At 47.7% G+C, this 57,671-nt stretch carries 47 protein-coding genes (2 of these 47 cut by a window edge); 33 read left to right on the top strand and 14 right to left on the bottom strand.

What is annotated here, in order from left to right; genetic code table 11:
- Together BLS14_RS14480 and BLS14_RS14475 are read right to left on the bottom strand one after the other, a co-directional pair.
- Positions 1-341 carry the beginning of a bifunctional transcriptional activator/DNA repair enzyme AdaA gene (locus tag BLS14_RS14480; protein ID WP_090952492.1) on the bottom strand. 706 nt of this gene lie to the left of the window's left edge, so the window shows 341 of its 1,047 coding nt (coding positions 1-341); the start codon lies at positions 339-341; its stop codon lies beyond the left edge, outside the window.
- Between the two features lie 94 nt (positions 342-435).
- The gene (locus BLS14_RS14475) at positions 436-1,311 is read right to left on the bottom strand and encodes a DMT family transporter (protein WP_090809294.1); all 876 of its coding nucleotides are present in this window, start codon (positions 1,309-1,311) and stop codon (positions 436-438) included.
- Between the two features lie 232 nt (positions 1,312-1,543).
- Here BLS14_RS14475 and BLS14_RS14470 point away from each other — a divergent pair, with 232 nt between their 5' ends.
- Positions 1,544-2,122, top strand: a complete 579-nt coding sequence (locus tag BLS14_RS14470) for a hypothetical protein (RefSeq protein WP_090952489.1) — start codon at positions 1,544-1,546, stop codon at positions 2,120-2,122.
- A 201-nt stretch (positions 2,123-2,323) separates the two neighbouring features.
- Here BLS14_RS14470 and BLS14_RS14465 read toward each other — a convergent pair whose 3' ends face one another.
- On the bottom strand, positions 2,324-3,241 hold the full coding sequence (locus tag BLS14_RS14465) for a phosphatidate cytidylyltransferase (RefSeq protein ID WP_090809290.1): 918 nt from the start codon (positions 3,239-3,241) through the stop codon (positions 2,324-2,326).
- Positions 3,242-3,337: 96 nt separating this feature from the next.
- Here BLS14_RS14465 and BLS14_RS14460 point away from each other — a divergent pair, with 96 nt between their 5' ends.
- On the top strand, positions 3,338-3,892 hold the full coding sequence (locus BLS14_RS14460; RefSeq protein WP_090952486.1) for a C40 family peptidase: 555 nt from the start codon (positions 3,338-3,340) through the stop codon (positions 3,890-3,892).
- Positions 3,893-4,008: 116 nt separating this feature from the next.
- Here BLS14_RS14460 and BLS14_RS14455 read toward each other — a convergent pair whose 3' ends face one another.
- Positions 4,009-4,470 (bottom strand): VOC family protein, encoded by a 462-nt coding sequence (locus tag BLS14_RS14455; RefSeq protein WP_090952483.1) that lies wholly within the window; start codon positions 4,468-4,470, stop codon positions 4,009-4,011.
- A gap of 161 nt (positions 4,471-4,631) precedes the next feature.
- On the opposite strand from BLS14_RS14455, the gene BLS14_RS14450 reads away from it, so the two are divergent.
- Together BLS14_RS14450 and BLS14_RS14445 are read left to right on the top strand one after the other, a co-directional pair.
- Positions 4,632-5,066 (top strand): Lrp/AsnC family transcriptional regulator, encoded by a 435-nt coding sequence (locus BLS14_RS14450; RefSeq protein WP_063565856.1) that lies wholly within the window; start codon positions 4,632-4,634, stop codon positions 5,064-5,066.
- Between the two features lie 179 nt (positions 5,067-5,245).
- Positions 5,246-6,394 carry a glycerate kinase gene (locus tag BLS14_RS14445; RefSeq protein WP_090952481.1) on the top strand — a complete coding sequence of 383 codons (1,149 nt, stop codon included), beginning with the start codon at positions 5,246-5,248 and terminating at the stop codon, positions 6,392-6,394.
- 91 nt (positions 6,395-6,485) lie between these two features.
- On the opposite strand, the gene BLS14_RS14440 is transcribed toward BLS14_RS14445, so the two are convergent.
- Positions 6,486-6,878 (bottom strand): winged helix-turn-helix transcriptional regulator, encoded by a 393-nt coding sequence (locus tag BLS14_RS14440; protein WP_082935339.1) that lies wholly within the window; start codon positions 6,876-6,878, stop codon positions 6,486-6,488.
- 235 nt (positions 6,879-7,113) lie between these two features.
- Between BLS14_RS14440 and BLS14_RS14435 the strand changes: the two genes are divergently transcribed.
- Together BLS14_RS14435 and BLS14_RS14430 are read left to right on the top strand one after the other, a co-directional pair.
- Positions 7,114-7,857 (top strand): SDR family oxidoreductase, encoded by a 744-nt coding sequence (locus BLS14_RS14435; RefSeq protein WP_090952478.1) that lies wholly within the window; start codon positions 7,114-7,116, stop codon positions 7,855-7,857.
- Between the two features lie 270 nt (positions 7,858-8,127).
- Positions 8,128-11,715, top strand: a complete 3,588-nt coding sequence (locus tag BLS14_RS14430) for an S-layer homology domain-containing protein (RefSeq protein WP_090952476.1) — start codon at positions 8,128-8,130, stop codon at positions 11,713-11,715.
- A 173-nt stretch (positions 11,716-11,888) separates the two neighbouring features.
- Here the strand turns inward: BLS14_RS14430 and BLS14_RS14425 are convergent, their stop codons facing one another.
- Entirely contained in the window at positions 11,889-12,455 is a 567-nt protein-coding gene (locus tag BLS14_RS14425; protein WP_072733846.1) for a GbsR/MarR family transcriptional regulator, read from the bottom strand.
- A 200-nt stretch (positions 12,456-12,655) separates the two neighbouring features.
- Between BLS14_RS14425 and BLS14_RS14420 the strand changes: the two genes are divergently transcribed.
- The 7 genes from BLS14_RS14420 to BLS14_RS14390 all read left to right on the top strand — a co-directional run bounded on the left by BLS14_RS14420 (position 12,656) and on the right by BLS14_RS14390 (position 19,868).
- Positions 12,656-13,531 (top strand): carbohydrate ABC transporter permease, encoded by an 876-nt coding sequence (locus BLS14_RS14420; RefSeq protein WP_063565861.1) that lies wholly within the window; start codon positions 12,656-12,658, stop codon positions 13,529-13,531.
- A 53-nt stretch (positions 13,532-13,584) separates the two neighbouring features.
- Positions 13,585-14,445 carry a carbohydrate ABC transporter permease gene (locus BLS14_RS14415; protein WP_090952677.1) on the top strand — a complete coding sequence of 287 codons (861 nt, stop codon included), beginning with the start codon at positions 13,585-13,587 and terminating at the stop codon, positions 14,443-14,445.
- 34 nt (positions 14,446-14,479) lie between these two features.
- Positions 14,480-15,859 carry an ABC transporter substrate-binding protein gene (locus BLS14_RS14410; RefSeq protein WP_090952473.1) on the top strand — a complete coding sequence of 460 codons (1,380 nt, stop codon included), beginning with the start codon at positions 14,480-14,482 and terminating at the stop codon, positions 15,857-15,859.
- An 87-nt stretch (positions 15,860-15,946) separates the two neighbouring features.
- Positions 15,947-16,714, top strand: coding sequence for an HAD family hydrolase (locus BLS14_RS14405; RefSeq protein ID WP_090952471.1), 768 nt, complete (start codon positions 15,947-15,949; stop codon positions 16,712-16,714).
- Positions 16,711-17,046, top strand: coding sequence for a DMT family transporter (locus BLS14_RS14400; protein ID WP_076287289.1), 336 nt, complete (start codon positions 16,711-16,713; stop codon positions 17,044-17,046). Before BLS14_RS14405 ends, BLS14_RS14400 begins: the two co-directional genes overlap by 4 nt.
- On the top strand, positions 17,046-18,056 hold the full coding sequence (locus BLS14_RS14395; protein ID WP_090952469.1) for a metallophosphoesterase family protein: 1,011 nt from the start codon (positions 17,046-17,048) through the stop codon (positions 18,054-18,056). The genes BLS14_RS14400 and BLS14_RS14395 overlap by 1 nt, the downstream gene beginning before the upstream one ends.
- Positions 18,057-18,407: 351 nt before the next feature.
- The gene (locus BLS14_RS14390) at positions 18,408-19,868 is read left to right on the top strand and encodes a carboxylesterase/lipase family protein (RefSeq protein ID WP_090952466.1); all 1,461 of its coding nucleotides are present in this window, start codon (positions 18,408-18,410) and stop codon (positions 19,866-19,868) included.
- Positions 19,869-20,039: 171 nt separating this feature from the next.
- Here the strand turns inward: BLS14_RS14390 and BLS14_RS14385 are convergent, their stop codons facing one another.
- Positions 20,040-21,194 (bottom strand): VanZ family protein, encoded by a 1,155-nt coding sequence (locus BLS14_RS14385; RefSeq protein WP_090952464.1) that lies wholly within the window; start codon positions 21,192-21,194, stop codon positions 20,040-20,042.
- Positions 21,195-21,447: 253 nt separating this feature from the next.
- On the opposite strand from BLS14_RS14385, the gene BLS14_RS14380 reads away from it, so the two are divergent.
- The 5 genes from BLS14_RS14380 (at position 21,448) to BLS14_RS14360 (ending at position 26,632) form a co-directional block, all read left to right on the top strand.
- Positions 21,448-21,789, top strand: coding sequence for a zinc ribbon domain-containing protein YjdM (locus tag BLS14_RS14380; protein ID WP_064642005.1), 342 nt, complete (start codon positions 21,448-21,450; stop codon positions 21,787-21,789).
- Between the two features lie 190 nt (positions 21,790-21,979).
- Positions 21,980-22,537: an RNA polymerase sigma factor gene (locus tag BLS14_RS14375; protein ID WP_063565868.1), complete on the top strand. Its 558-nt coding sequence runs from the start codon at positions 21,980-21,982 to the stop codon at positions 22,535-22,537.
- Positions 22,494-24,152: a DUF4179 domain-containing protein gene (locus BLS14_RS14370; RefSeq protein WP_079697538.1), complete on the top strand. Its 1,659-nt coding sequence runs from the start codon at positions 22,494-22,496 to the stop codon at positions 24,150-24,152. The genes BLS14_RS14375 and BLS14_RS14370 overlap by 44 nt, the downstream gene beginning before the upstream one ends.
- Positions 24,153-24,583: 431 nt before the next feature.
- Positions 24,584-25,396, top strand: a complete 813-nt coding sequence (locus BLS14_RS14365; RefSeq protein WP_090952461.1) for a class I SAM-dependent methyltransferase — start codon at positions 24,584-24,586, stop codon at positions 25,394-25,396.
- Between the two features lie 174 nt (positions 25,397-25,570).
- Positions 25,571-26,632 carry an LLM class flavin-dependent oxidoreductase gene (locus tag BLS14_RS14360; RefSeq protein ID WP_063565871.1) on the top strand — a complete coding sequence of 354 codons (1,062 nt, stop codon included), beginning with the start codon at positions 25,571-25,573 and terminating at the stop codon, positions 26,630-26,632.
- Positions 26,633-26,735: 103 nt separating this feature from the next.
- Here the strand turns inward: BLS14_RS14360 and BLS14_RS14355 are convergent, their stop codons facing one another.
- Positions 26,736-27,395: a TetR/AcrR family transcriptional regulator gene (locus BLS14_RS14355; protein ID WP_090952458.1), complete on the bottom strand. Its 660-nt coding sequence runs from the start codon at positions 27,393-27,395 to the stop codon at positions 26,736-26,738.
- 192 nt (positions 27,396-27,587) lie between these two features.
- Here BLS14_RS14355 and BLS14_RS14350 point away from each other — a divergent pair, with 192 nt between their 5' ends.
- Positions 27,588-28,403, top strand: a complete 816-nt coding sequence (locus tag BLS14_RS14350; protein WP_064641617.1) for an SDR family NAD(P)-dependent oxidoreductase — start codon at positions 27,588-27,590, stop codon at positions 28,401-28,403.
- A 107-nt stretch (positions 28,404-28,510) separates the two neighbouring features.
- On the opposite strand, the gene BLS14_RS14345 is transcribed toward BLS14_RS14350, so the two are convergent.
- From BLS14_RS14345 to BLS14_RS14335, 3 genes are all read right to left on the bottom strand, one after another.
- On the bottom strand, positions 28,511-29,791 hold the full coding sequence (locus BLS14_RS14345; RefSeq protein ID WP_090952455.1) for a VWA domain-containing protein: 1,281 nt from the start codon (positions 29,789-29,791) through the stop codon (positions 28,511-28,513).
- A 215-nt stretch (positions 29,792-30,006) separates the two neighbouring features.
- Positions 30,007-31,770 carry a cellulase family glycosylhydrolase gene (locus BLS14_RS14340; protein ID WP_090952452.1) on the bottom strand — a complete coding sequence of 588 codons (1,764 nt, stop codon included), beginning with the start codon at positions 31,768-31,770 and terminating at the stop codon, positions 30,007-30,009.
- A 97-nt stretch (positions 31,771-31,867) separates the two neighbouring features.
- Positions 31,868-32,344, bottom strand: a complete 477-nt coding sequence (locus tag BLS14_RS14335) for a DUF4385 domain-containing protein (protein ID WP_063565875.1) — start codon at positions 32,342-32,344, stop codon at positions 31,868-31,870.
- A gap of 116 nt (positions 32,345-32,460) precedes the next feature.
- On the opposite strand from BLS14_RS14335, the gene BLS14_RS14330 reads away from it, so the two are divergent.
- The 4 genes from BLS14_RS14330 to BLS14_RS14320 all read left to right on the top strand — a co-directional run bounded on the left by BLS14_RS14330 (position 32,461) and on the right by BLS14_RS14320 (position 36,592).
- Entirely contained in the window at positions 32,461-32,928 is a 468-nt protein-coding gene (locus tag BLS14_RS14330; RefSeq protein WP_072733835.1) for a YfbM family protein, read from the top strand.
- A gap of 100 nt (positions 32,929-33,028) precedes the next feature.
- Entirely contained in the window at positions 33,029-33,160 is a 132-nt protein-coding gene (locus BLS14_RS33175) for a hypothetical protein (RefSeq protein ID WP_256336468.1), read from the top strand.
- 211 nt (positions 33,161-33,371) lie between these two features.
- The gene (locus BLS14_RS14325; protein WP_256336467.1) at positions 33,372-34,877 is read left to right on the top strand and encodes a copper amine oxidase N-terminal domain-containing protein; all 1,506 of its coding nucleotides are present in this window, start codon (positions 33,372-33,374) and stop codon (positions 34,875-34,877) included.
- A 245-nt stretch (positions 34,878-35,122) separates the two neighbouring features.
- Positions 35,123-36,592, top strand: a complete 1,470-nt coding sequence (locus BLS14_RS14320) for a GNAT family N-acetyltransferase (protein WP_090809262.1) — start codon at positions 35,123-35,125, stop codon at positions 36,590-36,592.
- Between the two features lie 83 nt (positions 36,593-36,675).
- On the opposite strand, the gene BLS14_RS14315 is transcribed toward BLS14_RS14320, so the two are convergent.
- The 3 genes from BLS14_RS14315 to BLS14_RS14305 are packed head-to-tail and all read right to left on the bottom strand — an operon-like array spanning position 36,676 to position 39,514.
- Positions 36,676-37,134 (bottom strand): GNAT family N-acetyltransferase, encoded by a 459-nt coding sequence (locus BLS14_RS14315; RefSeq protein WP_063565877.1) that lies wholly within the window; start codon positions 37,132-37,134, stop codon positions 36,676-36,678.
- A complete protein-coding gene (locus BLS14_RS14310) occupies positions 37,131-38,051 on the bottom strand; it encodes a D-alanine--D-alanine ligase (RefSeq protein WP_072733833.1) in 921 nt (306 codons plus the stop codon). The genes BLS14_RS14315 and BLS14_RS14310 overlap by 4 nt, the downstream gene beginning before the upstream one ends.
- An 11-nt stretch (positions 38,052-38,062) precedes the next feature.
- Entirely contained in the window at positions 38,063-39,514 is a 1,452-nt protein-coding gene (locus BLS14_RS14305; RefSeq protein WP_090952449.1) for a MocR-like pyridoxine biosynthesis transcription factor PdxR, read from the bottom strand.
- Positions 39,515-40,186: 672 nt separating this feature from the next.
- On the opposite strand from BLS14_RS14305, the gene BLS14_RS14300 reads away from it, so the two are divergent.
- The 10 genes from BLS14_RS14300 to BLS14_RS14255 all read left to right on the top strand — a co-directional run.
- Positions 40,187-40,543, top strand: a complete 357-nt coding sequence (locus BLS14_RS14300; protein WP_090952446.1) for a nucleotide excision repair endonuclease — start codon at positions 40,187-40,189, stop codon at positions 40,541-40,543.
- Between the two features lie 279 nt (positions 40,544-40,822).
- A complete protein-coding gene (locus tag BLS14_RS14295; RefSeq protein ID WP_063565881.1) occupies positions 40,823-41,572 on the top strand; it encodes a Bax inhibitor-1/YccA family protein in 750 nt (249 codons plus the stop codon).
- A gap of 272 nt (positions 41,573-41,844) precedes the next feature.
- A complete protein-coding gene (locus BLS14_RS14290; RefSeq protein ID WP_090952443.1) occupies positions 41,845-43,062 on the top strand; it encodes an ABC transporter substrate-binding protein in 1,218 nt (405 codons plus the stop codon).
- 49 nt (positions 43,063-43,111) lie between these two features.
- A complete protein-coding gene (locus BLS14_RS14285) occupies positions 43,112-44,158 on the top strand; it encodes an ABC transporter substrate-binding protein (RefSeq protein ID WP_090952440.1) in 1,047 nt (348 codons plus the stop codon).
- 524 nt (positions 44,159-44,682) lie between these two features.
- Entirely contained in the window at positions 44,683-45,543 is an 861-nt protein-coding gene (locus BLS14_RS14280) for an alpha/beta hydrolase (RefSeq protein ID WP_064641626.1), read from the top strand.
- 167 nt (positions 45,544-45,710) lie between these two features.
- The gene (locus BLS14_RS14275; RefSeq protein WP_090952438.1) at positions 45,711-46,496 is read left to right on the top strand and encodes a 2,3-dihydro-2,3-dihydroxybenzoate dehydrogenase; all 786 of its coding nucleotides are present in this window, start codon (positions 45,711-45,713) and stop codon (positions 46,494-46,496) included.
- A 23-nt stretch (positions 46,497-46,519) separates the two neighbouring features.
- Positions 46,520-47,854: an isochorismate synthase DhbC gene (gene dhbC, locus BLS14_RS14270; RefSeq protein WP_090952435.1), complete on the top strand. Its 1,335-nt coding sequence runs from the start codon at positions 46,520-46,522 to the stop codon at positions 47,852-47,854.
- A 3-nt stretch (positions 47,855-47,857) separates the two neighbouring features.
- The gene (locus BLS14_RS14265; protein WP_090952673.1) at positions 47,858-49,471 is read left to right on the top strand and encodes a (2,3-dihydroxybenzoyl)adenylate synthase; all 1,614 of its coding nucleotides are present in this window, start codon (positions 47,858-47,860) and stop codon (positions 49,469-49,471) included.
- A 78-nt stretch (positions 49,472-49,549) separates the two neighbouring features.
- Positions 49,550-50,599 (top strand): isochorismatase family protein, encoded by a 1,050-nt coding sequence (locus BLS14_RS14260; RefSeq protein WP_090952434.1) that lies wholly within the window; start codon positions 49,550-49,552, stop codon positions 50,597-50,599.
- Positions 50,596-57,671, top strand: the 5' portion of a protein-coding gene (locus BLS14_RS14255) for an amino acid adenylation domain-containing protein (RefSeq protein ID WP_256336466.1). Its footprint extends 157 nt past the window's final position; the window shows 7,076 of its 7,233 coding nt (coding positions 1-7,076); the start codon lies at positions 50,596-50,598; its stop codon lies off the right edge, out of view. The genes BLS14_RS14260 and BLS14_RS14255 overlap by 4 nt, the downstream gene beginning before the upstream one ends.

The raw sequence follows: 57,671 nt of genomic DNA, 5'->3' as shown, positions 1-57,671 counted from the left end.
CTGGCCGTCGATTCGTCGATGGATAATGCCTTGAAGTCCTGGCCTTTCCAGCGTTTCTCCGGATGGTTCTCCACGGCTTCCACCAATACGCGTACCACATCAGATACCTGATTGGGATGAGACAACGGGCGGCAACGCTGGCAAGGACGATACGAAGCAAGCAATGCCTGCTGCGCCGTCTCATAGAATTCACAGTTTTCGAATTTTGGTTTTCGCGCGGGGCATGTAGGCCGGCAGAATACACCCGTCGTCTTGACGCCTACATAGAATAAACCTTCGTATTCCGAATCCTTGGCAACCAGAGCCTCATAGTATTGTTCTTTCAGTTCAGCAGAAATCATTGGGCGCACGTCCTTATATCAGTAGAGTTTATCCTTATTGATATTATAAAAAAACGATGCGCAGGGCATCGCCGAAAATCAGGCATGAATATTTTTATTTCATCAATACATTCTTATTATTTGTTCGTCCAGTCCAGTTTACCAGAAAGATACCCAGGAATATGCATAGCCCGCCCATATAGACGTAATTCCGAATGACTTCGCCCAGAAGCAGCCAGCCGGATAAGACCCCGAAAAATGGAGCAAGAAACAGAAACGCACTTGTCTGGCCCGGATCGCCCTTGCTTAACAGGTAATACCACGTAGCGAACTGCACAATGGAACCGAGGATCGCCAGATATAGAATCACCCCTATGGACGTGGTGTTCAGGATGAGTTTTGTTGATTCCATGGTAAAACTGAGCAATAACAGCGTTAGTCCGCCGAATAACATCTGATATGCCGTTAGCACCCATGTGCTGAAGTGTGAGCCCCATTGTTTGACCAAGAGGGTAGCGATCGCCCAGGACAAGGCAGACCCCATACCCAGTAACGTTCCTCCGGAGAATTGAAGATGGAAACCAAGCGTGATGAAAACTCCTGTTATACCGATGAGCACCCCAAACCACTGGTATACCTTATATCTCAGACCAAGAAATACACTCCCGAGAAGAACTACCAATAGCGGATTTGTAAATGTGAGAATGGATGTCTGCCCGGAAGGAATAGTGCGCATGCTCAGGAAAATGCAGGCCATCACACCCGTCGTCTGGAACAGACCGATGACGAATAACCGGAGCCAGTCAGGCGCGGTCACGGGAAGATTTTTATTTCGCACCCAGAGCGCCATTAGTCCTCCAGCGAGCGTAAATCGAATGCCGACCAGCAGAATGGGTGAGACATAAGTCAATCCGATTTTGCCCACAGCAAAGGATGAACCCATAAGCGAAGTGGCGAGTATAACGAGCATCATAAAAGCAAAGCGATTCAACCTTTTTCCCCCTCAAATAGCATGTTTTTTTGACCCTTTCAGGGTAACACGCCAACACTTCAGGGTTCATCGAAGTGTAATAACGAATTGAATTTAGTGCTCATTTACATAATATGGAGCTTAATGTGAGACGATATGGTGTAGTAATTACTATAGAAGGTGCTGATTGGAAAGTTCTCTTTGGATGAATGCATAAGGTTTGTTACTTTAGATAAATGGAGGGAGTACCAATATGAATCTTAATAAAAATAAATCTATTCTCTGGGTGTCTGTTCTATGTATTCTGCTGTTGACCAGCGCATGTGGGGCAAAAAACAACAACGAATCCGTACAGGAACACGCCTATCCACAATCGAAGCAGCCCATAGAGGAAGCGGGGAATAGTTCCGTTCCCAATATGGAGGCGAAGAATAACAATAATCAGGCGAACGAAAGTGTGAATGAAGGCAAGCCTACGGCCCAATCGGAATCCTCCGCTGATGCGGCAGGACAGGTCATGATCGTAATTGACCAGACGGATAAGCCGTCCGAGGGCAATAGCTTTGATTTTGCGATAAAACAAATTCCTGAGGGCTATGCTTTATCCGAGATGCGCTGGACGTCCAACACGGTAACGATTGTGAATTCCTACAAGGAAGCGATCGAGCATGGCGCGAATGGAAAAGAAGGGTTTTATATCAGTGGTGACGGGCAATTCTCCGGATTTATTTATTCGGATGAGATGAAGGGTGAACGCGGCAAAGCGACTTTTGTATTTACCAATGAAGAGGGGAAAGAAGTGACCTCGGAGAAGGAAATTAAATTAAAATAATCAGGCAGATCATAACCGTGTGCAGTGCTTTCTGTTAATTCAAAAATGGAAAATGAAACAGACACATTATACGTGCGCCTTCATTTCTCCCATAAATGAGTAAAAGCAGCCGTCAAGGCTGCTTTTTATTGATCTGCAAGCTTACGCTTTGTTCTAGTAGACTGAGTGTGTCCAGCTCTCGTGTCTATAACGGACCTGCTCCTACATGAAGTCGAAGAAATAACGCACCACGTGGAACATGACTGGAGAGGTGTACGTCAGGCTGTCGACCCGGCTCAGGTAGCTTTTTTTCAACGCATCGAACTTATTGTCATCCCCGATTAACAAATCCCGCTTCAGAACAGAAACCGTCAGACTTCCGAAGAACCCTGCCAGAGCGATCAACACACCGATGAAAAGCGCGAAACGTGCATCAAACGGAGTCAGGTAAGGATGAATGAAATAAGAGGCAGCGGTGGTTATAACGAATGCACAGGCGAACCCTTCCCATGTCAAAAAAGGATTGGCCGTGGGCACCACTTTGCGTTTGCCCAGATAGAGCGAGGCCAGATAATGCACCACATCATTCAGCTGGGTTAATACGACCAGGAACAGGACCAGCTTTGAACCATATTCCGGTGTTGCGAACGGGAAGTAGGCCAGATGACTAAGTCCAAATACCATTAGCATTAATCCCCATTGCGTCGAGCTGACACTGCGCAGGAAACCAACCGTGCCCTTATTAATTAGACGGGGCAGGGGCAGCACCAGGAAGACATAGAGTGGAATAAACACGATAAACATCCCATACCATCCAATATAGATCCAGTAGAACTGTACCGGAATCGCCAGATACGCCCATAGAAACAACCTGCGATCAGCTTTGCGGGTGCTGCGGATCATGGAGAAGTACTCTTTCAGCGCGAAAAAGGTGAGTACCATAAGGGAGATCAGGGAGACAATCGGATTGAAGAGGGTGGCGAGACAGAAGATGACAAACATGCCCCACCAGGTTTTGATTTTGTTGCCAATGCCCGAATAATCCTTATCCGGCTGAAGCTTCGTAATGATTTTGTACACGATATGTATGACCAATAAAGCAATAAAAATCAGTGTTAAGGTAAAGAGTGAACTGCTCAAGTACAATCACCTGCTTATCCAGAAGTAAGATTCCAATATAGGGTACCTATGTTATTATGAAGGAATAGTGCCAACTTGATAAGGGGAAATTTCGTTATGACAGAACCACGCTCCATCTATATCCTGCTTACGAATACGGGAACGTTGTTTACCAAAGTCATTCAAAGTTACACCAGAGCGCCATACAATCATGCCTCCATCTCATTTGACCGGGAATTATCCGAGCTGTACAGCTTTGGTCGCAAGCATCCGAGCAATCCGCTGAATGGCGGGTTTGTGAAGGAAGATATTCAGACAGGTACATACAGTAAATATCCAAATACCACATGTGTCATTTATGAGCTTCAGGTGACGGAGCGTGAAGTGGAAAAAATGAAACGGGTGCTGCACATCTTCATTCGCAGCCGCCAGAAATATATGTACAATCTGCTTGGTGTGATTGGCATTACGTTGAAGGAGCCTGTGGAGTTCAGCAACTCCTACTTTTGCTCGCAATTTGTTGCCGAGATACTGCAGCGTTCAGGCATCAAGCTGTGGAACAAGCTGCCTGCGCTGGTGACCCCGGATGATTTTCGCCAAAGTGAACAACTACAGTTGGTGTATGAAGGGAAGTTAACGGAGTATAAGCCGAGCATTGAAGAGGGGGAATGAGGGCAAGGAGTATGTCTTATGCCCATACGCTCGCTGTCCTATTGCTCAAATAACATAGTATAAAATAGCCTGCCGCCACGGATTTCAGGGCAACAGGCTGTTCGGTTTGTGTAACGTTAGATAGATGGTATGGACGAACGGTCAAAATCAACCTCTTCGAGGAATTCGATCACTTCACCATTTGGACTATGCACAACCGCATTTCGAACTTGAAGTGGGGGCTCACCAAGTGAGATCCAATCGGGTTGAATATATGGTTTTGCACCATGAGCAAGCGCTCGCTCGTAGATCTCTTCCACATGGTCTACGTAAAAGGCGAAATGCAGTAATGCCCCATGTTTTACTGCTTCCGGAGACTCTGCTGGTTCACCTTCGGCCGCGATTACGGCTCCGGGGTCAAACAGTTCAATGCAGGTCCGTTGATCCGGTGAGATCAGCATGCACGCCTCAGTAATTTGAAAGGCGGGCAGACTCCAGGAGTGACCAACTTTAAATCCTAATACATTCGTATAGAATGAGAGGGTATCCTCATAATTACGTGCTTGAATGGCTACGTGAGCAAGTCCGTTTACACTCATGCTCATCACTCCTTCGTCAGATTGTATTCTAAAGTATAAAAGGAACGGCGCATTGGAACCATGTGATATCAAAGGATATAATGGGGTGAGAGTTGTAATTTGTAAGCTCTTTTATCCCAAAAAACTTATTAAATTAGCCTGATTCTCGGGAGGGTCTACAAATGGGTTATGTTATAGATGAGATCGACCAGCAGATTATGCGTTTGCTGCAGCACCATGCTCGCATGCCAATTGTACAGATTAGCAAAGAGGTAAACATGTCCCAGCCTTCAGTCAAGGAGAGAATTCTCAAACTGGAGGAAAACGGAGTCATATCGGGATATTCAACCATCTATGATTTGTCCAAACTAAATCGTGGGACAACGACGTTTATTTTACTCAAAACAGAGCATTGTGAGGAATTCGTTCACTTCTGTGAACAGGCTGTTGAGGTTACGGATTTATATCGGATTAGCGGTGAGTACAACTATCTGATCAAGGTACAGACGGCAACCATTGAAGAGCTTGCAGAGTTCCAAGACTCGCTTGTGAAGCTTGGTCCATCCAAATCCCATATCAGTATGAAAAATATAATGGAACACCGTGTGCTGCTCTAAGTAGCAGCGAAGCACGTTAGTGTATGGGTGGCAGGATATTCGGTCCTGCCATTATTCATTGTGCACGTGCACAATGAATTTCGTCTGTTCATCAATATTTATTTGGCTTACCAGTAACTATAATGAAAGCGCGTTCAAAAAAGGTTTATCCTTTAATAACACGGATGGGGTGGGAGAAGATGAGAGAGACAACATTTGTACTGGCACCGGATTCATTTAAAGAGAGCATGACAGCGAAAGAAGTATGTGTGGCCATGGAGAAAGGATTGCGTAAAATCTATCCAACCGCCAACTATATTCATGTACCGATGGCTGACGGAGGCGAAGGCACCGTGCAGTCGCTGGTGGATGCTTCTGGCGGCGTAATTCACCAGAGAGAGGTGAGCGGGCCACTAGGGCAGCCTGTATCAGCGCAGTATGGCATTCTGGGCGATGGGTTAACGGCGGCGATTGAGATGGCATCGGCGAGCGGCATTCATCTGGTGACCAAGGAAACCCGGAACCCGCTTCGCACGTCAACCTATGGCACGGGAGAGCTGATTCGGGCGTGTCTGGATCAGGGTATTCGCAAAATCATTATCGGAATCGGTGGCAGTGCGACCAACGATGGGGGTACAGGCATGGCGGAAGCGCTTGGTGCAACGTTTCTGGATGCAAACGGACAGCCACTTGCACGTGGAGGCGGCGAACTTGATCAACTGGCGCATATCGATGTGACTGGGCTGGATGAACGATTGCAGGATGTGGGGTTCATTGTCGCCTGTGATGTAACGAATCCGTTATGCGGAGAGCATGGGGCCTCACGGGTGTTTGGACCGCAGAAGGGAGCTACACCGGAGATGGTGCAGGTGCTGGATGCTAATCTTTCCCATTATGCAGATGTGGTGAAGCAGCAGCTACACAAGGATATACGTGATGTGCCGGGTGCTGGTGCGGCAGGTGGTTTGGGCGCAGGGCTTTTGATTTTTACACAGGCTGTGTTGCGCAAAGGCATTGAAATTGTCATTGAATACACTGGATTGCGTGACAAGCTGGTACATGCGGATGTGGTGTTTACGGGCGAAGGCGGCATTGATTTTCAAACGAAATTTGGCAAGACGCCTTACGGTGTAGCGCGTGCTGCCAAGGAAGCAGGCAAGCCAGTTATCGCCATTGCAGGTTACGTTGGTGAAGGGATAGATACGTTGTACACTGAAGGTATTGACGCGGTGTTCGGTATTGTGCCGGGGGCGGCTGATCTGGAACAACTTCTGCGCGAAGGCCCGGAGAATGTGGAGCGTACAACCGAGAATATTGCGAGAGTGCTAAAATTGGGTCTGATTTCTTAACATTCTGTGGTTCGGTTATGAGGCGTAGCCTGTTCATAACAGATGGCAATACTGGCGTCTCGTCTGCTAACAGAGATGAAGGCATGAGTTTTTATTCAGATTTCGCTTCGTTATGGGATTCCTCGACTAATTTCTCCGCAGTAATCATATGTTTGGTTCCGTTCAAATACTCCAGATGAGCCTTGCCCCAGCCGCACATGCCATCCAACAGCGTACCAATCGTCTGCCCGTGTTCGGACAGACTGTACTCGACCTTCGGTGGAACATCGCCATAGAGAGTGCGCACAATAATCTGATCCTGTTCCAGCTCGCGCAGCTGTTTCGTTAACGTCCCCTGCGCTACATCGGGAATCATGCGTCTTAGTTCGCCAAATCGCTTCGTGCCTTCCTTCAATAAAATAAACAGGATGAGCGGTTTCCATTTTCCATTAATGGCTTCCAACGTAACGAGTACACCTTGTAACCGTGGCTCCTGTAAATCCATAGTATTCACCTCGATTTAAACAACTATATGTAACTCCATCATACCTGATTTCATCGCATTCTGCTTGTTTTGTCTATGTGAATTGGGCAGAAATAACTGTGTGTCTGGTTCCAATAGTACGAATTTTCGTACCTGGTACGATCCAATTGCGTACTGTTCAGCGCTAATCTTTTCGATAATAATGAACAAATGCTAGAAAAACGAAAAATCCAGCTATACGAGAGGAAGATGCAGAATGAGTCCATTTACATTGGAGAATAAACGTGTCGTGATTATAGGAGGAAGCTCTGGAATTGGACTTGCAACGGCAATCCAGGCTGCTGAGGCTGGTGCACATGTAGTTATCGCGGGACGATCGGAGACCAGACTCGAGGAAGCAAGGGAGCAGATTGCTCGTGTCGCAGGCAAAGGCAAGACTAGCACGGTGTCCATCGAAGTGTACGTATTGGACAATCAGGATGAAAAGCAAATCGAACAATTTTTCAATCAGGTTGGTGCATTCGATCACCTGTTCACCCCTGGAGCTGCATACACCCGTGGTCCGTTAACTTCAGATCGAGAGACGGCCGAAAGCTGTTTCAAGGGCAAGTTCTGGCCTCAATATTTTGCTGCCAAATACGCAGCTTCGTATCTATCGGCTTCGGGTTCGATCACGTTAATGTCGGGGGGCTTCAGCCAACGCCCACTGGATGGTGGCGCTTCTTACGCAGCGTGTAACGGAGCGATTGAAAGTCTGGGCAAAGCACTTGCAGTGGAGCTCGCGCCTGTTCGCGTGAATGTCGTGTCCCCCGGAACCATCTGGCGAGAGGGGCAGGAGGGTACACCTCGCGGTGAACATTTTAAAGACTATGAGAGGCTGTCTGTGCTCAAGCGTGTGGGCTACAATGGGGAGATTGCACATACGGTTACTTACCTTATGACGAATACATTTACGACAGGAAGCACATTGTTTGTGGATGGCGGATATACAATGATTTGATGCGTCTACCTGTTTGTTATACAGGGAGCAGTGGAGGAGTATAGGGACGACGTGACAAGAATCATAAATTTTATGGAATATAGGACTCTATAATTAAATGAAGAAGTAAAAATGATGAATAATGACGAAAAATATTTGAAATCCGGCCTGTTTTTCACCTACAGGCCGGATTTTTTTCCGTTTATTGGAGCGAATGTTCAGAATCCGTTCAGAGTTGCGTAATACAATAGGCCTATATTTCGACAAGCGAGATTAGGGAGGAAAGCGTATATGCAATACAGAAAAATATTTAGCACGCTGCTCATTTTGGTGTTGGTAGCTCCTTGGTTAGCAGTACCGGCAGGAAAGGTACATGCAGGGGCATCGTATCCGGTACCCGGAAATAACGGTCTATTAACGATAAAGTATGTGGACGAGAAATCAATAGAACTACAGTGGGAGTATGCACAATCCTCATCTTCTACACCACCTGATGTAAATTACCAGGTTTACATATCTAATGCTCCTGATCTTGCAGACATGCAACAAATCAGTGGAGCATCAGGACAGGCTTATGGTGATCCGATTAATGGTTCAGCTTCTACTACAAATGGTACATTTTCGAAAATAATTACAGATCTAATAGAAGGCGATACGTACTATTTCAATGTAGTAGTTAAAGACCGATATTTGGAAGCTACGTATCAAATGCAATCTATCCAATTCACTGCACAACTGAGTGAGCTAGATCAGTACAACGAACTCAAAAAGAAGGCAGACCGGGGTAACAGCGATGACTTTATCCAAGAAGCTATCTTGCTGCTTAGTAATGAGCAATTCATTGGAGAGCCTGACTTTAAATCTTTGCCTGTAAGAGATCAGGAGGCTATTGCACAATACTTATTAGAAATTGATCCACCAACAAGCGCTGGATACGAGAACAAAGGGCAAGTTGAGTTTTTGGTGCAATTAGCTCTGAAAGCCCTTGAAGTGACTCGCCAAATCGATGGACCGAATGCATTAGTTGCACTTAATGACCTGTATAGTAAGCAAGCAGAAAGAATAAATCATTTTGATTATCCGAGTGCTGAAGATAATTTCTATCCACTCATTGCTGCATATAGCACTGCCTCCGAGGTAGATAAAAGCACAACGGCTTATCTATACGAACTTAAACTCAAAAAAACATCTTCCATTTCAAGCGTTTTGAGATATATAGACATAGCAGTGGAAGATACACCTTTCATTAATCGTGCAAATACGACTGAGGAAATGGTAACGTCACTGGATAAATTAAATAAAATTCATGAGAATATTCTGACTTATAACGAAGCGAATCCAGGAACTCCGATAACGAGCTTCGCTTTGGATACAAGCAAAATGGATAACTTGACACCAGAAGAGCAGGAACAGTTGGCTGATCATATGCTTACTGAAAGACCGATTGGTGGATATGCAAGTTTTGAATCCATTCAGACTACATTTAACGAATTTTTCCCTGGTAATGAAATTGATGCGTTGGCTGCTGTAAATGCTGCAAAGAGTAGCAACGATATTGATGGTATGATTCTGGCCGTGGAAAATCCTGATCTGGAAATTAATTTACCGAATGGATACTATGAATCCTTGCAAGTTAAGAAATTCATTGCTGGTTTCCTGATTGATTATGTGAAGAACGATTATAGAAATAAAGATCAGGTTCAATATATGATTGAACTCGCTGTTCTGGCACAATCCATCTGGGGGCAGAAGGAATTCGACGTTCTTAAAAACAAACTGGATTTATTTGCACAAAAGTTGGTGGATGGACCAGATTATTTTAATGACCAACAAACATATGTGCTGCGCAGCTTGGGGCAACAACATTTGGACCGTAGCCAAGTAGATAAAGGAGTTTTTGCTTATAAATACCTGCATCAGGTGGCTTTTGAAAGGTTGGAAGGAGAATTTAAAGGGAATATTGTTAATCCGGAGATTGTACTGAGTCTCTTTTCTATGCCTTTGGAATCCTTTGAGAATGCTACTTCTATTCCGCTAATGGATGAATGGCTTGATCATGCCATGAACGAATGGATTGCAGGGGAAGCATTCTTCGATAACTATAAATTTAGACGTACAGGTGCCCTTGATTTATCTAAAAGAGCTGAACTTAGCCCGGAAGGCAAGAAAGAACTGGCCGAATGGGTGCTTAACGAACAAGACAGATACGAGGATGTTGGGAATCTACAATATGTGATCAACCAATTCTTTACGGCCCCAAATGTAACGGGAAACGATATCAACAACACCATAACTGGCTTGGATGACACCATGGAGATCTCCCTTAACGGCAAACTGAACTGGATTGATGTTGCTTCTATTCAGAAATTTGATTTTAGTGGTGACAAAACGGTATGGGTTCGTTACAAAGCCATCAGTGACTTATTGCCAGGACGTGCGGTGAAGATTGTCTTCACGGCGAATGGCGATAGCAACAACGGAAATGGTTCAACACCAAACACGGGCGGAAGCACAGGTGGAGGATCTTCAGTGACTACACCTGTAACGACTACACCGACGACCAAGCAGGAACAAATCGTCGTGGACGTGAACGGAGCGAATGGCACCAACCTCACCAAAACGCCAATTACACGTACAACCGAGGCAGACGGTACGATTAAGGACCTCGTGAAGATGTCTGAGGCGATTGCCAAGGAATCGGTGGAAAAAGCGAAGCAATTAAACATGAATACTGCACGCATTGTCATCCCTGACGCCAAAGATGCTGTGTCTGAGACACGCATTGAACTGCCAAAAGCAGCGGTGAAACAGCTGAACGATGGTGGGCTTAACCTTGAGATTTCCACAGAGAACGCTATTATCTCGGTTCCAACGAAGTCGATTGCCGGATTCGACCAGGATCTATACTTCCGCGTCGTTCCGTTGAAAAAGGAATCCGAGCGTAAAGAAGTGGAAGAACGTGCGAAGAAAGAGCAGTTGATTCAACAGATTACTCCAAATTCAAACGTGAAAGTACTGGCTCGTCCGGTTGAGATTGAAACGAATATGCAAAGTCATGAAGTAACACTGACATTACCGCTGCGTGACAGTCTGCCAACTGATCCGGCTGCACGCCAGCAAGCTTTGAACAACCTGGCTGTGTACATTGAACACAGTGACGGCACGAAAGAGTTGATTCAAGGTAAGCTCGTGAAGCTCAGTGATTCCAGTGAAGGCATCGAGTTTACAGTTAACAAATTCAGCACGTTTACCCTCGTTGTGGTGGATGGACTGAAAGCTTCCCAAGGCTCGCACAACCCGTATATCAACGGTTTTGGTGCGGATTTCCGTCCGGATGCATTCGTAACCCGTGCGCAAATGGCAGCGATGCTGGCTCGTAATCTGTCTGATGAAGCGGGAACTGCATCCTCGAACGCTGTAAACTACGACGATGTATCTGCTACCCATTGGGCAGCGAGTGATATTCAAAAAGCGCAATCCGCAGGCATCATGAACGGTATGAACGCCACTCAATTTGCACCCGAAGGTTCGATTACCCGTGCACAAATGGCGACCATTGCATACCGCTGGATACAGCAACAAAGCGTAGACGCATCAAGCATCACAACACAAGCAACAGATGGTGCTGGATTTACAGATGTGTCCGCCGACCTTTGGGCTTTCGATGCAATTGCCTACGTACAATCGGCTGGCCTGATGACCGGATATAACGATGATACATTTAAACCGAACAGCAAACTGACCCGTGCTGAAGCCGTGAAAGTATTAAATGTACTGTTCAAACGGACGCCGGTAACAGGCGTAACTACGCCATCTTTTATAGACGTACCTGCAACACACTGGGCTTTTGCAGACATTGAGGCTGCGGCACAGAAATAAGATAACCATATCTATAACAAAAGGGGAGCCCAACCATGAAAACATGGCGGGGCTCCCCTTTAAATTATTTAAAGCCAGCTCAGCAAGCACATCGTTGCTCGCCGAGTTGGCTTTTTTAGTTTAACGAACGAAGTGAATGCTATTAATAAGGCGTATATGATTCCTTAGCGTGTTTAATCACTTTCATGTGGAGCGTCTTTGTAAAAAACTCCATCCCGCAGTTGATCTACAAATCCCTGCAACCACTCATAATACTGCTCCGCATGCTGAAGTTTATGCAAATCGCGCAAAGCGTCTTCCCGTTCCTCCGGCGGAGTTGTTCTGGCGAGAATAATCTCCGATAACTGCGGAATGACCTCCCGAAGGCTTTCCTGCATCACGTCGATTTCCCGTTGAAGCTTGGCCCCGAAGAAGTTCTGAAACGTACGGAAAAAGTTGGTTTCGGCCAGATACTGATCCTGGCGTTCCCGCTTTTCCTCCAATTTATAGATCATCTGAGATTCGGTAAGCGAACGTACAGCATAACTCATATTACTTTTGCTCATGTTCATGGACGTTTTCATCTCTTCAAGCGTCATGGGACGATCCTCAAAATACATAATGCCATACAGTTGACCAAATGAATGATTGACTCCATACAGATCCATGGTATTGGCAATGGCGTCAATGACTTTCTCCCTCAGCTCGGGCCGATAGGACAACGACGAATGGTTCTGGTCCTCGGCAGCTTCTTTTCCCACAATCTCACCTCTAGTATATGGATGGGACTCCCTGTTTCCTTTTCATATTTTACATGACCTCGCGTTATTTTAACATAACCCGGAATTACATTTTTCAAATGTATTATACAATCATTTTTGTACAGAAGAGATTAAAGGGAGTTTGAAGACATGATTTTTAGAGAAATTAAATAAAATTTGGACGATTAGGAGTGTGCAAATTGCGTGTGAAATTATGGAGGGAGACAGAAGCGGTTCTCTTCACCCTTCCTGCCCTTATCCCATTACTCATTTTCTGGCTGGGGCCTTTGGGATACATTGTTTATCTGAGTTTTACGGATTGGGACTTCATGAGTCCTGACAAATTATTCGTCGGTTTGGATAACTACAGCTATCTGCTAACCAATTCTGAATTTTACCGTTCATTAAAAGTTACGCTGTTGTTCGGTCTTGGAAGTGTAGTGCCTACGATTGTGGGTGGATTGGCGCTGGCCATGCTCATGAACAGCAAGATTAAGTCCTCCGGCTTGTTCCGGACGCTGCTGTTCTCCCCTTGGGTGACTCCGACAGTCGCAGTCTCCATTGCGTGGTCATGGATTTTCGAACCTGAAGTGGGGCTGGCCAACCTGTTGCTTGGCTGGGTCGGCATATCCCCGATCGGCTGGCTGAAAGATCAGAACTGGGCACTGGTAGCTGTGCTCATCGTCACGCTGTGGAAATCGATTGGCTGGTCTATGGTATTTTATCTGGTCGCATTGCGTAACCTGCCATCCGATCTGCTTGAAGCGGCATCGATTGATGGGGCAGGCAGCTGGGACAAGTTCCGAAGCATTACACTGCCGTTGATTTCACCCACCACGTTCTTCCTGTCCATCATTCTGACGATCCAGTCGCTTCAGGCTTACGACCAGATCAACGTGATGACGCAAGGGGGACCAGCGGGATCAACAAGAACACTGCTTTACATGTATTATCAATCTGCATTTGAGTCCTTCAATGTGGGCGAGGCTTCTTCCATCGCCGTTGTTATTATTCTGATCTGCGTTCTGCTGTCAGGAGTATCTTTCCTGCTCGGCCGACGCCTGGTGCACTATTGATGAACATGACCACTCTAAGCAACCAAAGAAGAAAAGATAATCGTCGTGAGGAAGTGCAGAAACGGAAGGTCCCTCGTGCAGGAAAAGGATTTGCTACCGCACTTCGCTATCTGCTGCTTGCGCTGGTGAGTCTGGCGATGGCATTTCCGTTCTACTGGATGGTCATTAGCGGTTTCAAAACGAATGACGAGATCTGGCAGTTCCCGCCAACCTTCTGGCCCGAAACGTTCCGCTGGAACAATTATGTGAATGCGTGGCAGTCTGCTCCATTTGCCCGTTACATTCTGAACAGTACAGGGGTAGCGGCAGCGATCTGTCTGATCCAGGTCATTAACTCCAGCATGATGGCCTATGCACTCACCCATATGCGTTTTCGTATAAAAGGGGTACTCACCGGACTGATTCTGGTAGGCTACATGATTCCGAGTACCGCCGTTTATTTGCCCAGTTATTTGGTGCTCAGCGAACTTAAATTACTGGATTCCTATACCGGACTGATTGTGTCCAACTGTGTCAGTGTGTTCTCTATCTTCCTGATTCGTCAGGCGTTCATGCAGGTATCCCACGAATTGGTGGAAGCCGGCCAGTTGGATGGAGCGTCGCACATCCGCATTCTTTGGACCATTATGACGCCGCTGGTTCGTTCGTCGTTTGCCGTGATGGTGTTGATTACTTTCATTGACCAGTACAACAACTATTTCTGGCCGATGCTCATTACCAAAGACCCCAATCTGCAACTGGTATCCGCAGGTCTGCGCAGCTTTTTCGTGGAAGGTGGAGCCTACGGTCTGGCATGGCCGCAGATCATGGCTGCCAGTGCTTTTACCATCGCACCGCTGCTTATCCTTTTCCTGTTTACCCAGAAAACGATCATGCAGAGTGTGAATATTACTGCCGGTGTGAACAAGAACTGATTTTCACAACATACTTTATATAGGAGGAATCAAAATGAAATTGGGTCAAGCGAGTATGAAATGGCGTAACAAATTAAAGCTCAGGTGGAGAGGGGGCATGTCGCTGGTACTGGCTGCGAGTTTTGCCCTGATCACCGCGTGTGGTTCCTCTGCCGATAGCGGCAAGGGCACGGGTTCAGATGCAGTAGCTGCGAATGGAGCTGATTCTGCATCAAGTAGTCCGGTCGAGATTGAGTTCTGGTATGGTCTGGGTGGTAACCTGGGAGATAACATGAAGAAGACGATTGACGCCTTCAATGCATCCCAGAACGAAGTTGTTGTGAAAGGGATTGTACAAGCCGATTACACGGAGACCGAACAGAAACTGCAGGCTGCCATTGCCTCGAAAAAAGTACCCGCCGCTGTACTAAGCTCCAATATCGACTGGGCGCGCAAAGGCTACTATGCACCTCTGGATGAGCTGATCGCCGCCGATCAGAGCTTTAACAAGGAAGATTACGTGCAAACCTTCCTGGAGCAGGGAAAAGTAGACGGCAAGCAATATTTCTTACCGATGTACGGAACAACTCAGATCATGTATTACCGTATGGATGCGCTGAAGGAGAATAATATCGACCCTGCCACTCTGACCACGTGGGAGGCACTTGCTGAAGCGGCAGCGAAGATGAGCAAGCAGGAGAATGGCAAGACAACCTTCTACGGCTGGGAGCCGATGTGGGGTAGCGATAACATGATCGACGCCGTGCTGGGTAAAGGCGGGAAAATTCTGAGTGATGACGGCAAGACCGTAACGATTGATTCACCGGAGTGGGTAGAGACGTGGGAACTGTTCCGCAAGTGGATTAATGAGGACAAGACCATGGGGATTCATTTTGGCGGCCAAGGATGGGAGTACTGGTACAAAACCATTGATGATGTGATGAAAAATAAAGCAGCCGGATACACCGGTTCCAGCGGTGACCAGGGAGATCTCGATTTCAGCATCGTTGCAGCCATGGAACAACCGGGCTGGGAAGGTGTAGGCCAAGGCAAACCTGTAGCGAGTGCGATCATGGCAGGTATCCCGGCCGAAGCGAGTCCAGAACAGCAACAAGCAGCTTATAAATGGCTGACGTATTTCTCGGAAACAGTGAATACAGCAGCTTGGTCCATGAACACAGGTTACATTGCAGTTCGTCAATCTGCTCAAGAAGATCCTGCTTTCAAAACGTTCAGTGAAGAGAACCCGCAAATCAAGGTTCCACTGCAGCAGGCTTCCCATGCTTCGGCTCCGTTCCAGGACCCGACCGGAGGCAAAATCAATGATGCACTGAAGGATGCGGCAGATCAGGTACAGATTAATAACATTCCAGCGGCACAAGCGCTGAAGGAAGCCAAAGAAAAGGCTCAAAAAGAATTGGATCGCGTGAAATAACAAGGGAAACAAGTTTAACTTAGAAGAGCGGTGCAGTCATGTGCCGCTTTTCTGACTTAGTAATTCAGCAGATAAGGAGCGTAACCAATGCCCGAATTAACGCTTGGGAGCCTTTCTCCCCCAATTGAGGCTATTTTATTTGACAAGGATGGGACATTGCTTGATTTTACAGCCATGTGGGGCTTCTGGACCGATTGCGTGATGGAGAACTTCCGGGAAGAGCTTGCTGCCCGTGGCCTTCAGTTCAATGCAGTAGAGATTCCTCATATATGGGGAACATTCCATGATGAGCAGGGACGAATGAACGGTTATGATGTGCGAGGACCCCTTGCCATGGGAACGATGGAGGAAGTCTACGCCGTATTAACTTGGCATGGCTATCGTGCAGGATTAAGCTGGGCGGAAGCGAAAATTATTGTGAGGGAATGTTTGCTGCAGGCAGAATACGCAATGAATAAGGAGCGCCCTGCTCAGCCCCTCCCAGGCGTTCTTGCCTTTCTTGAGCACTGTCGCAGCAAAGGACTGAAAATGGGTGTCGTCACAGCGGATGAGACAGAAAATGCCCTAAGTCATTTGAAGTGGATGGGGATTGAATCTTTTTTCACCGTAGTTGTAGGAACGGATCAGGTTGGACGGGGAAAACCGTTTCCTGACATGTTGCTGCTGGCGTGTGAGCGTCTGGGTGTACCTACTGCAAGAGTTGTCGTGATCGGCGATACGGATGGTGATATGGAGATGGCTCGTGCTGCCGGAGCTGCCTGGAAGATTGCTGTCGGTGAACCTGCTCATATCAAACTCGCGGATCTTACGGTTCTTTCGTTTGAGGAATTGCTGGAAGTCGAGGTAAACCGATGACGAGTCATTCGTATACGGGATGGATACTGCTTGCCCTAGCGATTGGATTGGAGCTGAGCGGTACGATTCTGATGAGGGTCTCGGATGGTTTTACCCGCGTATGGCCTTCCATTCTTATGTTTGCTTGTTATGGAGCGAGCTTCACCCTGTTGAATTTTGCTGTGAAGTATATGCCGCTGGGTGTTGCTTATGCCATCTGGTCGGGCGTAGGCATTACATTGATTGGGATCGTGGGACATTACTTTCTGGGTGAACGTCTGAAGGCGATGTCGATCGTCTGGATGGGCTTTATTCTGATTGGCATTATTGGACTGAAATGGAGTGATTCCTGATGGGAAATGAAAATAAACACGAACAACCGATAATCAGCTTCCAGGTCATCACAGATACTCATGTGAGAGAGCAGGCTGATCATATCCATAACCGTCATCTGGAGAAAGCGCTGGAAGACATCGCAACGTATAGCCATGGCAGCAGCGGAATTATGCATGTGGGCGATGTGACCGATCGTGGACTGCCGCAAGAATACCAAGAGTTGCAGCGTATATTGGAGGCTCACGGCGAATCACTGCCTCAAATCCGTTACACTGTAGGTAATCATGATATCGGAGCCATTCTATGGGGAGATCCGCCGCTGAACTTGACCACAATGACCCAGCACGAGGTGGGTCAGGTGTTGGGGCATTCAGGGGATATGGGCCAGGTCGAGGCTCATGGTATTGAAAAACCCCAGAATTCCATCTCAATTGAAGAGTTATGGCAGAAGCGGCTGAGTGATTTTACAGCAATCACAGGTATGAACGGATCGTATCATGACCACTGGATCGACGGGTATCATTATATCTTCTTGGGTACGGAGCAGCCTCATCCAAAAGATTGTGATATGTCTGCCGATCAACTGCAATGGCTGGAATCGAAACTGTCGGAGCAAGCATTGCCGGAGCAGCCGATTTTTGTCTTTCTCCATCAACCACTGATGGATACAGTCGCGGGTTCCATGAAGGAACAGGGTTGGTATGGCGTGAGTCAGGACGCAGCATTAAAGGCTGTGCTAAGTCGTTATCCGCAGGTCATCCTCTTCTCTGGGCACACCCATTGGCAATTAGAGGCTCAGCGTACCATGTACGAAGGTGGCGGACAGCTGCCAACGATGTTTAATGCTTCCTCTGTAGCTTATCTCTGGACGGATGAGGATGAGCATCTGGAGGGAAGTGAGAGTCTGCATGTGGATGTATACCGTGATCGGGTTGTCGTTAAGGGACGTAATCATATAACCGGGAGCTGGATTGAAGGCGCGGAATATACGGTTCATTATCCCGTAAAAGTAAACGGCAGTAATTGATCCATACATCAGGTAAGTTGATGCAATATGCAGGGCAGCAATAGAAGACTTCGCTCGTTAATTGAAGCGGAGTCTTTATTATTACTGCAAAAGTTCCACGTGAAACGTAGCGATGGCGGTTGATTTTGAGCAAACTTGTAAATGGGACCAGCTGGGATTTATACTCAAATCAGTGGAAACGCGCCTGTCAGTACGTACGAAAGGGCGTTGAAGCAATACAAGATTATTCTTCGTGCACGTTATTTAATAAACCTTGAGACAGACTTTCGTCAGCCTAAAGCTACACCCGGATCTGAGCAAACACCAGTCGTAAGCTGGAACTATCGATCAGTAGAGAGGATGTATATGCGCATGAGGGAACTTCAAGTGAATACAAGATATGGCACGGTTCAAGGAGAGCTTCTGCATGGAGCGAGTGTATGGAAAGGCGTTCCTTATGCCAAACCACCCGTGGGTGAATTACGCTTCCAGGCTCCGGTTCCACCTGAGTCGTGGGATGGACTCAGAGAGGCGAAGCAATTCGGCCCTGAAAATATACAACCAAGAAATCCCCAAGCCGAGGGCCTATCCGGACAGTCTCCAGTGGAATCGGAGGATAGTCTTTACCTGAATATCTGGGCACCTGAAAAAGAAAGCCATGATCCACTTCCCGTAATGGTATGGATTCATGGCGGATCATTCGTTTCAGGCGCTGGCAGCCAGCCCATGTACGATGGAACACAACTCGTCCTCCGGGGAGACGTTATCGTCGTGACGATCAACTATCGTCTGGGGCCGCTAGGGTTCCTGCATCTGGCTCCGCTTGGAGAGGGTTTTGCATCCAATGTGGGTTTACTGGATCAGATTGCTGCGCTGCAATGGGTACGGGACAACATCGAAGCTTTTGGCGGCGATTCGCATAACGTCACGGTATTCGGAGAATCTGCGGGCAGCATGAGTATTGCGGCTTTGATGGCGATGCCAGCAGCCAAAGGGTTATTCCACCGCGCCATTATGCAAAGTGGAGCCTCACAAGTCATGCCAGCAGAGCAGGCTTCAGCCATTCGTGATGGCATGCTGAAGGTTCTGGGTGTAACACCGGATGACCTGCATAAACTCAAATCCATTCCAGTGGAGCAAATCATCGCTGCTGGCGAGACGGTCAAACAACAAAGCGGTGCAGGGATGGCCCTGTTGTTCCAGCCCGTACTGGATGGAGTTACACTTCCGAAGTCGCCTCTTCAGGCGGTAGAAGAGGGAGCCGCACAGGATATCCCTGTACTGATTGGAACTACTTTGCATGAAGGCTCGTTGTTCATTCAGCCTCAGGTGCCTTACTCCGAAGAGATCAATATGGTGAAGGCTGTTGATTTTATGACACCTGATCTGGAGAATCGGGCTGCCATTGCGGACAATTATCCCAAAACTGCAGATGGCCAGGCCCAGGTGATGACGGATCTGTTCTTCTGGCGCTCGGCTGTGCAATATGCGGCTGCTCAGCAGAAACATGCACCTGTATGGATGTATCGGTTTGATTGGGTGATGCCGGAGCATCCACTGCTGCATAAATCAATCCATAGTATCGATATCTTCTTTGCTTTTAATACGTTACCTGTATTGAAGTTTATGAATGCCGAACCGGATGCTGCCGCGGTAAAACTTGCAGGTAAAGTGCAGGATGCATGGATTTCGTTTGCCAAGCAGGGCAAGCCTGAGACATCGGGAGTTAATTGGCCTGCCTACGAAGATAATCGCGCTACGCTGATATTCAATCATGAAGTAGAGGTGGTCCATGACCCGGAAGCTTCCAAACGTGAGCTGCTGGGGCTATAGTTCGACCCTGTTTGGACTTCATCTCAACATAGACAAAAGGTGTGTCTCGTCATTGGCTGACGAGGCACACCTTTTTTTACGATGGATCAAACTTGCCGGCTTTAATGGCAAACGCTACGGTACTATCTGTCATCTGAAACTATGTGCTGTGAGTGTTGTGAGTCAGGAATTTTATTTTCTTGAAGCTCGTGTCTTGGACACATCATCACAGTAAAACGCACGCTTGCCTCGGGAGAACAGCACCAGCATGACATGCACGAACAACACCAAGAGAATAAGCATATGCAGACCAAAAATTCCGACAGAGATCCACACCTTATAAGGTTCGAGCATTACATTTTCGTTCAGAAAGGCATAATCGGTTATGATTTGAGCTACGGTGACCAAGATCCAAGGGGCGTAAAGTGCCAGCAACCTTTTAAACAGGGATGCGCTGGAAGGCTCCCCAGTATCCCGGTGAACATATCTGAACCGCATGAGGGCAGACCCTGGAGTCTTGCCATCTCGCAAGGATGGAATAAAGAAAAATACAAACAGCATGGCGATCGCCGTATTTAGCGTACTGACGATCACATTTGTATTACTCCAATTAAATATGGACATCAGATTGGACAGGAATACAACAACTACACCGTCAATGATAAGTGCCAGTAATTGAGGCACAGGATAGACCTTGTTTTGTTCCAGAATCTGCTCGCTCTTCGCCTGAATACTTGCTCGAGACGGGAATAAGGCAAGCAAGATGGGAGCTGCGAAAAAACCCAGTATCGTTCCTGAAGTATTCAGTAACAGGTCATCCACGTCAAACAGCCGGTACGGGCAATCATAAAAACTGTAGAAGCCGGTGATCTGGGTAATCTCAAAGAACAGGGATAAGCCGAATCCGCTTAACAAAGCCTGTTTCCAGTACGATCTCTTTTGCCAAAAATAACGGATATACACGCCAAGTGGCATGAGAAGCATTACGTTGAACAGAACCTGCAGAAAAGCTCTGCCCTGAATCATTCCCATATAGCTGGCGGGTTGAGACCAGACGATTGGTGTTTCTTTCATAATATCTTTTACAAAGGTGAACGGAACAAGGTTGTAATATACGGTATCCGCTGCTTGCTGTGCACATGTATTACGAGTGGTCGGGAAAGGAAGAATAACCAGACAGTACGCAGCCAGTAGGTAGAAAATAAATGAGAAGCTGACCCCAAACCGCGACCAGCTAAAAAATCCATCTTTCCGATATCCGTAGATCAACCAAGGAACCAGCAGAAACATGGCGATAAGGACAAAAATAAAGAAAGCCGTTTGGACAGGAAAAACATAGGGTGACATGAGCAGAAACTCCTTTTATAGGATATATATCAGCATTTCGTGTAAGACACGACTTTTAAGAATAGTATTTCGTTGTGATGCTCCACCATTTTTCTTCTATAGCTTCAGTATAAGGAACCTTCCTTAAATCAGGGGGCGGGGCAATCTTAAATTTAGTTTAAATCAATTAACCACCGTGGCCTATGTGGAACAATAGATTGCATTCCCGTATACTTGCGAGGAAGCCACAAAATGAATGGAGAGTTTAATACATATGTCTAATTTGCCTAATTGCCCCAAATGTAATTCCGAATACACGTACGAGGACGGTAATTTGTTGGTGTGTCCAGAATGTGCGCACGAATGGGCGCTAGCGTCTGAACAAGAGAATGCGGAAGAAACTAAAGTAGTACGTGATTCGAATGGTAATGTCCTGAATGATGGCGATACCGTTACGGTCATTAAGGATTTGAAGGTGAAAGGCAGCTCGTTGGTAGTTAAGCAGGGCACCAAAGTCAAAAACATTCGTCTGATTGACGGTGACCATGACATCGACTGCAAAATCGACAGCCTGGGCGCGATGAAGCTGAAGTCCGAGTTTGTGAAAAAAATCTAGTCTCCTTTTGGCACGCTGGATTTCCATGTTATTGGCCTTGTCTTAAACCATAAAGAACGTTCATTTCTGCAATGCTGTGGAAGTGAAGGTTCTTTTTTGTTGTGTGGAGAAAGGGTAAGAATGAACCTTTGAAGGATCGGCTTTGTCTATAGATTTGAGAAGGCTGATGCAGAGAAAGGAGGGAAAGCTTTTGAACGAAAAGGAATTGTTTGAGATATACAACAAGGATGTGTACCGAACTTGTTATTACATGCTCCATCATGCTCAGGATGCCGAAGATGTATGCCACGATGTTTTTATTACGGTATTTCGTCAGGATTGGCAGAAGGTTGAATACATGAAGACATGGCTGATGAGAATTACGGTGAATCATTGTCTTAACTTTCTGAAGAGGGAACGCACAGCCAAGCAGCGGGAGAAAAGGCAGTTTATTCTCACCCCTCAACGAACTGCTGATCCGGTTGATACGTTGATCGAACATGTGGAGGAGTCCGAGGTCTGGGCACAATGGGTTCATGAGCTACCTGAAAAGATACGTTCAGCGATTCTGCTGCGTTATATGAACGAATTAAGTTTATCCGAAACTGCAGAGATTCTGGAAGTGCCACTGGGAACGGTGAAGTCCAGAGTATATAAGGGAATTCGATTGCTTAGGAAAAAATGGGATCAAGCCAGAAAGCAACATCAGAAAGGGGAAATGTATAGTGAAGCATACGGAAAATCTGTTGTCTCGTCATCTGAAAAATAATGCAGATATTCGCTATCCCGATTTCGATGCCATGTGGAATCAGATTCAACAGGATCAGGAGCGTTGCCCAGAGCTTCATGTATCAGAGAATAAAGAACATCTGCCGCAACAGATCAAATGGAAAAAGACTGCACTGATAGGAACCGCTGCAGTTATTCTCATGGCGACGCCAGTATATGCAGCAGTCCATTATAATTGGGGTGAAATTTTAAATGACCGTAGTGGTATCCAGAATGCCATGCAAAAGGATCTTGGACAGAAACTGAATCAGTCCGTAACGGTCAACGGTGTGACTCTAACACTGGATACAGCCTTTTCCGATGATAATCGCACGGTTATTTTGTATACATTGGACCCTGGTAAGTACGGAGGTGATACATTACAATTCCCTTCTATTGGCCTGCGGGATGAGAGTGGTAAGCTAATCGAAGGAAGATACTACCATGTTCCTGATCAGACCAATGGAAAGTTTAAAGGGTACTTTGAGACGGAGTGGACACCATCAGGAAAAGAAGCGAATGTCGACTTCACTGTAGGTGGAATCCAAATATTAGTTCCGGAAGAAAAGGAAATTACCCTAAATCCTTTTCAGCAACAATCACAGGTGTTCAATATCAATAAGGATGGTTTGGGTGAACTTGTAGTGAGCGCATTCAATGAAAAGGAAGATAAGATGATGTTGTCTACATCATTAACCTTTGATCAACCGGAGGTTCGTGACTATGCCTTTCCGTATTTAAAGATATACGATCAGAAAGGACAGATTTTGGAAGGGAATGCAGCGGGCATATATGGAAAGCCGGGAGAACATGGTGAATATATATCGGAACAGTTCTATAACTTGGAGAAGTTGAAGCAACAAGCAGCAAGTTATGTACTGGCTTACAGTAAAGAAGAAGGCAAAATGGAGCAATCACTGGATATTGGTATACGTCTGGATAAAACAGAGATGCTTAGTGGTACGAGTAAAAGAGTGCTAAATATACCTCTGGATCAGCAGTCGGATGGAGCAGTCATCAAGGAAGCCATAATTACACCCACCCAAATCAGGCTGATCGTTACTCATAGCGAATATTTCATGCAATTACCATATTTGCAATACACACTTGATGTAAATGGCAGCCAGTTAATTGGAGGGGTATGGCCGTCGGACGATCCGGCACATGAAGCGGAACTGCGCTTCGAAGTGACCTCTGGTCTAGAAATCAACCAAGATACACCAATGACCTTGTACGCTCGCCATAAAGTCAACTATTTTCAGGGTGAATTTGAGCCGATTATGTTATCCGAGATTGGGGAGAAACCACAGTACCTTGATTCAAATCTGGGCGGTTCTATAATCCATTGGACATATTACCGTAAAGACGGTGATTTGTACGTGGAGAGATATAGTGATGATCTACATTTTGGTGGAATTAATCAGACCTATACGATCCAGAAGGGCAAACGAAGTTATGGTACTCCTGCCAAAACTCAATTTGCCGGTGACGGAAAAAACCTGGGTATTGATCGGTATAATAATTACACATCGGATTCAGCAATCGTATATCCGTGGATGTACAGCACAGAAGAACCGGAACGTGAAGTAGCTGTACAACTGGAAAATAAGAATTGACAGGAAATATTTAGAAGTACTATACTGAGTAAAATTTAACAGTCAAATGCATTGATCAGGAGTATTAAGGCACAAGGTTTGGTCCAGAAAACTGTCGTTATGGTGCAAGGCAGTCCAACCTATCCCCAACTCACCTGTGAGCAGCAGGATTGAATCGTAGTTACGTAAGTATCGTCGTTGTTCAGCACACGAAAGGGCTGGATGTTGATAATGATGCTATACGCTGACTTCATGTAGATCCTGACGGTTAACCTCCGTCATCAGGTCCTGAGATGTTATGGCAGGATAGGTTGGAGCATGATGTTTCCAATCCTGTTCATGGATCAAGAAGAGTGGTACCGCGAAGGTCAGACCTGTCGCCTCTTAGTTGAGGTGGCAGGTTTTTGTTTTTTTATATGGCCTTAATGTTGAGAAAAGGCAGGTGCAGAATCATGGAAAGATCACGTGTGATTGAGTATTATTCCAGATTTGACGAGTGGGGAAGGTTGGATCGGGAACCGCTGGAGTTCATCATTAACATGCATTATATCCGAGAGTCACTTCCGGCAACCGGACTTGTGCTGGACAATGGCGCCGGACCAGGCAAATATGCGATGGAGCTTGCCAGGCTCGGATACCATGTCACGCTGTCAGACCTGACCCCTGCATCTGTGGATATGGCTCAGCAGAAGGCAAAGGAATTGGATTTGACACAGCAGTTTGACAGTTTCCATGTATTGGATGCGACCCATCTGAACGGCATTGCAGATGAGACGTATGATGCCTCTCTGATGCTTGGGCCATTGTATCATTTGCAGACGGAAGAAGAGCGAGTGGCTGCGGTAAGGGAGCTGCATCGGGTCACCAAGCGTGGGGGAACTGTGTTTGTAGCGATGCAGAGCCGTATGCGAATGGGCATTACCTCTTTGCAATCCCCGCAGCAATGGAAACCACATGACCACATGGAAGCTATCCGTTCTTTTGTGGAAAAGGGAACATTCGATCATCTGGATCAAGGACGGTTTACAGGGGCGTACTATTTCAACATTCAGGATATTAACCCGTTTATGGAGCAGCACGGATTCGAAACGGTAGACCTGATTGGATCGTCCAGTCTGAGAGCCATGCTCACAGAAGAGCAGCAGCAATACTGGAAAGAACGCGGAGAATACGATGAGTTGATCCAGTATATGATTGAGGCGGCCAAAGACCCGTCAATACTGGGAATCTCGTCTCATCTCCTGTACATTGGGAAAAAGAAATAATCATTAAATCATTGGATTTTGAGAAGAATATGTCACGAAAGTGCCCTCTGGAAAACAGGGGGCACTTGTATTTTTCCTCAAAATAGTTCAATATTAAGATAAATAACAAAAGGTGATCTACTTACAATAGGTTAGATGAACGACGGATCGCTTCATACCAGGGAGGAATAGACAATGGAAATCGGAATCAGTACATTTGTGGAGACGAACCCAGATATAAAAACAGGAGAACTTATAAGTCATGCGCAGCGTATTCGCGACGTCGTTGAAGAGATCGTTTTGGCAGATCAGGTGGGGCTGGATGTATACGGCGTGGGAGAACATCACCGTGCCGACTATGCCGCTTCATCACCCGCTATCATTTTGGCCGCCGCAGCTTCACAGACCAAACGCATTCGCCTAACCAGCGCTGTAACAGTGCTATCTTCGGCTGATCCGGTACGGGTATTTCAGGATTTTGCAACGCTGGACGGTATTTCGAATGGGCGTGCGGAGATTATGGCAGGGCGGGGATCATTCATCGAATCATTCCCATTGTTCGGGTATGATCTGAATGATTATGATGAATTATTTGATGAAAAATTGGAGCTCCTCTTAAAGCTGCGTGATTCGGAAAAAGTAACCTGGGAAGGCAAACACCGCCCTTCCTTTAATAATCTAGGCATCTACCCGCGTCCGGTACAAGAGAAGCTGCCTGTATGGATCGGGAGTGGCGGTAACCAGGAATCGGTTGTCCGCGCGGGTCTGCTTGGATTACCGCTTGTTCTCGCCATTATTGGTGGTCGTCCTGTTCAATTCGCACCACTGGTGGAGTTGTACAAAAAAGCAGCTGCACATGCAGGTCACGACGCTTCCAAACTGACCGTTGCTTCTCACTCTCATGGCTTCATTGCGGATACAACAGATGAAGCTGTGGAGAAATTCTTCCCTCCAGCTCAGGCAGTAATGAATATGTTGGGCCGTGAACGCGGCTGGGGACACTATAGCCGTGCAACCTTTGACGCGGCACGTAGTCTGGAAGGCGCGCTGTATGTCGGTGATGTGGATACCGTTGCTCAAAAGATTATCTATCTACGTAAAGAAGTTGGTATTACACGCTTCATGTTACACACTCCCCTCGGCACGATGCCGCATGAGGAGGTAATGAGAGCTATTGAACTGCTCGGGAAAGAAGTGGCTCCCAAAGTCCGTGCTGAAATCTCGCGTTGGGAAGCTGAAAACGAAACCGCACGTTAATTAGCGATAGTAATCCCTTATATATAATGATAAAAAGGAGCAGGTCCTTCATCCGAGCGATGAAGTGCCTGCTCCTTCTTTCGTTTCCTTATCCATTCATGGCTTAGCCCTTGGACGATACTCCAACAAGAGAAAGAATAACCATGGACAACGTATGATCATATAGCCGTTTCGCGGCCTCTTCACTCTCAATATGGCCTCCCAGGTACAGGTGGATGACGCCATGCAGAGGGGCCCAGATCATACGAACTGCAAGCAAGAGATCGTTCTCCTTAAGCATTCCCTGCTCAATTGAGACCGCAACCAGGGACGTAATTTGTTTGAGTGCAGTTGCTGTTCCTTGCAGACTCTCTGCATCTGGTTTGAATTCTGCAAAAGAACCGCCAAACATCAGCTGATAGAAGCTGGATTGTGTAATTCCGAAATCCCAGTAGGCATAAGCGAGATCGCGAAAATAATTCTTGAATGATGCTTGCTGTGGCACGGATTCAAACGATTGGGATAGGAGGGAGCACCCCTCCATATATAGATATTTAGCTAACCCTTCTTTCTTGCCGAAGAGGTTATATATGATTTTGGTGGAGCACTCCATTCGTTCTGCCACGCGCCGAACTGTAACGGCTTCGGGGCCGTGCTCTTGCAGCAAGGATGCGGCGGCATGCACAATATTTTGGCGCAGGTTTTCGGAGTGCTGGAGTCTGGCTTCCTGAAAGGTAGTGACCGTGTGAGCGGATTCTTTGGAACCCGAATTGTGATCTTTCATCTATCTCATCCTCATACATCCATATTGTTGTTTAACGGTAACCGTGTTTCTTATCGTCATTCTACTGTTTTACGCTGGAAATCGTCAAATGATCAAAAGAAGTTGACAGTACGAAGACAAGAGAGTACGATGATTTCATTAGGAAACAGTGTTTCCAATAAAAAACGAGTGTTCTGAAAAGGTGGATGAGATATGAAGCAGGTTCAAAATCAATGGGTACTCATTACGGGGGCTTCTTCAGGAATTGGGCAGACTTTTGCATTGGAGATGGCGTCAAAAGGAAAACATGTGGTCTTGGTGGCCCGATCGGAGTCCAAATTGCGTCAATTGGCAGAACGGATTGAGCGAACCTATCAAGTGAAGACGGAAGTGATCGTAGCGGATCTATCCCAGGCGGATGCACCACAACACGTTTATGAGGAATGTATGAATCGGGGCATACAGGTTAATGTATTAATCAACAATGCGGGATTTGCCACGCATGGAATGTTTGAGCAGGTGGATGGTGCACGGCAGCAGGAAGAGATTATGCTGAATGTACTCGCAGTCATGAACATGACCCATCTTTTCCTGCCAGGTATGCTGCAAAAACGGAACGGTACCGTCATCAATGTTTCTTCAACAGCTGCTTTTCAACCTGATCCATACATGGCTGTATATGGGGCTACGAAATCTTTCGTTCTTTCTTTTACAGAGGCGTTGTATGAAGAGAACCGGAAACGAGGCGTTAAGTTTTTGGCTCTATGCCCTGGCTCAACCGATACCTCATTCTTTGACGTAGTAGGAGCCGAAGAGGCCTCGGTAGGAAAACGGGATACGCCTGAGCATGTTGTGGAAGTGGCGATGAGGGCGTTGGAGTCAGGCAAGCCGTATGCTGTGCCAGGTGCCTCCAATTATTGGACGGCCCAGTTCGCCCGCCTTATGCCGCGCAGACAAATGCTGAGGATCGTAGGGGGTATGCTTCGGCCCCGTTCGAAGAGTGGCAAGCCGCAAAAGGCACAGGCTTAAGTGTACCAAAAAGAAATAGGCTGCCAGCGAGAATCCTTACTGGCAGCCTATTTAAAAGAAAAGAGAGACTATGATTGCATCTACGGCTTGCGTAGCAAACGGACGGTTTAGGCCAGAATACCTTTGGAGCGTGCTTCCTTGATCCAATCTGGAAACTCACTAAGAAGCCGATCATATAATTCTTCATCGCTTATCTTGGAGATATCGTCCAAAGCAAAGAAGTTAGCGTTATCAATAAAGCGTCCAGGCATGTCATCGAGCTTCTCTAGCACCCCGTAATAGGACCGGCCCAGGCCAACAAATTGCCAGAATAGATTTTTGTTAGAGCTTTCGGTAATTAGCTGGGTAATTTTACGTTCTTTATCCACGCCTCCATCGCTAAAAAAGATAATGTAGGTTGGGATATTTGCATTAGGCTCCTCCTTTGTATACTTACGAATGACATTTTCCATTACCTTGGGTTCATTATTTCCAAAGCCCTTGCTTCCGAGAGTATACGTGCGATCGATGTAATACCGATAATCCTCGGCTGTTACACTCGGCGCTCGCATAAAATCATCAGCAAAGAACCAGACGTCCAACTCGCCGTTGTCATCAAATGCTGCGGCAATCGCCAATATACGTTCAAAAGCTTCTTGCACTATACCTCTGCGGTATAAATGAAACATGGAGCCTGAAGCGTCAAATACAACGGCTACACGCGCCTGTATAGGAGCGACCTTTTTCTTTTCCAAAGACAGTGTAACTTTACGTTTGAGCAGATCTATTTTCGTCAAATTCAGTGGTGCAGGTTTCTTGACAGGTGCAGGGACAGGTGCTTTTGACGACTCTGCGGCTGCGGCTGATTCAGACTTGGCGTCACTATTACTTTCAATTTCGACTCCAAACGATTCGGCAAGTGGTTGCAGTCCACCAAAAAATCCGCGTCCGATAGCCCGAACCTTAAATCCTTCACGATGCTTATAGATTTCTATAAAAATGAGTGCTGTTTCAGCCGTAGCTTGAGTAATCTCGTATGTAATTTGTTGTGAACCTGCTCTTACAATAGCTTGGCATTTCTGAACATTTGCGAAGGTTCCTCCCGCGTCAAGCGTAGCGGTGAAGACACATTTTTCTACAGAAGCCTGGCGTAATTTGCTGGTATCCAGCACGAAGGATGACTTGAAATCCTCTGCATGTTGGAGAACAACGCTTTGGTGGGGATCACTATTCTGATTATAAAATACAAAATAATCGTCCGAGGGTACTTGTCCCCCTTCGTTAACCATAAAACAGCTTGCATCCAGAGCGGAGGGTGCTGAAGCACTTTGAATGGTTACGTGAATCTGGGCCGCTTCATTGATGTTGGTATTCTGGCCTGTGTTCAGATGAATGATTGAATCTGCCATATTTCTGATTGCCTCTTTTCTTCAAAGTCATTGTTAACTGTAGATCGTAACAAGCTAGATTTTGAGACAAATGTTACCAGAAGTCAACCCATATATGACAGATCCGACAGATAATGAATTAGTATCCTGTAAATATACTGTTTCTATTAGTAATCGATGCGGTCAATGCACTTTTAACTCAATCCTATATTGTCGATACTTTAATTTCCTCAGTCTCAATTATTTTCTGCCTTCCCAGTCACCTGGTTTCCGTTCTTAATCAGAGTGTAGCGAATGAGCTTACCACTCCAGAAGTGAAATGTCAGCTCGATCTGTCCATCGTGCAGTTCTTTGAGCCAATCGGGCTGTAGCTTAATTTCATTCGTTTCATAAGAAGGAGCAAATGTGGTCAAGAATTCCTTATACGGTGTCCAGTCCTGTGGCGCTGTGTTCTCACCGGATGTATACACAGCCTCCATCGTGGCAAGCTGATCACCTTGAAACTGGGTGGGAATGGAGAAGGAGTCTACTATACCTGTTGCGTCGCCCAACTCGGGCTCCGTGGACACAATCACATTCCATTTCCATTTTGCACCCTGATTGAACTTCGCTGTGAGTATCCCATTGTTCCCAAGCTTCTGAGTTGAGCTGATCATCCGGGATAACGCAGTGGATTTGACGGTTAACGTGTTGCCAATGAACGAATAATCTGTGCCGGCTTTCAGCAATTGATCACCCGCATACAGGGCAACTAACTTGTTTCCGTTTAATTTGATCGTCAATTGTCTGTCTGCTACAGGCGAACCTTGTCTGAAATAGAGAAGATCGCTTTCTCCTGCGGCAGAACGTCCTGTCCAGGACGCTTGGATCATCTGAAATAAATCCGGGTCATCCCACTGGAATGTTTGTCGATTCAGATGCTGACCATTGTCCCATAACATGGACGTGATCTTTTTTTCTTTTAACTGATGACCGATGAATTCAAAATATTTCAGCTTCTCTCCCTGTTCAATGACATCCGTATGTTTGTCAAAACCGAGCAGGCCATATTCACCAAGAATAACCGGAATACCTTGAACAACTAGCGTGTTGTACACATTATTGAACGTGCTGGCCGCATCATTTTTCGTATCCGTATCGAAGGTGGTATGCCCTGCAATGTTAACGCTGAACGGCCAATATCCGTAATAATGCACCGTAGCAATCAGATTGTGATCCTTTAGGCCAGCTATCGTCTGTTGCAAACTGTCGAGTCTTACCTGTGTTGGTGAACTTTCCAGCGTAGGCAGGACCAACGGGCGCTCGCTGTTATTTCCACCTGTTTCTCGTACCAACTTTACAAATGCAGTGTTCAATTCATGCAAAAGCTCTAACTGCCGTGCCTCATCAATATTGCTGCCTGAGCCCATGTCGCCTGCATTTGTTGCTCCGCGGTTAAAGCGCGGTTCGTTAACACTCTCGAACATCAGCTTACGCGGTTCATCTTTAAACTGCTTGGCAATCTGAGTCCATACTGCTTTATAACGGGAAAGCACCTGATCGTGGTTATTCTCCAGTTGGCTGATCCAGAGATAGGAATCATGGTGAACGTTCACGACGACATAGAGGTTGGCATCCAGCGCCCATTGGACAATCTCCTGAACACGAGCCATGTAGGCTGGATCAACAGTGTAGTCTGGTGCGTCCCCAATATGCCCATCCCATGTGACGGGAATACGAATACTTCGGTATCCCTGAGCAGCGATCTGCTGTATCAGTTCCCGGGTAACTCGCGGGTTGCCCCAATACGTTTCATCAGGTCCGACCGTATCCAGAGAATTTCCCAGGTTCCATCCCGGCTGCATCCCGTCAACATCGCTTTGTAGCGGGCCAAAGGCTGTCATTTCATGTTGTCTGGCAAGTTCAGACTTGGCTGCAGAGGCAGGCAAAGGAAGCAGAATAAACAGACACAGGGTGATGCAAACAAGTGCCAGGACGAAATGGTGGCTAGGTGGGTTCATGAGGGCTCCTTTGGATGGGTATACATCGTTAATCTCGTGTGTGAAGCTTGATGTATTGCATTATATCAAAATGAACGTCTGCATAAATCATGTATTTTCACCCATGCTTCTGCGCGTTCTCCGACTCGTACTTTTCCCGGTGCTCCTGCTTCATTTTCACATAATCCGGATCCGTTTTGGCGATCTCCCATTGTGCTTTGAAAATGGCTGCTGATTCAGCCTTCACCTTATCATTCTGATAAGGCAGGATGGAGCCGTCCTCCTTCGAGTATTTGCGTCCGCCTTTATGATTCGTATACCGCCTTGCCCGCGTATAGCCCATTTGCAGAAACTTGCGTGCCATATCCATACCGACAAAGTCATCCTTTTTCTTATACTCCAAAAATAGTTCGTAGATCTTCTGCGAGGATTCTTTCGCAATTTCAGGTGTTTTGAACCGCCAGTGCGGTAGAATCTCGCTTTTGTAGGGCTCCACCATTAATACTCCTTGCTCTCCCCGGCCAACGGTATACAGTTCAGGCTGCTTGCGCAGATCAAGCTCCTCGTAATTGAGGCTGTAATCAAACTTTTTCATGGATTCCGCTCCTCCTTGAAGATTATTGTTCCTTTCCACCTCTTTACCCCGATTCTTGTACAACATGCACGGTTAATGGGAAAGAAGGGAAGTACATACATAGGAGGGATAAGGGTATGGGCATGTCCGGCAGATATCTTGTTGTCACCAATGAATTAATTGCATCCATTAAGTCAGGTGAAGTCAGTGTTCATGATTGTTCGGTCGAGCTGGATATCGATAAAATGTGGCAGATGCTTCAGTTTACGTTGACTGGTGAAGTGGTAGAGGGGCAGCCTCCTCTGGGATATGTGGTCCCTTTGGCAGGCGAACAATATCTGGGCAACTATTCAGACATGGATCTGTTCCTGCTGAACAATGAACAGGTGCTCGAGGCGTACATGGCGTTAGAACAACTGACACCTGAAGAATTGAAGAAACGGTTTAGCCTGGAACAAATGGTAGCTGAGGGCGTGTATCCTGTCATGGAGGATTGGGACGCAGAGGAGACATTCCAGGAGATCGTTCAGACACTAAATGATGTTCAGGCTTTATATCAGGCAACGGCTGCAAGTGGGAACGGAATTGTCTTTTATATTTTCTAAGTTCCCACCTCTGTCTGTTTAATTTTTCATTATTCCGGTTATTGATAGAAACAAGGCACAGATTGTTGCCTAAAATCCGGTAGAAGAGAGGGAATACGATATGACACAAGACCAGAATGAAGAGAACAAAGCCATTCAAGACGACGAACCGGATCAATTTGAAACCCCTGCACGTACCGATGGTAAAGAATCCGATGAGGACACTGAGGCAGAGGATACGGAAAAAGAATAAACTGAACTGTTTATGATTGGACTAGGCATAGTGTTGTTGAAGCCAATTACACCAAATTTTAAATATACGTCATACCCGAGGTCGGACCATCGTTCGGCCTTTTTTTGGTATTTATTTACCGATCCGGTTTACAACAATTACCTATAACCCTCATAATAGGAGTGAACCACATTTTTCCTAAGGAGGAGATCGTATCAAAAATCACAAGCTATTGAAGTGGATTGCCGTACCACTCGTTTTGATGATGGTTACGCTTACGGGATGTCAGGCCGTAGGTGGCGTAGATATTAGCAAAGCCGTTGTCAACAGCACAACCGTCAATTCCGGTGAATCCAAACAGTCGATGCATATAAAAATTGAACCTACAGCAAACCTCGTCGATGAGGATGCGCTTCAAATGATTGAACTCATTAATTCCGTTTCATTGGATATTGAAGATGCCAAAGTGAAGGACTCCAACACGGCGTCTGTCAAAGGTACACTGAGTATGCAAGGAAAGAAATTACCTTTCCATCTGTCGATGGATAAATCGGAAATGGTCATTGATGTAGACGGAGCGCAAAAGCCTCTATACATATCTTTGGAGGATGACACACTTCCTATGCTAGATACGAAGGCGTTGGAGAAGCAGATCGAGGAGCTTTCCCCGAAATTGCTGACCTTTGCGCTGAAGCATTTGTCCAACCCGAAAAATATTTCCGTAACGCCGGTACAGGAATCGGTTAACGGTGAATCGCTGAGCCTCTCCAAGCTGCATGTGGAGATCAGTGGAGAAGAGCTTCTTGCCATGGTTAAACCGTTTCTGACAAGTGTTGCTCAGGATGAGCAAGGACTCAAGGATCTGATTGGAGATCTGTATGATGTGTTCTACCCTATCCTCGTTACATTCAACACGGTTGATATTGGCGACGGCAGTGCCCTTCCTTCTACGATTAGCGAATCACGGGATGCCGAAGTTGCTTCATTGTATGAAATGATTAAGGGCGGTCTTGACGAGATTCTTGCCAATTACGACAAGGAACTAGCCAACTTGTTGACCGAAACACCTGAATTGAAGACGGTGTTCGGAACTGAGACCAATCTCAAATTGGACTTTTATCTGGACAGCGCACTGAATATCCGTAAACAGAATTATGATTTCAAAGTAGCGTTGCCTGCTTCTGAAGATCTGCCGATCAAATCGGTATCCGTATATGGTGACAGTGAACTGTGGAATATTGGTGGACCAGTAACTGTGGATGCCGTGGACAAAACGGCTGGTGCAATTGATCTGATGCAGGGAGATATCACTCCAGGTCAGATGTTGCGCAATTTTGATTCCAATTCACTTGTGTATCAGCTGTTGAAAGATGAAGCGGGAATCACCCGTAAATATGTCATGTTGTATCCGGACGACGAAACCTATGGCGCAGTCACTGTTAAAAATACAACATTTGTTCCTCTTCGTTATCTGTCCGAGGAATTGGATGCTGAAGTGAAATGGACCAAAGGGTCGGATAAAATCGTCGTTATTGACGATATCACCGGCGATGAGATTGTCCTGACTGTGGGTTCCAAGAAGGCCACCGTTGCAGGCAAGGAAGTAACAATGGTCGAACCTGCTTATGTGGGCAAAAACGGCAAAACTTACGTCCCGCTGCGCTTTATGGCCGAATCTCTTGGAGCATCTGTAGATAAGGAAAAAGAAACAGGCTGGATTTTCATCGACCGGCCATAAGTAAGATTTGTATGTGAGTCTTAGGTTGAGAGGGGATTTCAGAGTATGCCAGATTTCTCGTAATGATCATGAAAGAACACAATGAAAAAATTCCGTTAGACCATTAACGGGATACGTGTGTCCTTTTTGACCCATTACGAGGAGCTTCGGCGTTTCTGAAATGATGAAACGAATCGGGGAGTGCCTCTATTGGAGGTGCTCCTTTTTGTCGTGCCATCCCAAATAAATCCCCAGAGGTGTTATATATGAAAAGTCAATTAATCATCCAATCCAGTTCGATTACATTACGTCCACTAACGCTGGAAGACCAGTACGCGCTGTACGCATTAACCCGACAACCGGAAATCACGGATATTCTTCCCGAATGGAGGATGACAGAGGAACAGCTGCATGGTTTTCTGCAATTTGTTGTTGGCAGTTACGAGCAGTTCGATCCGAAAGATGTACGGGTCATGCTGGCTGTTGTACACAACAAAGATCAGCAAATCATTGGCTGGTGTGGTGTGTTTCCCAATGACATGCTGGATAGTGATGATCGTGAAGTGGCTTACGCCATTTCACGGGATTATCGGAATAAAGGGTATATCACAGAAGCAGTGAATGCCTTAACGACATACTTATTTGAACATACTCTATTGGATCGAATTGTGGGTATTGTAAAGCCGTTTAACCAGCCTTCACGCAAGGTGCTTGAGCATGCTGGATTTCGTTATGTCTCTCGCAGAAAACTTTCGGATCAGGCAGACTACGATTATTTTGAGCGACATAAAGTACAACCGGCACCAGCATCTTCACTGGGGCTGCAATCTCTAGTTCAGCTTCGTCGTGCACGCCATGAGGATGCTGAAGTGCTCACGGAGATATGCACCAGAGCCTTTGATCATGCGATCAGGGTCTGGGCTAAAGGAGACACAGTTCCGGACAGCAACCTTTGTCCACCAGGCTATTCGTCTGTTCGTATGCACAGTTACGTGATCCGTGAATGGGACTATTACGTTATAGAATGGGATGGATGTACCATTGGTGGAGTCAGTGTCAATGTATTGGGAAGCAGGCATGCGAGACTGGATAAAATCTTTATTGATCCCGTTTGTCATGGTCGGGGTATAGGATCTCAGGTCATCAGGCTTGTTGAGGCCGAATTCCCGGAGATTGGGATATGGAAGCTGGAGACGTCGGGAAGACAGCGGGATAATCATCATTTTTATGAGAAAATGGGTTATATCTGTCTCTATGCGTCTGAAGATGAATATGGATATGAGAAAATCATAACAATAGAGCCTGTGATTCAGCTCCCATCCGAGGAAATATCCAATGTTAAGGATGAGACGGTTACTGAATTTTACCAAGCTGATCTGGATTCACTTCGCTTCAGCACCAGCAATCTTCGGGATATCCGGATGACCGATTGCAACCTGAGTGGGGGCAAATTCACCAATCTGAATATGACCAACATATTATTGGCCGATTTGCGTTTAACAGATAGCAAGGTTGAATTCTGTGCTTTGGATGGTGTTCATTTTCAGGATACACACCTCGGCGCAGACAGAGCACCCATGCGTTGGGAGCATTGTGACCTCAAGGGCAGTCATTTCAATGACTGTAATCTATCCGGCGTACAGTTGGAACAGTGTCAGGTGGCAGGAATGAAGATTAATGGCGTGGCTGTAGAGGAGTTACTTGCTGCGTATGAATCCATGAAGGCCAAAAGATAATTTACTTATAGCGAAATAGAGAACGCCCGTTTCCGACCTTTGTGTCGGAAATGGGCGTTTTTTTGATGTTACTTTGTAAACAGTCAGCTATGCTGCAAAGCCTGCGGCTTTTTGCTAAAGCCGGTGCTTCCCGCGGTAAAGCCCATCTGTTGGTAGAATTCATGCGCAGCTTCACGATCCGGGCGATTGCCGCTGTTTAGAGACAAGGAATCCACGCCATGAGTGGCTGCCCATTGTTCTGCTTCCAGAATAAGCTGACGACCGATGCCGGAGCTTCTGAACTGGTCATGCACGATAAGAGCCATAATACGGCAGTGTCTTCCGTTTTTTTCATATAGATAAGATGTTTGGAGGCCAATCAGTCCAACGACACGGCCACGGACCTCGGCAACCAACGTTGCAAAGTTTGAATCCGCAGCGATGTGCGAATAACGCTCCTTCATCTCGGCATACGTGGTTGGGTAACCGAGTTGATCCATAAGAATGACCATATCTTGCAGATCTTCAGAGGAACTGTTACGAATCGTTACATTCAGACTCATGATCGAGTTGCCTCCTTTTGGCGTTCTATTAACGAGAGATCAATAATGGAATCCAGCAAACTGGCAAAGGAGATACCAGCAGCGGCTGCACTTTTGGGCAGCAGGCTATTTCGGGTAAGACCTGGCAACGTATTCACCTCAAGCACATAGGGCATGCCATCCCGAATCATCATGTCCACGCGAGCATAGACACTACATTTCAACACCCGGTAACAGGTTAATGCCGCAGCTTCTACACGTTTATGCAAATCCGCAGGCAAATGGACGACCTGCTCCTCAGCGCCGCCATCATTATATTTGGAGGTGTAATCGAAAAAATCGGCATTTGAACGAATCGAGATAACAGGAAGCATCTGACCATCCAGAACGGCGCAGGTAATCTCCTCACCCTCAATATATTGCTCAATCATGACGACTTCGTCCCAGACGAGAGCCGCTTCTACAGCCGCATGAAGAGCCGAGGGTTCTTGCACCACTTGCGTGCCGATACTGGAACCGCCTGAATTGGGCTTTACCACAACGGGATACGTTAACTGCTGCACAGCGACTGATGACAATTCATCCAGACTGCTTACCTGAAGCCACTCGCCAGTAGGTACACCCGCATGCTGGATGAGGCGTTTGGACATATCTTTGTCCATGCATACGCTGCTCGCGAGGACACCACAGCCTGTGTAAGGAACACCCAGCGACTCCAACGTACCTTGAATCGTACCATCCTCGCCGTATTTGCCGTGCAGAGCGAGCAGTGCCACATCCAATCCTGCGGCTTTGTCAATGAGATCTCGTTTGCTGTTGATCTCCACCGGAATAACCTCATACTTCTGTCCATCCAGATGGTTCATCATCTCCCGTCCGGTGAGCAGAGAAACATTCCGCTCCGAAGATGTGCCACCCATTATCACGCCAACTTTCATGTGAATCCTCCTCATTTCATTTGAGCAACCGTCTCGCCAATGATGCGAATACCTTTGCGAATGTTCTCATCGCTGACTCGGGAGAAGCCCAAACGCATCGTGTTTTGTCCCTGGCCTGGTTCAAGATAAAAGGTATCCCCGGGCATGAAGGTAACGCCTTTTGCCTTGCAAGCCGCCAGCAGCTCCCTCGTGCGGTATTCTGGTGGAAATTGTACGAACAGGTGAAGTCCGCCTTCACCGGAAACCCGGCACATTGGCAGATACTGCCGCAAGCAACGGACCACCAGTTCATATTTTCGCTTGTACTCTGTACGGGCCCGCTTCAAATATTTCTCGAAATTGCCGTTGCTCAGATATTGATAGAGCAGGGACTGGTCCAGCGTCGAGGTATGAATGCTGCGCGCCCGTTTCATGCTTTCCAGGTAATCAATCAGCGCCGCATCCGCAATGACCCAGCCTACACGCAGTCCCGGAAACAATATCTTGGAGAAGCTGCCCAGATACACGAGTCCGTTCCCTTTGCCCACACTGGCAATCAGAGGGGAGACATGGGAACCGGAATAGCGCAGTTCCTCGTTAAAGCCGTCTTCAATAATCGGCACCTGGTACTGGTTCATCAACCGAATGATCTCTGTCCGTTTGGCAGGTGATGTGACGATCCCGGTTGGATTGTGGTAGGAGGGCACGAGATAGGCCAGATCATACGGGTTGGCTGCAAGTTCCCGTTCCAACTGCTTTAGGTCCAGACCATCTGATTCCATATCCACACCGGTGAGATGGAATTGATGAAGTCTCAGATTTTTAACAGCGGTATGATGTGTCGGGTTTTCACACAGGGCCCTGCCACTTTTTTTGCGAAGTGCGCCCAGTACCAGATCAAAACCTTCCGTAAATCCGTTGGTAATCAGAATATCCTTGCCGGTTAGGTCGACACCTTTATTTTCCATATAGCGCAGCAGATACTTCATAAGAGGCCTGTAGCCTTGCGCATATCCGTAATTCAGCAGCACTTCCCCTTCAAGCGACATCCGGTCGAGAAAGGCTCTTTTGACATTGTGCATGTCGAACAGCTTCTCATCCGGCGCGATGCTGGTAAATGAAATCTCACCACGCTCTGAGCCAGAGCCATGTTTCATCAGATCATACTGCTCTGCCTGGATTGCATAATCGCTGACACGTTCGTTCCAGTCCAGCTGCCACCCGGATGTTGCCTCAGGTGCATCAATGGTGGAGCTTACGTAATTGCCTTTGCCTTTGACCGCGTAAATCAGGCCTTCCTCCTCAAGTTCAGCATAGGCCAGCAGAATCGTGCTGCGGCTTACTTTCATGAGTGTACTGAGTTCGCGGGTGGAAGGAAGCTTTTGTTTGGCTTGCAGGCCGCCTTTGAGCATCAATCGCTTCATATAATCTTTGACTTGTATATATACAGGGCGGTCCTCCGTCAGTTGCAGATCGGAATACATCCCATCACTCCCTTATTTGCTATCTTGCCATATTATAACCCCCGCAGAAAGAACCACGATACCTCTGTTTCCCTGCGGAGGTGGTTGGTTGTTTGCGCAAACGTAAAAAAGCCCTGGCATCATGCCGGGCTGGGGTGAAACGTGATCCATCTTTTATAGTGCTGCTGCTTATAACTTTCTAGGTTGGCGTTGCATGACTAGTCTCTCTAGGATCGATAGCTATCTGTCCTTCTACGTGTGTCTATTTACTCTCGTACGGCTATAATTGCAGGCTTTCTAGGTCAATCCAGTTCTATACTATCTTCGTAAATCTAGGATCTTTCTACGTTTGCTTGCTGCAAGGGTCGAATAGATGATGAATCGTAACACTATAAGGCTAGGTTCTTGCTAACTGTACTCTTGTCGTGCGCACGTAACAGAATTCAGTATGAAAAAGATGATCAATCATAGGGTACAATAGACGGAAGTAGATATAAAGACATATGTCTTAGTGCCCAAATTCTTCCTCATACCCCTATAGTACCACTTTGAATCAGGGAAGTTAACCTTTTTTTTGAAATATTTGTCGTAATAGTTGAAAAAAGCTTGAATCTTGCTTCTTATTAATGAAATGGTTTCCCTTTATAATATATGATAGGATGTAAACCTATAGATAATGAGGAAGTGAACCTATTGATTAATATTACTGTGCCAACACCAGATGTCACCATCACGAAGCAGGCTGATCCACAGCTCAGCCACATCTACGGATTCACCGATTTCCACCTGATTACACGGGAACAGGGCGGTATCTTTATGTTTTACAATGCCGCTGATGAGTTGTTATTTGTCGGGAAAGCACGAAAATTAAGACCGCGCATCAAGAAACATTTTGAAGATACCGTATCACCAATGAAGTCACACCGCGAGGAAGTAACCACCATTGAAGTGTGCGTTATTGAAGATCCGGTAGATCGCGAAATTTACGAGACCTATATCATCAACACGATGCGTGCGAAATACAATATAGATAAAGTGTTGTACAAATAAGTATCTCGAATATGCCCCAAGAGCGATAAGAATTGGAATCAAATGATGGAAAGTGCTGAATAAAGCGTAAAGTATTCTTCGCAAAGTTTTGGGACATATAGCCCATGCCTTGCGTCAACAGACAAGGATGTGATCTCCGGATTGCATCCCACGTCTGCCTGGAAGCATTAGAATTTATATTTTCAATATGCAATTTAATATGTAGTTCGTAGAAATGGCAATGTAGAACGTAGAGATGGTAGTACAGGATTAACCAAATACATAGAAGAGGTGATTGTTTTGATCGGACGTAGCGGTAACCCCACACTCAAAGATAGTACGTTTGAAGACTCCAGAGGCTATGGAGATGATCGATATCAGACTAGAATGACGATTAACGGTACGGTAAACAAGGCGTTTATTACGCTGGTAATCCTGCTGGGCAGTGCATTTGCATCTTGGATGATGTTTTTCAATGGGCAGGAAGTGCTTCCTCTTGCATATGGAGGGGCGATCGTCGGATTTATCCTCGCATTGATTATTTCATTTAAACCTGTTGCGGCGCCTTACCTTGTGCCGATCTATGCCGTTGCGGAAGGGATGTTCCTCGGAGCACTCTCGGCTACGTATGAATACTTGTATAACGGCATTACGCTGCAAGCTGCTTTGCTGACCATGGCCGTCTTTATTGCTCTGTTGATGGCATACAAGACAAGATTGATCAAAGCTACGGAGAATTTCAAGCTGGGGGTTGTCGCAGCAACCGGAGGTATCATGATTATGTATCTCCTCAGTTTTGTTCTTGGTTTTTTCGGGATTACCGTTCCCTATCTGCATGACAACAGCCTGATCGGAATCGGCATTTCTGTCGTCATCGTCATTGTGGCCGCACTGAATCTGGTACTTGATTTTGATTTTATTGAAAGTGGTGCCGACAACGGTGCTCCGAAATATATGGAGTGGTACGGTGCATTTGGATTGATGGTTACGCTGGTATGGCTGTATCTAGAAATTATTCGTCTACTCGGCAAGCTGCGGAGCCGGGATTAATTCAATTCAAATTTTTACAAACTTAATGTTGCAAAATTCGTCATCAAAAGCTAACTCGTGCCCAAAACACGCAGTTAGCTTTTTTGCCTTTTACGGGATTGTCTTAACATCGAACTGTGTACATTCTTCCATATATGGATTGACTGTATGGAAAAGAATGTGATATTTTAATTGATAATGATTATCATTTTCGTTAGTCTAATATAGTACCGGCTGTATTGCCCTGTACATTTCATATCAAACCGATCAAGCAGATCGAAAGGAGTGGCCTCATGTTACTGGAAAATGATTCGCAGACCCCTGCGCACTTACCCGTTGCCGGCCGCAGTCCCAAGACGGATCTTGCCAAGGTAAAAGTATATATGGATGAGCACTATGACGAACCATTGTCTATTGCGGATCTCGCCCACAAAGCCAATATCAGTGCGAAATATTTCGTGGACCTGTTCAAGAAGACCTACGGGCAGAGTGCAATGGAATATCTGACCGATCTTCGCATCAATCGTGCGAAACGATATCTGAAAGAAACAGGATACAAACTTCGTGAAATCGCGCTGAGAGTGGGCTATAGCGATGAGTATTATTTCAGCCGCAAATTTAAAAAAGAAGTGGGCGTATCTCCTTCGGATTATGCCAAAAATGCGAGAATACGCATCGCCACCTGCTCCTCCAGCATTATTGGACAGCTGCTGGCGCTTAATGTCATGCCTGTCGCTGCGCCGATTGACCCCAAATGGACCGCTTATTATTATAACGCGCACCGAACAGAGATTCAGTCACACTTGAGACTGACAGACCCGTATACCAGCTTGAGATTTGAAGCCAACGTGGAGCGTTTGGTTCATATCCGGCCGGACGCTATTGTCGGTACGGATCAGATCAGTGATCAGGATCAGGCCAAACTGGCTGAGATTGCACCTTGTTGTTTTGTACCGAAGTATCACTTGGATTGGCGTGCGCAGTTACGCATGATTGCTGCTTTTTTGGAGCGGGAAGAACAGGCAGAGCAGTGGATTAGCGTATACAATCAGCGAGTCGAGAAGGCACGGGATTCCGTAAAACAGAAAGTGGGGCGAGAGAAGGTCATCGTTGTCCGGGTGTATGGTCAGCACCTTTATCTGTATCGAAATCCGGGCATTGAAGAGGTGTTGTACAATAATGGATTACAACTGGAGACGTTTCCCGATGTTCAGGCCAACACACGGTTAACATTGGAACAACTGGCTGCGCTAAATCCAGATCGGATTCTTGTTATGGTGTGTCCTGAGGCCGCATCGAGGGCGTATTGGCTTAGTCTACAGCACTCGCCGGTATGGCGTCAGCTTAAGGCAGTAAGGCAATACCAGATTCATCTGATCACAGGTGACCCATGGTTTGACTACTCTGCCGTAGGCGTGATGCGCATGCTGGATGAAGCGCTCCTGATTTTCACGGGATATTGTCCAAATGTATATCTGGATAACGTCCATGGTGATTCCCGGGCTACATGACATATAATCCATCTATCTAAATGAGAATGTTTATCAAGGGGGATATGTCATGTTTCAACAGAAAAAAGGTAACGGACAAAGTTCCGTTCGTCCATTTCGTAGTACCGGTTTCTCGGCCTTGCTCGTACTGGTATTGATTACGGGTCTGCTGTCTGCCTGTGGTTCAAAATCAGAAGTTGAGGGAGAAGCACAGAAAGAGCAGCCAACAACGGAGGCTTCCACCACGGCCTCATCAGGGACTGCTGTAACCGAAGAGAACACGGAACAAACCAAAGGAGAACGAACTGTCAAAGATGATCTGGGACATGATGTTATCGTTCCTGAGCATACGGAGCGTGTTTTTGCACCTTATCTGGAAGACTCTCTGCTGACGATAGGCGTTAAACCGGTAGCTCAGTGGGCAAGTGGTACGCAAGGCCATGTTTACCTTAAGGACCAGTTGAGCGGAGTGCCAACACTGGATTTCTCCAGTGGTTTGCCTTCTCCTGAAGCACTAATGGCGTACAATCCGGATTTTATTATTCTACACACGGCCCAATATGCTGAGAACGGTGTATATGAGAGTTATTCGAAAATTGCACCAACCTACGTATTTACGAATGCTTCGGGTGATGTAGAGAAGTCTTTGCAGGTGATCGGTGATCTGCTGGGCAAAACGGCTGAGGCCGAAAAAGCCATTGCAACATATCATGCGAAGGTAGATGATGCTAAGGCCAAGCTCGCCAAAGTTACCGAAGGCAAGAAAGCAGCGATCATTCGTTTTGCACCTCGCGGGATCAGCATGATGGGTGGTAACTACTTTAGTGGTTACGTGGTATATCACCAATTGGGGCTTGGAAAGCCAACACTGGTACAAACGGAGAACAGCGCAACGGTATCGACCGAGGTGTTGCCTGAGATTGATGCCGACTTTATTTTCACGGTGGAACAGGGTCCGGGGAGCATGAAGGAAATGACGGATACCAAAGTATGGAACAGCATGCCAGCCGTTAAAGCTGGAAATGTGTACGCAGTAGAGCCAGCTCCGTGGCTGGGCGGTGGATTGATTGCTTATGGTCATGTCATTGACGACACGCTGAAGGCGTTGACCCAATAATAGAGACAATCCATTGATGTATTGATCGAAATATGAGAAATGTAGCTCCCTGCGGAGTGCCAGAAGCCGGACAAATTCCAGCGTTTCAGGTATTCCGTGAGGGAGTTTTTTTATTTTGAGGGGTAACCAAGTCGGTTACAGAAATGTGGAAATATGGAGATAATCAAAATCATTTCTGGATATCGTCCATGGGACAGCCGGATTTACTCTCTTATAATTGGTAATGAGAATCAATCTCATACATTTCAATAATATTATTAAACATAACAGTATAAGTTGAGTTTATGAACTACACAGAAACGGAGACGTCAGAAAAAACCTGGAGAAGCGAAGCGTTCGCCTGAAAGCTTTCTGAAAGAAAGCTACGTCGAAAGCATAGGCTATCTCCGGATTTCTCCCTTTATAAGAGGGGATAGAGGAAATCTGGAGATAACAGCGATTGGAAGGTTATTCTGACGGTGGAGTGTATGTGTAATTCAATATTCAACTTATATACGCAGAACAACGAGGAGGAACCATCCGTAATGACGTTTCAGCCCAATCAACCCGCATCTGGCACCCTTGAACATATCGCACGCAGTACAGTACAGATTCCCCGTGCCGAACAATGGACCATGAAATCGCGCAACGGCAATCATGCCTATCAGATCATGGTATTCCAACCGGCAGAAGCACCACCGCCTTCGGGATATCCGGTGATCTATCTACTGGATGCCAACTCGGTGTTTGGCACGATGGTCGAAGCCGTCCGTGTACAGGGCCGCAGACCGGAGAAGACCGGAGCACTTCCGGCCATTGTTGTTGGCATCGGGTATCCAACGGCCGGTCCTTTTTCACCGCACCGTTACTATGACTTTACCCCGCAGACCACAACGGAATATACCCAGAATTCGGATGGAACACCTTTACCAAAACAGGGTGGAGCCGATGAATTCTTGCAGTTTATTGAAGAAGAGCTGAAGCCGGATATGGAACAGCAGTTCAGGATTGATCGGAGCAGACAGGCTATTTTTGGTCATTCCCTTGGTGGATTGTTCGTGTTGCATACGCTGTTCAAGAAACCGGAAGCTTTTCGCTATTACATTGCGGGCAGCCCTTCGCTTCACTGGAATCAGAACGTCATGCTGGCGGAGGAACAGGAATTTGTCGCACGGCTGGAGCAGCATCCCGTGAACGTCAAGGTGTGGATTGGCATGGGTGAACAGGAGAAGACACATCCTGCGCGCAACAATGATAAGGCTTCGAGTCTTACAGAACGGTTGTCTGCGCTGAATCAGCCCGGTCTGGACATTAAATATACCGAGTTTGAAGAAGAAAACCATGTATCCGTATTGCCGTTTCTGATTAGTCGTACGATGCGTTTTGCCTGCAGCCCGGAGTCATAGGAGGAAAGAGACGACAGTATTTCTCAATCAGAGGTATCGGTATGGGAGATTGGGCGAAAGGCAAGTGGACCGAAATGTGACGGATTTACGGATGATCCAATCAGGTTCAGCAGGCTAACATATCTCTCCAATAGGAGAGGGAGCAGTAATGCAAGGGAGGAACAGGAGTGAGTTACACAGGGATTGATGGAAAAGTAGCCGTAGTCACCGGTGCTGCGCAAGGCATCGGTGCAGCCGTGGCGAGATTGCTTGCCGAGCAGGGCGCTATTGTTGCAGCTGTCGACATACGAGAGGATCAGTTGAATCAACTGGTCACAGATCTGCATAGTCAGGGTTATCAAGCAACAGCCTGTCCTGTGGATATATCTAATCGTCAATTCGTCGAAGATGCAATCCAGCGTATTGAGGAGACATTAGGTCCGATTGGCATTCTGGTGAATGCAGCGGGAGTACTATACACGGGGGCTGTGAGTGAGCTTCGCGATGAAGAGTGGACAAGAACTTTTGACGTGAATACACATGGTGTATTTTACATGTCACGTGCTGTGGTGCGATACATGGCCGAACGTCAGTCGGGGGCGATCGTTACTGTCGGTTCAAATGCTTCTGGTGTGCCCCGGATGCATATGTCCGCCTACGTAGCCTCCAAAGCGGCTTCAACCATGTTCACCAAATGTTTGGCTCTTGAATACGCCTCAGATCATATCCGCTGTAACATTGTATCTCCAGGTTCGACGGATACCGATATGCAGCGTGCATTGTGGGCGGATGAGCAGGGAGCACAGGCAGTTATCGCGGGTTCCCAGCAAGCATACCGACTGGGCATACCACTGAACAGGCTGGCGTTGCCATCGGATATAGCGGATAGTGTGCTTTTTTTGGTATCGGATCAGGCTAGACATATTACGATGCATAACTTGTGTGTGGACGGAGGCGCCACGCTAGGTGCCTGAATCAAGATAAGGAGATGATAATCATGTCAAAAGCGGGTACGGTTGCTGCAACTTCCGCCTTACACCTTCTGGAACAATATCGAGAGGGGACGTCCTTTTTCTGGTCTTCACCGCAACATACCCTGTTAGCTCAAGGGGAACAGATCCGATGGTCTGCCATGGAGGTATCGGAAGGGAATACAACGGATTCCATGGGCGCGGTTAATGTTACTGAACAAAAGCGGAAGGAAGAAACGCAGCTTTTCATTAACCGGATGGAGCAGTTGATGGAAAAGGCGAGACGCTCGGGCCAAACGAAACCGATTGTGGTCGGCGCCATTCCGTTCGATCCGATACATTCTTCTGCAGAGCTATTCGTACCAGAAAAGATCCAATGGGCTGAACCCCTATCCCCGGACTCCAGAGCATTGGTGGAAAAACGTCCAGCCGCGGTGGGTTGCGCGGTACGTGAAGAACCTGCCGGAGCCATATTTCAGCAAAGCGTAAACAACGTTTTGATGGATCTGAATCAAGGCGATCTCCACAAAGTTGTGTTATCCCGTACGCTGCATGTGACTTCACAGACAATTGTGGACACACATCAGTTACTCCGTAATTTGTTCAGGGATAACACACACGGATATACATTTGCTGTTCCGATGACAAAACTCTCTCTAGCAAAAGGTGATATAACAACGAATAAACGCGCTTATGTGGAGGCGGAAAAAGAAACTCATCGGACTTATATCGGAGCGAGTCCCGAATTGCTGGTTACCCGGAAAGGGTCCAAAGTGAGAGCCAATCCACTCGCTGGGTCTGCTGCCCGGAGTGATGATCCGGCTGAGGACCGTCGCCGTGCAAAAGCACTGCTGGCTTCCGCCAAAGATCGCCATGAACATGCAGTAGTCATTGAGGCTGTGGCGGAAGCGCTGCGTCCGTTGTGTAAGCAGCTATCCGTCCCGGCAGAACCCTCCTTGATCCAAACACGAACCATGTGGCACTTATCTACGGAAATTCACGGGGAGCTTGCTGATGTGAACACATCATCACTGGAACTTGCGTTTGCTCTCCACCCTACACCAGCAATTTGTGGAACGCCTGTACAGGCCGCTCGGGAAGCCATCCGAGAACAGGAACCGTTTGAACGGGGATTATTCACCGGCATGGTGGGCTGGTGTGACAGTGAGGGTGACGGCGAGTGGGCTGTAACGATCCGATGTGCGGAAGTGGAAGGGAATACGCTTAAACTGTTCGCTGGCGCGGGTATTGTGGCAGGTTCTACAGCCGAAGCGGAGCTGGCAGAGACCTCAGCGAAATTCGGAACAATGCTGCTCGCCATGGGTTTGGATTCATCTGTGTCCAGTATGAAGGAGGAATGAATGATGCTGTCAGGATTTCAGGCCTGGCCTGAGGAAGTTGCCGAACGTTATCGTCAGGAAGGCTGCTGGGAAGGAATTACGTTTGGAGAAATGCTCCGCCAGCGCGCAGAACTATATGGCAATCGAGTAGCCGTTATCAGTGGTGAACAACAATTAACCTATGCGGAGCTGAACGATCGGGTGGATCGTCTGGCCGCTGGCTTATATGCCAAAGGAATACGACAGCATGATCGAGTTATTATCCAGCTGCCCAATATTACGGCGTTTATCGAGGTGTGTTTTGCCTTATTCCGCATTGGTGCACTGCCTGTATATGCACTTCCCTTACATCGGAAGAGTGAGATTACGTATTTTGCCCGTTTCTCTGAGGCCGTAGCATACGTGATACCTGATCAGGATGGAGGGTTTGATTACCGCACACTGGCCGAAGAGGTTCAGGCAGAGGTTCCGGGACTTCGGCATGTATTCGTGGCGGGAGAAGCGGGGCGATTTACGGCTTTGGAGGATGTTTATACAGCACCAGTCACACTGCCGGATGAGCCAGTTTCTTCGGATGTTGCTTTTCTACAGTTGTCTGGTGGAAGTACCGGGCTGTCCAAAATGATTCCCCGCACTCATGATGACTACATCTATAGTTTGCGGAGAAGTGTGGAAGTCTGCGGACTTACCCCAGATAGTGTCTACCTGGCCGTTCTGCCTATAGCACATAACTATCCCATGAGCTCACCCGGCTTTCTGGGTACGCTGTATGCGGGTGGAACCATTGTACTGTCACGCGGGTCCAGCCCGGATGAAGCTTTTCCACTAATTATGCGCCATAAGGTAACCATAACGGCTCTTGTACCACCACTTGCACTCATATGGTTGAATGCGGCGGCTACCCGGGGGATTAAACTTCCTTCACTTGAGGTGCTTCAGGTTGGTGGAGCCAAATTCAGCGCCGAGGTGGCTGCACGTGTTCAACCCGTCCTAGGCTGCACCTTACAGCAAGTGTTCGGCATGGCGGAGGGGCTGGTGAACTACACCCGTCTGGATGATCCGTTGCATGTCATTGTTAACACTCAGGGCAAGCCGATGTCTCCGTATGACGAAGTACGAATTGTGGATGACGAGGACATGGATGTGGAACAGGGACATTCGGGGCATTTACTGACACGAGGGCCTTATACAATTCGTGGTTATTACAAGGCTGAGGAGCATAATGCCAGATCGTTTACCACGGACGGTTTCTATCGTACCGGAGATATTGCCAGTCTTACGGCTGATGGATATCTCGTTGTGGAAGGACGGGCGAAGGATCAAATCAACCGTGGCGGTGACAAAGTGGCTGCCGAGGAAGTGGAAAATCATCTGCTGGCCCATCCTGCCGTACATGATGCGGCATTAGTATCCATGCCGGATGAATATCTGGGCGAGCGCTCCTGTGCATTTATCGTGCCGAGCGGTGAAGCTCCGTCAGCTGCCGAAGTGAAATCTTTTCTGCGTAACCGGGGCCTGGCGAGCTATAAAATACCGGATCGGATTGAGTTTGTGCAGTCTTTTCCCAAAACTCAAGTTGGCAAAGTAAGCAAAAAGGCGTTGCGTGAGATGATTACGGCTAAACAGCCCATATCCTGATTGTAACGACTGATAGATAGCACTACAGCGCAGTGATGAACATGATTGTGATAAATAAAGCTGAAAAGAGGGATATTCATGGCACTTCCAAAGATTCAACCCTATGCAATGCCTGTAGAGTCGGAGCTTCCTGTCAACAAGGTAACATGGACACCGGATACGAAGCGCTCGGTACTCCTGATCCATGATATGCAGCAATATTTTATGAACGCCTTTACGGCAGGGCAATCCCCTGTTGTGGAGCTGATCGATCATATTTCACAACTTCGTTCAAAGTGTCATGAGCTGGGCATTCCGGTGGTCTACTCCGCACAACCGGGCGGACAGACTCCGGAGCAGCGTGGGTTACAGCTGGACTTTTGGGGTGCGGGAATTGATGGAGGACCTGTGCAAAAAGAAATTATTGATGCGCTCGCACCCGCTCCCCAGGATACGTTCATGACCAAATGGCGATATAGCGCCTTCCAGAAAACAGAACTGTTCGAACTAATGCAGCGGGATGGTCGTGATCAACTGATCGTCTGCGGCATTTATGCTCATATCGGATGTCTGATGACCTCTTGCGAAGCCTTTATGAGAGACATTCAGGCGTTCCTGGTGGCGGATGCAGTAGCTGATTTTTCGGTGGAAAAACATCGCATGGCCCTGACGTATGCAGCAGAACGGTGCGCGGTAACACTGACAACCGGACGTTTACTTGAATCTCTAAATGATTCTGCCGCTGACGGAAATGAAGGAGCACTGAAATCCGAAGTGGGTGAGCAAGGGGAGCGCTCCTATGCTGCATCTGCTCAGGTGGCTGTATTGGAGGCTGAGCAGCAAACGGCATCCGCAGCAGAGCCAATTCAGGACGGAAGTCATGGCGTTGAACAAGTCACGTTGGAAGCATTGAGAAATCAGGTTGGAGAGATGCTCCAGGAGCAGCCTGGCAACATTGGAGAGCACGATGATCTGATTCAGATGTGGGGACTGGATTCCATTCGTATTATGAGTCTGGCTGAGCGCTTTCGAGTGGAAGGAGCGGGGGTAACGTTCGTGGATCTGGCGGAGCTGCCTACATTGGCTGCATGGGCAGCATTGCTTGATAAGGCCCAAAATAAGGTGCTTCCGAACGGAGACTACTTTTGAGCGGGGCCGTGCATACGTCGCACAGTCGGGACACGGCTTGGCCCCTGTCCTCTGCACAGTCAGGCATCTGGTTCGCTCAGCAGTTGAATCCGGACAATCCGATGTACAATACCGCCGAGTATGTGGTCATCGAGGGTAGTGTAGACACCGGACGATTCGAAGAAAGTGTGCGACAGACCGTTTCGGAAGCAGAATCGCTGAATATGGTTTATGGCGAAAATGAACAAGGTCCATGGCAGTCTTTGAACAGCAACCCGGATCATTGGACATTTCATGTCATCGACGTGAGGGAGGAACCGGAGCCCCACACAGCAGCACTGGCCTGGATGAAAAATGATCTGGCCAATCCCGTCAATCTGGCGACAGGTCCACTCTTCACGGAGGCATTGTTCCAGCTGAGCCATGATTGTTATTACTGGTACCAGCGCATCCATCATATCGCGATTGACGGATACGGCGTTTCGCTGATTACCCGCAGGGTGGCGAGCCTATACTCTGCAAGGGTAAGAGGAGAAGGTGTAGATCAAGTCCAGCAGGGGGCGTCGTTTGGCTCATTGACGGCTGTACTTCAGGAAGACGAGGCTTATCTTGGCTCCGTGGACAAAGAGCAGGATCGTCAGTTCTGGATGGATCGATATGCTGATGAACCGGATGTTGTCAGTCTGGGGGAACGGGCTCCGCGAACCTCTACCTACTTCCTGAGACAGAGCGGTCTGCTTACACAGCCGCAGCGCGAGCAAATGCAGGCGGCAGCGGCAAGGTTCGGTGTGACCTGGCCGGATTTGTTTGTAGCGGCAACAGCCATTTACGTACACCGAATGACAGGGGCGACCGATGTTGTGCTGGCCCTGCCCGTGATGTGCCGATTGGGATCAACATCCTTGCGGGTTCCGGGTATGGTCATGAATGTACTTCCGCTGCGTATCAACGTAGATTCAAATCTGACCGTGTCAGAGTTGCTGAAACAGGTTGTCCAGGAGATTCGGGCGGTACGCAAGCATCAACGCTATCGGCACCAGGATCTGCGGCGTGATCTGAAGCTGCTTGGAGAGAATCGTCGCCTGTTCGGACCCATGATTAATGTCATGCCATTCCACCATGAATTAAACTTTGCAGGGCAGCGCGGCATGATTCACAACCTGTCCACGGGCCCGGTAGACGATCTGTCCATTCATGTGGTGGACCAAGGGCATGGTCATGGGCTGAGTATTGATTTTGATGCGAATCCGTCTATCTACAATGATTCCGAACTGCAGAACCATCAGCTTCGTTATATGCAGCTGCTGAACTTGGTAATGCAGGAAGGCATGGAGACGGTGGGACGACTGGACTTGCTGCTCCCTGCCGAACGTGAACAAGTATTGGTGACATGGAATGGAACGGGAGGGGTGACGGCCGATAGCAATTCAGCAGCACTGTTTGAACAGCAGGTCCGCCGCACACCTTCTGCAACGGCGCTGACATTCGAAGGGGAGTCCCTGACATATGCGGAGCTGAATGAACGAGCGAATCAGTTGGCTCATGAATTGATACAACGATATCAGGCAGGACCGGAACAGCGGGTGGCCATTGCTCTGCCTCGTTCGCTCGAAGTGGTCATCGCCATTGTGGCTGTCCACAAAACGGGGGCCGCCTATGTGCCGCTTGACCCTGACTATCCCGAAGAGCGTCTGATCTACATGTTGGCTGATGCCAAGCCTGCTTGTGTGGTGACGGTGATGGACCATGTTTCCAGTCTACCGACAACATCCAGTGTACCGATGATGATCATGGATGAACCGAATACTGCTACGGCAGTGAGTCGCCGGCCTGGAAGTAATCCCGAAGGTGATGATTCGACAAGTACAGCTTCTCTGCTCAATCCTTCGTATATTATCTACACTTCAGGCTCCACAGGTAAGCCCAAGGGCGTAGCCGTAACCCATTTGGGGCTGGCGAATCTGCTTGAGGATATGAAGACGAGACTACAGGTTGGTCCGCAGGACCACTGGCTGTCGGTGACTACGATTGCTTTTGACATATCCGTACTGGAAGTATTTCTGCCGCTTACGACGGGTGCCCGGCTGGATATTGCACACAAAGAGACGATTCTTGATCCGGTAGCTCTGGCTGGGAAGATGAGAGAGCTGGGAACCACCATCATGCAGGCTACGCCTACGTTATGGCAGTCTTTGGTGACGAGCCGCCCAGGACGATTCGATGGGCTAACCGTGATTACCGGAGGAGAGGCGCTGACGGAGGAACTGAAGCTTTCTTTGCAGGAATTGGGGTGTCACGTCAATAACCAGTACGGCCCAACCGAGACAACCATTTATTCCACGGCTGCCTCGTTCGGCACAGGGGTGATGGGGAAACCGTCGATTGGTGGTCCGGTTCGCAACACACAGCTATATGTGCTGGATCAAGGCTTAAAGCCAGTACCCTCGGGTGTAGTAGGGGAACTCTATATCGCAGGCGAAGGGCTTGCGCGCGGGTATTTGGGCAGGCCTGATCTGACCGCAGAACGCTTTGTAGCCAATCCCTTCGGTCAGCCAGGCAGTCGGATGTACCGTACAGGAGATTTGGCGAAATGGCTGCCGGATGGTTCTATCGATTATTTGGGTCGTGCAGATCATCAGATCAAAATTAGAGGTTTCCGGATAGAACTGGGCGAGATTGAATCGGTAATCTTCAGGTATCCTGGCGTAGCTCAGGTCACGGTCATGGCTCGCGAAGACCAACCGGGAAACCAGCGATTGGCAGCGTACGTAGTGGGTGAGTCTGAACTCGAGAATCGTATGGATCTGGCAGAACTAAGAGCTTACGTGGCGGATGCGTTGCCGGATTACATGGTGCCTGCTGCATTCACACTACTGCCCGAGATGCCGTTGACACCGAATAAAAAGATCGATCGCAAACAGCTTCCTGTGCCTACTTTGCTGTCCAATGCCAATGGACGGGAGGCGCGCACGCCACAAGAAGAAATTCTGTGCAGTCTGTTCGCTGAGATTCTTGGTGTTGGTCGTGTGGGCATTGACGATGATTTCTTTGAACTGGGTGGGCACTCCCTGCTGGCTGGACGAATTACAGCACGTATCCGTGATGTATTCGGTGCAGATCTAACGATTGGCAGTGTATTTGAAGCTCCAACCGCCGCAGGCCTAGCCAAACGATTGGATCAGGCGAAATCGGTGAGACCTGTTATTCAGCCTGTTTCACGTCAGGGGGAGCTTCCGCTCTCCTTTGCCCAGCGGAGGTTGTGGTTCATGTATTGTCTGGAAGGCGCCAATCCGACGTATAACATTCCGCTGGTTGCCCGGTTGGCCGGGAAGCTGGATACGGATGCTCTGGAGAACGCCCTGCAGGATATTGTAGACCGTCATGAGACATTACGAACGTTGTATCCGCCTGAAATGGGTTCTGCGAGCCAGCATATTCTGAATGCTGCTGACGTCAAAGTGAAATTGAATATAACCGCTGCTACGGAGCAGGAGCTTCCCGAGCTTCTGACAGAAGCGTCACGCTACAGTTTCCAGCTTTCCACTGAACCAGGCATTCGTGCCGAGTTGTTCAGAATCGGCGCTGATGAGCATGGGCTGTTGTTGCTGCTGCATCATATTGCCGGGGATGGATGGTCATTGTCACCGCTCATCCGCGATCTGTCGGTGGCTTATGCATCACGCTTGCGGGGTTCTTCACCTGCCTGGGAGCCGCTGCGCATTCAATATGCCGACTATGCGGTGTGGCAGGAGAGATTGCTAGGGAATGAGAACCAGCAGGACAGTCTGATTGCAAGACAGATGGAATTCTGGAGCAACCAGCTGGCCCATTTACCGGAGCAGGTTACATTCCCTACGGATTACGCACGTCCAGTCGTGTCCAGTTATCGCGGTGGGTCAGTGCCTTTTACGATCAGTCAACGTTTGCATGAGCAATTGATGATCATCGCACGTGAGAATAAAGTCAGCCTGTTCATGGTGCTGCACTCGGCACTGTCCTTGCTGCTTACCCGAATGGGTGCAGGAACGGATATCGCGATAGGAACACCGATTGCCGGACGGAGCGATGATGCGCTGGATGAAGTCGTGGGTATGTTCATTAACACCCTTGTGCTGCGCACAGATACTTCAGGTGATCCAACATTCCGTGAGCTGCTGGCTCGTGTGCGGGAAGTCGACCTGGCTGCATATGAACATCAGGATCTGCCCTTTGAACGGTTGGTTGAAGTATTAAATCCGCCTCGGTCGCGTTCCAAACATCCGCTGTTCCAAGTGATGCTTGTTCTGCAAAATACACCGGATATTCGTCTTGATCTACCGGATATTGCGGCGGAAACCCGCATTCATGGTGTGGGTTCATCCAAATTTGATCTAACCCTTGAGCTGACAGAGCAGCGTGAGCATAACGGGTCTCCAGGCGGAATTGAAGGTGTGCTGGAATATAGTGCAGATCTCTTCCGGGAGTCTACTGCAGGTGAACTTGTGGTCCGATTGATGCAGGTGCTTGAAGATGCAGTGCAGCAGTTGGATGAGCGAATCAGCAGATTTCATGTCGTGACCCCAACAGAGCAGGCCCAGCTTGAAAAAGAATGGTCCTTTACGCTGAGTGAGGATGCACAACTGACCATAGCCGAGCGCTTTGAAATACAAGCAGCGGCTCATCCGGAAGCGACTGCCATGACCTGTGAGGATATCACCTTGAATTACAGGGAGCTGAATGCAAGAGCCAATCAGCTTGCCAGATTACTGATCGCTCAAGGCGTGGCACCGGAACAAATGGTAGCACTGGCCTTGCCTCGTTCTGTTGAAATGGTTGTGGGCATTCTCGCCGTGCTAAAAGCAGGGGCCGCTTATCTGCCGCTTGACCCCAATTATCCGGCAGATCGGTTGACACATATGCTGACAGATGCAGCACCGAAAGTAATGGTAACGAGTACAGAGGTATACACCTTGCTTCCGCAGGTGGCAGAAATTCAGTGTATTAATATGGACGATTTGCATACTTTGCAGCAATTGGAGATGCTGGATGATCGAAACCCTGCAGATAGTGAACGCAATGGGCGTGTAACACCTCTGAGTCCGGCTTACATGATCTATACCTCGGGTTCGACAGGCAAGCCCAAAGGGGTCGTTATTCCGCATGCCAATGTCATCCGTTTATTGGATGCCACGCAGCACTGGTTCCATTTTGACGCGAGTGATGTGTGGACCTTGTTCCACTCCTATGCATTTGACTTCTCCGTCTGGGAAATCTGGGGACCGCTGCTGCATGGAGGGAGATTAGTCGTTGTTCCTCATGAGATCAGCCGTTCACCTGGAACGTTCCTGCAGTTGCTTGCTGAGCAAAAGGTGACCGTATTGAACCAGACGCCATCCGCATTCTATCAACTCATGCAGGCTGACCGAGAAAATCCGGCTTGGGGACAGCAGTTTGCACTCCGTTATGTCATTTTTGGAGGCGAGGCACTGGAGCTTGGGCGCTTGGATGACTGGTATGAACGCCACGCTGATGATGTGCCAAAACTCATCAATATGTATGGCATCACTGAGACGACGGTTCATGTCAGCTACCAGGAACTGCATGCAGGCAGTTCTACGGAAGGCGCGAGCAGCTGGATTGGATGCGCCATACCGGATCTTCGGGTATATGTGTTGGATGATCAGCTTGAGCCTGTACCAACAGGAGTAACAGGAGAGATGTATGTAGCCGGAGAGGGTCTGGCTCGTGGTTATTGGAATCGACCTGATCTTACAGCTGAGCGATTCGTTGCTGATCCATACGGTCCACCAGGCACACGTATGTACCGGACAGGAGATCTGGCGAAGCGTTTGCATGATGGCTCGCTTGATTATTTGGGGCGGGCGGATCAGCAGGTGAAAATACGGGGATTCCGCATTGAGCTTGGCGAGATTGAAGCGGTGCTGGCAAGGCATTCAAGCGTGGCCCAGGCTGCTGTAATTGTCCGTGAGGACCAGCCGGGGGATAAACGTCTTGTAGCTTATATCGTTCCGGCTTCGGACACAGGGACGATACCGGAATCGACTGCCTTGCGTCGTCATACGTCTGCCAGCCTTCCGGATTATATGGTTCCATCTGCGGTTGTAGCGATGGAGAGCCTGCCGCTTACAGCTAATGGAAAGCTCGATCGCAAGGCACTACCCGCACCGGAAATGCAATTAACGACAGGTGGCAGAGCGCCTCGCAACCCGCAGGAGGAGATCCTCTGTGATTTGTTTGCCGAAGTATTGGGCATGCGGAGTGTGAGTATTGATGACAGTTTCTTCGAGCTGGGTGGCCATTCGTTACTGGCTGTTCGCTTGATGAGCGGCATTCGTGAAGCGATGGGAAGGGAGCCGGGCATCGGCATTTTGTTCGAAACAGCTACCGTAGCGGGACTAGCGGAGCGACTGGAGATGGATTCGGATTCCGGAAAAAGCTCGCTTCAAGTGCTGTTGCCGCTCAGAACGCATGGGGAGCATCTGCCTATATTCTGTGTCCATCCTGCAGGAGGACTTAGCTGGTGTTATGCTGGGCTGATGAAACATCTGGGCATGGAATATCCGCTCTATGGGTTACAGGCCAGAGGAATTGCTGAGTACGAGGAACTTCCGTCTACACTGGAAGATATGACAGCAGACTACATCCGCCATATCCGCTCGGTACAGCCTGAGGGACCTTACCGTCTGCTTGGCTGGTCTCTCGGAGGCAATGTTGCGCAGGCCATGGCGGTGCAGCTGCAATCGGAAGGGGAAGAAGTGGAGTTTCTCGCCATGCTGGATGCGTATCCGAGCCACTATCTGCCGATTCGCGGAGAACCGGATGAGGAAGAAGCCTTAACGGCATTACTGGCATTGGGTGGTTATGATCCGGACAGCATTGGAGATGGGCGGCTGGATATGGCAACGGCTATGCGCATATTGCGCAGTGAGGGCAGTGCGCTGGCAAGTTTGGATGAAGAAACGATCATGAAGCTGCGGAAGACCTATGAAAATTCCGTACGGATTTTGGGGGCCTACACGCCATCCCGATTCGAGGGGGATCTGATCTTCTTCCGATCCACCATTATTCCTGACTGGTTCGACCCGATTGAACC

This window comes from Paenibacillus sp. OK060 (assembly GCF_900101205.1).
GTDB lineage: Bacteria > Bacillota > Bacilli > Paenibacillales > Paenibacillaceae > Paenibacillus > Paenibacillus marchantiae.
This window is presented reverse-complemented; position numbering and strand designations above follow the sequence as displayed.

Coding starts and splice junctions, on each gene's coding strand:
- BLS14_RS14410 (WP_090952473.1), top strand. CDS start 14,480: ATGAAATTGGGTCAAGCGAGTATGAAATGGCGTAACAAATTAAAGCTC.
- BLS14_RS14360 (WP_063565871.1), top strand. CDS start 25,571: ATGGAAATCGGAATCAGTACATTTGTGGAGACGAACCCAGATATAAAA.
- BLS14_RS14450 (WP_063565856.1), top strand. CDS start 4,632: ATGGGTTATGTTATAGATGAGATCGACCAGCAGATTATGCGTTTGCTG.
- BLS14_RS14435 (WP_090952478.1), top strand. CDS start 7,114: ATGAGTCCATTTACATTGGAGAATAAACGTGTCGTGATTATAGGAGGA.
- BLS14_RS14440 (WP_082935339.1), bottom strand. CDS start 6,878: ATGGATTTACAGGAGCCACGGTTACAAGGTGTACTCGTTACGTTGGAA.
- BLS14_RS33175 (WP_256336468.1), top strand. CDS start 33,029: ATGACACAAGACCAGAATGAAGAGAACAAAGCCATTCAAGACGACGAA.
- BLS14_RS14470 (WP_090952489.1), top strand. CDS start 1,544: ATGAATCTTAATAAAAATAAATCTATTCTCTGGGTGTCTGTTCTATGT.
- BLS14_RS14350 (WP_064641617.1), top strand. CDS start 27,588: ATGAAGCAGGTTCAAAATCAATGGGTACTCATTACGGGGGCTTCTTCA.
- BLS14_RS14335 (WP_063565875.1), bottom strand. CDS start 32,344: ATGAAAAAGTTTGATTACAGCCTCAATTACGAGGAGCTTGATCTGCGC.
- BLS14_RS14315 (WP_063565877.1), bottom strand. CDS start 37,134: ATGAGTCTGAATGTAACGATTCGTAACAGTTCCTCTGAAGATCTGCAA.
- BLS14_RS14460 (WP_090952486.1), top strand. CDS start 3,338: ATGACAGAACCACGCTCCATCTATATCCTGCTTACGAATACGGGAACG.
- BLS14_RS14430 (WP_090952476.1), top strand. CDS start 8,128: ATGCAATACAGAAAAATATTTAGCACGCTGCTCATTTTGGTGTTGGTA.
- BLS14_RS14355 (WP_090952458.1), bottom strand. CDS start 27,395: ATGAAAGATCACAATTCGGGTTCCAAAGAATCCGCTCACACGGTCACT.
- BLS14_RS14260 (WP_090952434.1), top strand. CDS start 49,550: ATGGCACTTCCAAAGATTCAACCCTATGCAATGCCTGTAGAGTCGGAG.
- BLS14_RS14340 (WP_090952452.1), bottom strand. CDS start 31,770: ATGAACCCACCTAGCCACCATTTCGTCCTGGCACTTGTTTGCATCACC.
- BLS14_RS14280 (WP_064641626.1), top strand. CDS start 44,683: ATGACGTTTCAGCCCAATCAACCCGCATCTGGCACCCTTGAACATATC.
- BLS14_RS14330 (WP_072733835.1), top strand. CDS start 32,461: ATGGGCATGTCCGGCAGATATCTTGTTGTCACCAATGAATTAATTGCA.
- dhbC (WP_090952435.1), top strand. CDS start 46,520: ATGTCAAAAGCGGGTACGGTTGCTGCAACTTCCGCCTTACACCTTCTG.
- BLS14_RS14400 (WP_076287289.1), top strand. CDS start 16,711: ATGACGAGTCATTCGTATACGGGATGGATACTGCTTGCCCTAGCGATT.
- BLS14_RS14405 (WP_090952471.1), top strand. CDS start 15,947: ATGCCCGAATTAACGCTTGGGAGCCTTTCTCCCCCAATTGAGGCTATT.
- BLS14_RS14345 (WP_090952455.1), bottom strand. CDS start 29,791: ATGGCAGATTCAATCATTCATCTGAACACAGGCCAGAATACCAACATC.
- BLS14_RS14380 (WP_064642005.1), top strand. CDS start 21,448: ATGTCTAATTTGCCTAATTGCCCCAAATGTAATTCCGAATACACGTAC.
- BLS14_RS14395 (WP_090952469.1), top strand. CDS start 17,046: ATGGGAAATGAAAATAAACACGAACAACCGATAATCAGCTTCCAGGTC.
- BLS14_RS14310 (WP_072733833.1), bottom strand. CDS start 38,051: ATGAAAGTTGGCGTGATAATGGGTGGCACATCTTCGGAGCGGAATGTT.
- BLS14_RS14390 (WP_090952466.1), top strand. CDS start 18,408: ATGAGGGAACTTCAAGTGAATACAAGATATGGCACGGTTCAAGGAGAG.
- BLS14_RS14265 (WP_090952673.1), top strand. CDS start 47,858: ATGCTGTCAGGATTTCAGGCCTGGCCTGAGGAAGTTGCCGAACGTTAT.
- BLS14_RS14445 (WP_090952481.1), top strand. CDS start 5,246: ATGAGAGAGACAACATTTGTACTGGCACCGGATTCATTTAAAGAGAGC.
- BLS14_RS14455 (WP_090952483.1), bottom strand. CDS start 4,470: ATGAGTGTAAACGGACTTGCTCACGTAGCCATTCAAGCACGTAATTAT.
- BLS14_RS14285 (WP_090952440.1), top strand. CDS start 43,112: ATGTTTCAACAGAAAAAAGGTAACGGACAAAGTTCCGTTCGTCCATTT.
- BLS14_RS14305 (WP_090952449.1), bottom strand. CDS start 39,514: ATGTATTCCGATCTGCAACTGACGGAGGACCGCCCTGTATATATACAA.
- BLS14_RS14385 (WP_090952464.1), bottom strand. CDS start 21,194: ATGTCACCCTATGTTTTTCCTGTCCAAACGGCTTTCTTTATTTTTGTC.
- BLS14_RS14365 (WP_090952461.1), top strand. CDS start 24,584: ATGGAAAGATCACGTGTGATTGAGTATTATTCCAGATTTGACGAGTGG.
- BLS14_RS14320 (WP_090809262.1), top strand. CDS start 35,123: ATGAAAAGTCAATTAATCATCCAATCCAGTTCGATTACATTACGTCCA.
- BLS14_RS14290 (WP_090952443.1), top strand. CDS start 41,845: ATGTTACTGGAAAATGATTCGCAGACCCCTGCGCACTTACCCGTTGCC.